General features: G+C 66.8%; 51 protein-coding genes and 1 riboswitch (1 of these 52 cut by a window edge). Of the genes, 27 read left to right on the plus strand and 24 right to left on the minus strand.

The features are described 5' to 3' along the window. Positions 1-257: 257 nt before the first annotated feature. Complete coding sequence (locus AC5O77_RS14455) at positions 258-734, minus strand: YybH family protein (protein ID WP_478058756.1); 477 nt, start codon at positions 732-734, stop codon at positions 258-260. A gap of 115 nt (positions 735-849) precedes the next feature. Between AC5O77_RS14455 and AC5O77_RS14460 the strand changes: the two genes are divergently transcribed. Beyond that, positions 850-1,515: an Ivy family c-type lysozyme inhibitor gene (locus AC5O77_RS14460; RefSeq protein WP_478058755.1), complete on the plus strand. Its 666-nt coding sequence runs from the start codon at positions 850-852 to the stop codon at positions 1,513-1,515. A gap of 36 nt (positions 1,516-1,551) precedes the next feature. Here the strand turns inward: AC5O77_RS14460 and AC5O77_RS14465 are convergent, their stop codons facing one another. The 5 genes from AC5O77_RS14465 to AC5O77_RS14485 form a co-directional block, all read right to left on the minus strand. Continuing rightward, a complete protein-coding gene (locus AC5O77_RS14465; protein WP_478058753.1) occupies positions 1,552-2,934 on the minus strand; it encodes a HipA domain-containing protein in 1,383 nt (460 codons plus the stop codon). Beyond that, the gene (locus AC5O77_RS14470) at positions 2,931-3,194 is read right to left on the minus strand and encodes a helix-turn-helix domain-containing protein (protein ID WP_049398603.1); all 264 of its coding nucleotides are present in this window, start codon (positions 3,192-3,194) and stop codon (positions 2,931-2,933) included. The genes AC5O77_RS14465 and AC5O77_RS14470 overlap by 4 nt, the downstream gene beginning before the upstream one ends. Before the next feature lie 431 nt (positions 3,195-3,625). Continuing rightward, positions 3,626-4,312 carry a L,D-transpeptidase gene (locus tag AC5O77_RS14475; protein WP_032130168.1) on the minus strand — a complete coding sequence of 229 codons (687 nt, stop codon included), beginning with the start codon at positions 4,310-4,312 and terminating at the stop codon, positions 3,626-3,628. A 156-nt stretch (positions 4,313-4,468) separates the two neighbouring features. Beyond that, a complete protein-coding gene (locus AC5O77_RS14480; RefSeq protein ID WP_012509703.1) occupies positions 4,469-4,741 on the minus strand; it encodes a hypothetical protein in 273 nt (90 codons plus the stop codon). Positions 4,742-4,953: 212 nt separating this feature from the next. Beyond that, complete coding sequence (locus AC5O77_RS14485; protein WP_478058752.1) at positions 4,954-5,904, minus strand: DUF2268 domain-containing putative Zn-dependent protease; 951 nt, start codon at positions 5,902-5,904, stop codon at positions 4,954-4,956. Between the two features lie 206 nt (positions 5,905-6,110). Between AC5O77_RS14485 and AC5O77_RS14490 the strand changes: the two genes are divergently transcribed. The 5 genes from AC5O77_RS14490 (at position 6,111) to AC5O77_RS14510 (ending at position 9,610) form a co-directional block, all read left to right on the plus strand. After that, positions 6,111-6,686 carry an OmpO family porin gene (locus AC5O77_RS14490; protein ID WP_043034956.1) on the plus strand — a complete coding sequence of 192 codons (576 nt, stop codon included), beginning with the start codon at positions 6,111-6,113 and terminating at the stop codon, positions 6,684-6,686. Positions 6,687-6,809: 123 nt separating this feature from the next. Continuing rightward, a complete protein-coding gene (locus AC5O77_RS14495; protein ID WP_478058751.1) occupies positions 6,810-7,577 on the plus strand; it encodes a helix-turn-helix transcriptional regulator in 768 nt (255 codons plus the stop codon). Positions 7,578-7,645: 68 nt separating this feature from the next. Then, entirely contained in the window at positions 7,646-8,011 is a 366-nt protein-coding gene (locus AC5O77_RS14500; RefSeq protein WP_478058750.1) for a VOC family protein, read from the plus strand. A 123-nt stretch (positions 8,012-8,134) separates the two neighbouring features. Next, positions 8,135-9,109 (plus strand): Dyp-type peroxidase, encoded by a 975-nt coding sequence (locus AC5O77_RS14505; RefSeq protein WP_032130172.1) that lies wholly within the window; start codon positions 8,135-8,137, stop codon positions 9,107-9,109. Positions 9,110-9,193: 84 nt separating this feature from the next. Further along, complete coding sequence (locus tag AC5O77_RS14510) at positions 9,194-9,610, plus strand: hypothetical protein (RefSeq protein WP_478058749.1); 417 nt, start codon at positions 9,194-9,196, stop codon at positions 9,608-9,610. A 239-nt stretch (positions 9,611-9,849) separates the two neighbouring features. Here AC5O77_RS14510 and pnuC read toward each other — a convergent pair whose 3' ends face one another. The 7 genes from pnuC to AC5O77_RS14545 all read right to left on the minus strand — a co-directional run bounded on the left by pnuC (position 9,850) and on the right by AC5O77_RS14545 (position 18,621). Further along, complete coding sequence (gene pnuC / locus AC5O77_RS14515) at positions 9,850-10,419, minus strand: nicotinamide riboside transporter PnuC (RefSeq protein WP_317218344.1); 570 nt, start codon at positions 10,417-10,419, stop codon at positions 9,850-9,852. Between the two features lie 8 nt (positions 10,420-10,427). After that, positions 10,428-12,617, minus strand: coding sequence for a TonB-dependent receptor (locus AC5O77_RS14520; protein ID WP_317218343.1), 2,190 nt, complete (start codon positions 12,615-12,617; stop codon positions 10,428-10,430). Positions 12,618-12,687: 70 nt separating this feature from the next. Beyond that, a riboswitch (TPP riboswitch) is annotated at positions 12,688-12,783 on the minus strand. A 43-nt stretch (positions 12,784-12,826) separates the two neighbouring features. Continuing rightward, positions 12,827-13,951, minus strand: a complete 1,125-nt coding sequence (locus AC5O77_RS14525; protein WP_478058746.1) for a phosphotransferase enzyme family protein — start codon at positions 13,949-13,951, stop codon at positions 12,827-12,829. A 125-nt stretch (positions 13,952-14,076) separates the two neighbouring features. Next, the gene (locus tag AC5O77_RS14530) at positions 14,077-14,484 is read right to left on the minus strand and encodes a glycine zipper 2TM domain-containing protein (protein WP_125893081.1); all 408 of its coding nucleotides are present in this window, start codon (positions 14,482-14,484) and stop codon (positions 14,077-14,079) included. 246 nt (positions 14,485-14,730) lie between these two features. After that, positions 14,731-16,722: an XVIPCD domain-containing protein gene (locus AC5O77_RS14535; protein WP_478058744.1), complete on the minus strand. Its 1,992-nt coding sequence runs from the start codon at positions 16,720-16,722 to the stop codon at positions 14,731-14,733. 111 nt (positions 16,723-16,833) lie between these two features. Then, a complete protein-coding gene (locus tag AC5O77_RS14540; RefSeq protein ID WP_121505031.1) occupies positions 16,834-17,604 on the minus strand; it encodes a hypothetical protein in 771 nt (256 codons plus the stop codon). Between the two features lie 378 nt (positions 17,605-17,982). After that, positions 17,983-18,621 (minus strand): response regulator, encoded by a 639-nt coding sequence (locus AC5O77_RS14545; RefSeq protein WP_032130138.1) that lies wholly within the window; start codon positions 18,619-18,621, stop codon positions 17,983-17,985. Positions 18,622-18,695: 74 nt separating this feature from the next. On the opposite strand from AC5O77_RS14545, the gene AC5O77_RS14550 reads away from it, so the two are divergent. Beyond that, positions 18,696-22,295 carry an ATP-binding protein gene (locus tag AC5O77_RS14550; protein WP_478058742.1) on the plus strand — a complete coding sequence of 1,200 codons (3,600 nt, stop codon included), beginning with the start codon at positions 18,696-18,698 and terminating at the stop codon, positions 22,293-22,295. Here the strand turns inward: AC5O77_RS14550 and AC5O77_RS14555 are convergent. Both AC5O77_RS14555 and AC5O77_RS14560 read right to left on the minus strand, forming a co-directional pair. After that, positions 22,289-22,690, minus strand: a complete 402-nt coding sequence (locus AC5O77_RS14555; protein ID WP_032130140.1) for a c-type cytochrome — start codon at positions 22,688-22,690, stop codon at positions 22,289-22,291. The two genes, AC5O77_RS14550 and AC5O77_RS14555, sit on opposite strands and share 7 nt — an antisense overlap. A 65-nt stretch (positions 22,691-22,755) precedes the next feature. Beyond that, the gene (locus tag AC5O77_RS14560) at positions 22,756-24,432 is read right to left on the minus strand and encodes an electron transfer flavoprotein-ubiquinone oxidoreductase (protein ID WP_049461849.1); all 1,677 of its coding nucleotides are present in this window, start codon (positions 24,430-24,432) and stop codon (positions 22,756-22,758) included. A 315-nt stretch (positions 24,433-24,747) separates the two neighbouring features. On the opposite strand from AC5O77_RS14560, the gene AC5O77_RS14565 reads away from it, so the two are divergent. Further along, complete coding sequence (locus AC5O77_RS14565) at positions 24,748-25,911, plus strand: acyl-CoA dehydrogenase family protein (RefSeq protein ID WP_478058739.1); 1,164 nt, start codon at positions 24,748-24,750, stop codon at positions 25,909-25,911. A 446-nt stretch (positions 25,912-26,357) separates the two neighbouring features. Here AC5O77_RS14565 and AC5O77_RS14570 read toward each other — a convergent pair whose 3' ends face one another. Both AC5O77_RS14570 and AC5O77_RS14575 read right to left on the minus strand, forming a co-directional pair. Then, positions 26,358-26,837: a tRNA (cytidine(34)-2'-O)-methyltransferase gene (locus AC5O77_RS14570; protein WP_005407625.1), complete on the minus strand. Its 480-nt coding sequence runs from the start codon at positions 26,835-26,837 to the stop codon at positions 26,358-26,360. A 69-nt stretch (positions 26,838-26,906) separates the two neighbouring features. Next, entirely contained in the window at positions 26,907-27,383 is a 477-nt protein-coding gene (locus AC5O77_RS14575; protein WP_032130143.1) for an XAC0231 family protein, read from the minus strand. 415 nt (positions 27,384-27,798) lie between these two features. Between AC5O77_RS14575 and AC5O77_RS14580 the strand changes: the two genes are divergently transcribed. From AC5O77_RS14580 to AC5O77_RS14595, 4 genes are all read left to right on the plus strand, one after another. Then, complete coding sequence (locus AC5O77_RS14580) at positions 27,799-30,648, plus strand: M16 family metallopeptidase (protein ID WP_107431624.1); 2,850 nt, start codon at positions 27,799-27,801, stop codon at positions 30,646-30,648. 219 nt (positions 30,649-30,867) lie between these two features. Continuing rightward, a complete protein-coding gene (locus tag AC5O77_RS14585; RefSeq protein WP_005407628.1) occupies positions 30,868-31,185 on the plus strand; it encodes a DUF4156 domain-containing protein in 318 nt (105 codons plus the stop codon). Positions 31,186-31,288: 103 nt separating this feature from the next. Next, complete coding sequence (locus AC5O77_RS14590; protein WP_107431623.1) at positions 31,289-32,305, plus strand: 3-oxoacyl-ACP synthase III; 1,017 nt, start codon at positions 31,289-31,291, stop codon at positions 32,303-32,305. Positions 32,306-32,400: 95 nt separating this feature from the next. Next, positions 32,401-33,291 carry an alpha/beta fold hydrolase gene (locus AC5O77_RS14595; RefSeq protein WP_478058737.1) on the plus strand — a complete coding sequence of 297 codons (891 nt, stop codon included), beginning with the start codon at positions 32,401-32,403 and terminating at the stop codon, positions 33,289-33,291. A 113-nt stretch (positions 33,292-33,404) separates the two neighbouring features. On the opposite strand, the gene AC5O77_RS14600 is transcribed toward AC5O77_RS14595, so the two are convergent. Then, on the minus strand, positions 33,405-33,830 hold the full coding sequence (locus tag AC5O77_RS14600; RefSeq protein WP_004135417.1) for a YkgJ family cysteine cluster protein: 426 nt from the start codon (positions 33,828-33,830) through the stop codon (positions 33,405-33,407). 104 nt (positions 33,831-33,934) lie between these two features. Between AC5O77_RS14600 and oleC the strand changes: the two genes are divergently transcribed. The 3 genes from oleC (at position 33,935) to AC5O77_RS14615 (ending at position 36,820) form a co-directional block, all read left to right on the plus strand. Continuing rightward, entirely contained in the window at positions 33,935-35,593 is a 1,659-nt protein-coding gene (gene oleC / locus AC5O77_RS14605) for an olefin beta-lactone synthetase (protein WP_478058734.1), read from the plus strand. Further along, entirely contained in the window at positions 35,590-36,582 is a 993-nt protein-coding gene (gene oleD, locus AC5O77_RS14610) for a 2-alkyl-3-oxoalkanoate reductase (protein WP_032130147.1), read from the plus strand. The genes oleC and oleD overlap by 4 nt, the downstream gene beginning before the upstream one ends. An 82-nt stretch (positions 36,583-36,664) precedes the next feature. Next, complete coding sequence (locus tag AC5O77_RS14615; RefSeq protein ID WP_004153593.1) at positions 36,665-36,820, plus strand: DUF1328 domain-containing protein; 156 nt, start codon at positions 36,665-36,667, stop codon at positions 36,818-36,820. A gap of 146 nt (positions 36,821-36,966) precedes the next feature. Here AC5O77_RS14615 and ddlA read toward each other — a convergent pair whose 3' ends face one another. Next, positions 36,967-38,061: a D-alanine--D-alanine ligase gene (gene ddlA, locus AC5O77_RS14620; RefSeq protein WP_478058700.1), complete on the minus strand. Its 1,095-nt coding sequence runs from the start codon at positions 38,059-38,061 to the stop codon at positions 36,967-36,969. A gap of 508 nt (positions 38,062-38,569) precedes the next feature. Between ddlA and AC5O77_RS14625 the strand changes: the two genes are divergently transcribed. From AC5O77_RS14625 to AC5O77_RS14640, 4 genes are all read left to right on the plus strand, one after another. Then, on the plus strand, positions 38,570-39,205 hold the full coding sequence (locus tag AC5O77_RS14625) for a ubiquinone biosynthesis accessory factor UbiJ (protein WP_032130462.1): 636 nt from the start codon (positions 38,570-38,572) through the stop codon (positions 39,203-39,205). Then, on the plus strand, positions 39,202-40,857 hold the full coding sequence (ubiB, locus tag AC5O77_RS14630) for a ubiquinone biosynthesis regulatory protein kinase UbiB (RefSeq protein ID WP_478058701.1): 1,656 nt from the start codon (positions 39,202-39,204) through the stop codon (positions 40,855-40,857). Before AC5O77_RS14625 ends, ubiB begins: the two co-directional genes overlap by 4 nt. A gap of 5 nt (positions 40,858-40,862) precedes the next feature. Then, the gene (locus tag AC5O77_RS14635) at positions 40,863-41,441 is read left to right on the plus strand and encodes an O-methyltransferase (protein WP_478058703.1); all 579 of its coding nucleotides are present in this window, start codon (positions 40,863-40,865) and stop codon (positions 41,439-41,441) included. A 117-nt stretch (positions 41,442-41,558) separates the two neighbouring features. After that, positions 41,559-42,326: a pseudouridine synthase gene (locus tag AC5O77_RS14640; RefSeq protein WP_428999598.1), complete on the plus strand. Its 768-nt coding sequence runs from the start codon at positions 41,559-41,561 to the stop codon at positions 42,324-42,326. 75 nt (positions 42,327-42,401) lie between these two features. On the opposite strand, the gene AC5O77_RS14645 is transcribed toward AC5O77_RS14640, so the two are convergent. Next, a complete protein-coding gene (locus AC5O77_RS14645) occupies positions 42,402-42,929 on the minus strand; it encodes a DUF2059 domain-containing protein (protein WP_478058706.1) in 528 nt (175 codons plus the stop codon). A gap of 133 nt (positions 42,930-43,062) precedes the next feature. Between AC5O77_RS14645 and arfB the strand changes: the two genes are divergently transcribed. The 3 genes from arfB (at position 43,063) to dcp (ending at position 46,369) form a co-directional block, all read left to right on the plus strand. Then, entirely contained in the window at positions 43,063-43,494 is a 432-nt protein-coding gene (gene arfB, locus AC5O77_RS14650; protein ID WP_032130467.1) for an alternative ribosome rescue aminoacyl-tRNA hydrolase ArfB, read from the plus strand. 46 nt (positions 43,495-43,540) lie between these two features. After that, complete coding sequence (locus tag AC5O77_RS14655) at positions 43,541-44,101, plus strand: lysophospholipid acyltransferase family protein (protein WP_223276957.1); 561 nt, start codon at positions 43,541-43,543, stop codon at positions 44,099-44,101. A 111-nt stretch (positions 44,102-44,212) separates the two neighbouring features. Next, positions 44,213-46,369 carry a peptidyl-dipeptidase Dcp gene (gene dcp / locus AC5O77_RS14660; protein WP_478058708.1) on the plus strand — a complete coding sequence of 719 codons (2,157 nt, stop codon included), beginning with the start codon at positions 44,213-44,215 and terminating at the stop codon, positions 46,367-46,369. A gap of 77 nt (positions 46,370-46,446) precedes the next feature. On the opposite strand, the gene AC5O77_RS14665 is transcribed toward dcp, so the two are convergent. Both AC5O77_RS14665 and AC5O77_RS14670 read right to left on the minus strand, forming a co-directional pair. Next, positions 46,447-46,893, minus strand: a complete 447-nt coding sequence (locus tag AC5O77_RS14665; RefSeq protein WP_478058709.1) for a 3-dehydroquinate dehydratase — start codon at positions 46,891-46,893, stop codon at positions 46,447-46,449. 3 nt (positions 46,894-46,896) lie between these two features. After that, complete coding sequence (locus tag AC5O77_RS14670) at positions 46,897-47,298, minus strand: hypothetical protein (protein WP_021203742.1); 402 nt, start codon at positions 47,296-47,298, stop codon at positions 46,897-46,899. Between the two features lie 249 nt (positions 47,299-47,547). On the opposite strand from AC5O77_RS14670, the gene lepB reads away from it, so the two are divergent. Together lepB and AC5O77_RS14680 are read left to right on the plus strand one after the other, a co-directional pair. After that, positions 47,548-48,174 (plus strand): signal peptidase I, encoded by a 627-nt coding sequence (gene lepB / locus AC5O77_RS14675; RefSeq protein WP_293799083.1) that lies wholly within the window; start codon positions 47,548-47,550, stop codon positions 48,172-48,174. A gap of 123 nt (positions 48,175-48,297) precedes the next feature. Further along, positions 48,298-49,554 carry an MFS transporter gene (locus AC5O77_RS14680; protein ID WP_478058712.1) on the plus strand — a complete coding sequence of 419 codons (1,257 nt, stop codon included), beginning with the start codon at positions 48,298-48,300 and terminating at the stop codon, positions 49,552-49,554. A gap of 81 nt (positions 49,555-49,635) precedes the next feature. On the opposite strand, the gene AC5O77_RS14685 is transcribed toward AC5O77_RS14680, so the two are convergent. Continuing rightward, positions 49,636-50,544, minus strand: coding sequence for a LysR family transcriptional regulator (locus AC5O77_RS14685; protein ID WP_478058713.1), 909 nt, complete (start codon positions 50,542-50,544; stop codon positions 49,636-49,638). Between the two features lie 429 nt (positions 50,545-50,973). Further along, positions 50,974-51,942 carry a LysR family transcriptional regulator gene (locus AC5O77_RS14690; RefSeq protein WP_478058715.1) on the minus strand — a complete coding sequence of 323 codons (969 nt, stop codon included), beginning with the start codon at positions 51,940-51,942 and terminating at the stop codon, positions 50,974-50,976. A 110-nt stretch (positions 51,943-52,052) separates the two neighbouring features. Here AC5O77_RS14690 and aceB point away from each other — a divergent pair, with 110 nt between their 5' ends. The 3 genes from aceB to AC5O77_RS14705 form a co-directional block, all read left to right on the plus strand. Continuing rightward, a complete protein-coding gene (gene aceB, locus AC5O77_RS14695) occupies positions 52,053-53,690 on the plus strand; it encodes a malate synthase A (protein ID WP_478058716.1) in 1,638 nt (545 codons plus the stop codon). A gap of 64 nt (positions 53,691-53,754) precedes the next feature. After that, complete coding sequence (aceA, locus tag AC5O77_RS14700) at positions 53,755-55,056, plus strand: isocitrate lyase (RefSeq protein WP_004153647.1); 1,302 nt, start codon at positions 53,755-53,757, stop codon at positions 55,054-55,056. Positions 55,057-55,476: 420 nt separating this feature from the next. Beyond that, positions 55,477-55,846 carry the 5' portion of a GGDEF domain-containing protein gene (locus AC5O77_RS14705; RefSeq protein WP_478058718.1) on the plus strand. Its footprint extends 671 nt past the window's final position, so 370 of the gene's 1,041 nt are visible here — the first part of the coding sequence; it begins with the start codon at positions 55,477-55,479; its stop codon lies beyond the right edge, outside the window.

The raw sequence follows: 55,846 nt of genomic DNA on the forward strand, positions 1-55,846 counted from the left end.
GATCCGGCGTCGCCAGCCTCTTCCTGGAGCACCGTCCCCGGCCAACAACTCCGAGGACGGTGAAGATCTCCAAAACCCGTTATCCCGTCGATCGCAAGGCTGCACCGCTTAAGTGAACAGCATTACGGCTACGTGCCGGGGTTTTTTATGTGTGTGGCCCATCCACGCATGGCGTGGATCTACTCCGGAATCCGCTTCTGGTAGCAGCCAACCTTGATTGGCGCCCGGTAGCGCCGGGCCATGCCCGGCGGAATCCATCACCGCGCCCGTGGCGGCGCGTTGCCGTTATCCATGTCCGAGAAGATCAACCACGGCCCGTTGCCCACGCGCTTCAGTGTCAGCGTGAACTTGCCGGTGTCCCCCACGTTGTTGCCGTAGGTGTAGGCACCGATGATGTAGCCGACGTTCCCCTCCACCGCGTACGCCAACGCACGCAGCCGCAACGGGCTGCCGCCCTGGCCGGCATACGCGGCTTCGATCGCGCTGCGCCCGCGCACCGGTAGCTGGTTGCTCTGCAGCACAAAACCATTCTCGGCGAACAGCGCAGCCAGCGCCCTGGCATCGCCCGTGCGCCACGCCTGCTCGTAGTCGCGCAGCACGCGGTCCAGCGGCGCGGGCAGGGCCGCATCAGGAAGAGGCTGTGCGGGCTTCGCGCCTTCAGCATCGTGGGCGATGGCCGGCGATGCCAGCAGCAGGGCACTGCAGAAAATCACGGCGAGTCGTGTGCGGTGCATGCGTCCGGCTCCAGGCGATGACGGGAACGTGCGAACGCATCCTAGCGCGCTGCTGGTTAGAATCACGCAGGCGCCCGCGCGGCGGCATGCACCGCAGATCAGACAAGGACAAGGAATGAAGATTCGGATCACAGGGATGGCACTGACGGTCGCACTGCTGGCCGCCTGCGGGCAGGCACCGGCACCGGATGCAGCACCGACCGCACCGGCACCAACCACCGAAGCACCTGCGGCCACGGCAACGGTGGTCGAGCAGGCGCCGTCCATCGAAGACGGCGTAGACCCTTCGGTGTGGGACAACGAAGGCGAACCGGAAGACCCGAGCGCCGGCGGAGAACTCACCTGTGCGGACAACCCGCTGGCGACGCATTTCTTCACCCTGGTGGGCGGCAACACCGTGGACGACTGCGGCCGCAAGGACCCGAAGGTGCTGGCCGCGTTCAACGCCCTGATGAAGAACACAGCCGCGGCCGAATCTGCTGACAAGGAGATTCCGTCGCAGCGCGAACGCCTGTTGAGCGGGCCCAGCGGGCCCGGCGAGCTGGTGGTGCTGCAGGGCGAGCCATGGTGGTTCTACACCGCCTGCCAGGCCCACGACTGCCCCGGCACCGCGCTGGCGATGCTGTACTCGCCCGATCAGTCGAAGATGGTCGGCCGTCTTACCGCGCGCTGCAGAATCTGGTGGCTGGGTGAACCCAGCGACGAGCAGCGCGCGCTGATCGAGCGCGAGCAGCCGGTGGACAAAGCGATGCTGAAGGAAGAAGGCGAGTCCTGCGAGTAATCGGTGGTGACGCCGGATGATGTTCCGGCGGCCGCATCATGCCGGTGAAAGCTGCCTCACCATGTCGGCGATGATCACGTGGACCAGCGTTCTCAGGAAATGCACTTCGCCTTCCAGGGTTGGGCCGATGTCGAAACGGGTCGACCATTGCTGGTTTTCCTGCAGCACCAGCGCGTAAAGCGCCTGGGCTTCGCTCGTGATGCGGTCGATCTGATGGCGCAGCTGCCGGGTGGCAGCCGGCCTTCCCAGGCCCAGCGCTTCACCGGCAGAAACCAGATGCTCGAAACGAAGGTCGTGGAAGCGCGCGACACCGAGAATGGGCCACGACAGTTCCGAGCGTTCTGGCCAACGTGCGCCCTCGTCGACATACGCGCGGGTCTCGTAACATGCGGTGGACAGCAGGTCGTAGTGGGGGGCCAGTTCGATGCCCCTGCTGTCGACCAGGAAGCTCAGGTTCTTCAGGTGCGCATCGTTGTTGCCGGTGAGTACATTGAAGATCAACCAGTCGAACAGGCGGACGCGCGTCTTGAGCTTGCTTCTGCATTGCTCGACGATGACCTTCAGGGTGTCGATGCTGCCGAGCGTGTACTTGAACTGCCGGTCGAGGTTGAGCAGCTGGCAGGCGTCGATGGCATGACGGCGATGGATGGCATCGGCGGTGATTTCGCGATCAAAGCGCTCGATGATGAAGACCGGCTCCGGTACGTAGCGGCGCTCGATCTTCGGCACCTGCAGCCCCATGCGCTGTGCAAGGCGCATCACGAACCACTCGTTGGCCACGCTGTGGGGATAACTGCTGCTGGTGCTGTCAGGCTTGAGGATGTGGGTCGAGGGCTCGGCGCCCAGAGGTTGGTAGAGTTCTCCCCCTGTCTCGATGATTGCCAGCTTGTGCTGGGCACCTGCCAGTGACATGCGCTTGGCGGCACCCGCCGCAAGCGACGTGCGTGGCAGGCCTTGGATACGCGTGGAGAGTTCCGCATCGGGTAGTGGTTTTCTGCCGCCGGGTGGCAGGCGCTGGCCTGGAGGCAGCAGCGTCAACGAGCCTGCCGATTCCGCGCCATAGGCGGCCAGCAATGCGAACGCGTCCGCGCCATCCACCCTGGCATCGGTTGCCATCAGCGTGCGTTGCTGCTCTTCCGGCAGCAGATTGTCGAAGTACCACTGCACGGGGCGTTGGCTGGAGCCATCGAGGATGGCGGTGTCTTGCAGTGGTAACGCAGGCGCCAGTGGAAACCGATGTGCGCTGCCGAGCCACTCCGGCGCATAGGTGAAGCGCCACAGGTTTGCTGCTTCGGTCAGGCGGCCCACCGGCGCTTCGTCGATGCTGACCTGCAGTTCGCGTGGTGGAAGCGGATAGTGCAGTCCAGACAGGACGGTCGTTGTAATGACGTCCTTGAGATCGATACGGGGGGCGCTCATGGCACCTTCCCGTTGGCACGTTTGGCCAGCAGGGCCATCGCTTCGTCCGGCACGTCGATTTCGACATGCAGCCCCAGCTCGTCAAGCACGGTGAACAACTTGCCCCATTGCACCGTGGTACCGCCGCGTTCGACCTTGGCCAGGAAATTCTCGCTGACCCCGATGCCTTCGGCGGTTGCATCCTGGCGCAGTCCCTGATGCTTGCGGGCGGCTCTCACCAGTGGTCCCAAGGCCTCAGCCTTCTCAAGCCTGATCTTCAATGGGAACTCCCCCAGCAGAGCCTGGCGCTCTGGATTCGACCCATCGTCTATACCATAGAATCCTCACTGCAGTGAGGATTCTTCGCGCAAAACCCAGGATTCCCTAGAATCCTTTCGATCTTGAGGATTTCTTGGCAAAAGAGCTGGATGCAAGAAAATCCTCATTGAAACAAGGATTTGTTTGCAAAGGTGTCCAGCCCGCAAAGAATCCTCATGAACTCAAGGATTTTTTGACGTCGTGGGAGCGCGATGCCTCATCCGGTCCATATGGGCAGCGCCACGACGGCGGGACGTCCGCGATGAGTGGGGTCCAGGTGGGGGGCCTGCCAGGAGCGTGCCCGGGAACCTCTGCCTGCAGCGCAGGCTCGCATCGTCAACAGGCCTGGCCGCAACCCGGCCACAACCAGCCGCGGCCGCAGGCCAAGCGTCTGCTACTTGCTCGCGCGCCGTGCGCCTTTCTCGTCTTCGTCCTTTGCATCGCCCCGGCTCTGCGCGAACTCCGGGAACGTCTTCGCGATCGAATCCTTGTCCGGAAGGATGTAGAACACGCCGCCCTTCTCGAACGTGGATTGCACGATCTGCTCGTAGAACGCAGGCGTGACGTTGATGCAGCCGTGCGTAACGCGGTTGTCGTCCGGCGAAGGTGATGCCAGCCGTTCGGCGCGCTTCTCTTTCGGAGTGCCTGGCGGCAGCGGGTGCATCGAAACGGCGGAATCGTAGTCCACCCACAGCACGCGACCGGCATCGTCGGAGGGGCCATAGCCACCAATGAAACGGCCCGCCGGGGTAGTGCGGTCATGGCCTGGAATCGCACTCAGCGCGAGCTTGGCAACGCCGGGTGCGGAGTGATCGCCGATGGCCGAACCGAACAGCGCCGGTGCGGCACCGCGCAGCTTGCCGTCTCCACCGAAGACCAGTACCTGCGCAGCCGCCTTGTCCATGATCGCGAACGGATAACCCTGGTTGTCCTTGCTGGCGACTACCCAGCCGGCCAGTTCGATCACCGTCTCGGACACGCTCTGGTCAGCGGGCAGTTCATCGACTGCGGCGACCGGGGGGGCAGGTGCGTCCTTGTCCCTGGCGTTGGCTACGCCGCTGCACGCAACGGCCAGTGCCATGGCCAGTGCGGCATGGAGGGCGCGGCGCGCAGGGGAGGAGGAGGTACGAATGGGACGGCTCCTTGCAGTGCAATCTTGGTGGAAGGATGCCAGTGGCCGGCGAAGGCCACTGGTTCCCGATACAGAGGTGGATCAGTTCAAACGGTGAGGGAGCGATCAGCCGCGCGGCTTGCGGCCCGCTGGTGCCCTTTCAAGCTGCTGCACGCGACCTTCGATCTGGTCCAGACGCTGGTTGGCCTGCTGCGCCGACTGGTTGGCGGACTCGGCACTCTGGGCGGCGCCCTGCACCTTTACATCGAGCTGATCGAGACGCGAGTTGATCGTTGCAAACTCGTTCTTGTAAGAGGCGCAAGCGCCAAGGCTCACGGTGGCGATGAGCGCCACGCTGAGTGCACGGGCCATCTTCATGTGTTGCGAGGTCAGTTTCATTCCACTCCCTCCTTCGTCTGGGGAAGCTGGAATATAGCGGCGTTTGTTCCCGGCGCTACCAAGCGCTTTCAGCTGGAATTTGAGTACGTGGATGGGCTGTGAAGGCCTGTAAATCAACGAACCTTAACAAGCGGGATCAAGCGAGCTGATCTGCACCGGCGTATCGCCTTGTGCCTGTTCAATATCACCCATTCACCTGCATGAAGCCGGCATCACGGCATGTGCGTCTGTGTGCTTTCGCCTGCTCCGCACGCAGGCTGCCATCCACTTGCTTCCAGCAGCGCTGCAGCGTTTCCAGGCTGGACATCCAGCAGTTCGGCGATGGCGTTGGGCGTGTCGGGCGCGCGCGCAACATAGGCGTGGGCGATGCGGTAGCCGATCCAGTAGCCGAGATCTCCGCGGCGCGTATCGTCGCCGGGGCCGTTGTACAGCCACCTCGAAAGATCGGTACCCATGCTGTCCTGCAGGAACGCGCGCTCCAGCGCACACTCGCGACCCTGCGCCCAACGCTGCAGATACGCGTTGGCCGGTTGCCCGGAGATCCGTTCGGCCACGTATTCGGCGCCGCCTTCCAGCAGCGTCTGATAGAGCAAGGTGGGCTGCTCGACATCAACGCGTGCGCCGGGCTGTTGCACGTGCACGTACTCATGGGCGATCAGGTGCACGAAGCGGTCGCTTGCATCGGCCTGCATCCAGTCCGCATTGCACAGCGCTTCCAGTCCAATGACCACACCTGCTTCGGTGGTAACGCCACCACTGTTGCCGCGGCCCACCAGTACGGTGACCGGAGGAAAGCGCGCAGACGGCAACAAGGCGCCGAGCTGATCGACGGCAGCGGCGACGCGCGTGCGGATCGATGGCAATGCGGTCGCGCAGGTTCTCGCTTTCGCAAACAATGCCGGCTTGTCCTGGATGGCCCTGGCCAGCCGCTCCATCGAGCCGATACGGCTGTCGGTGAAGCTGCGCAGGGCATCCGTACCCGCATCCAGATAGCCGTGCTGCAGATCATCGGCGCTTGGGCGCCCATGGTTGGCGTCCAGCACCTTGAAGAAGCGCGTGACATCGTCTGTCTGTACGACGATGTGCCCGGCAGGACCGACACGCTCAGCCGCCTGTGCCTGCAGCAGCGCGATCGGCGAGGCCATCAGGATCAGTGCCCGCATCAAGCATCGAGCGTGATGCGCGTAAGAAGCCGACAGCAATGCCATGCGGAGTTCCCTGAACGCCAGCCTTATTTATACACCAGTCAGTTCAATATTCAGGGTTGATTAGACCCCCTAACGGATAATTCACACCTGTCGACCGCCTCCTCTCTCTCCCCCTCCCGGGAGGCGGTCGACGAAACCAAAATAATTAAAGGTGTGTCCCGATGAACAAGAATTCGCTGCTTGCCCTGGGTCTTCTGGCTGCTCTGCCGTTCGCTGCATCGGCAACCGATGGCCTGTCGTACAACTACGTTGAAGGCGGCTACGTGAACACCGATGCCAAGGGCGGCGACGCCGATGGCTGGAAGGTGAAGGGTTCCGTTGCGGTGCACCCGAACTTCCACGTCTTCGGCGACTACAGCGCCCAGGAGACCGACAAGTTCAAGAATGACGTCGACCAGTGGCGCCTGGGTGTCGGTTACAACTACGGCATCGCACCGAACACCGACCTGGTGGCCCGTGTTGCGTACCAGAAGTACGACGAGAAGCGCGGCCTGGACTTCAACGGCTACTCCACCGAAGTGGGCGTGCGCACCGCGTTCAACCCGTACGTGGAAGGCTACGTGATGGCCGGCTACGAAGATTTCAGCAAGAAGCACGGCATCAACCCGGACGGCGAGTTCTACGGCCGCGTCGGCGCCACCGCCAAGTTCAACCAGAACTGGGGCCTGAGTGGCGAAGTGAAGCTGGCCAAGGCCGGCGACCGCGAGTGGTTCGTGGGCCCGCGCTTCACCTGGTAACAAACGCCTGTCGTTAGTGCGTGTTGTGCTGGCGTGTGACTCTCTCTCTCTCCCACACGCCAACCGAAGCCCGGCCTCGCGCCGGGCTTCACTTTTATGGGCTCCGGGGCGCCACAATGCGGCATGGGCGACCCTTCCTCCCTCGCAGGTACCGGCACGGCCTATCAGGAGCACCTGGCGCCGGCGCCGTTGCGTGGTCATTTCGGCCAGCTGTGGCAGAGCCAGCTCGCTGCGGATGCCGATGGGCACATCACCGTATTGCCCGATGGCTGCGTGGATATCCTTTGGCGCGACGGCGCGTTGTTCGTGGTCGGCCCGGACCGTGTGGCCGCACACCCGGCGCTTGCACCCGGTGCGCAGGTGCTGGGTGCGCGCTTTCGTCCCGGCCAGGCGTTGGCCGCGCTGGGGCTGCCACTGGCCGGCATCATTGGACAGGCGGTGCCGTTGGCCGATCTGAAGGGCGGATGGGCCACAGCAGCCGCTGCTTCCATTGGCGATACCGCGCCGGCGCAACGATTGCAGCGGATGGCGCAGTGCCTGCAACAGCACATGGGCGCGGCGGCCCTCGACGTGCAGGCGCAACGGGCGCATGTGTTGTTCCACGCGCTTGGCCATGGCCAAGCTACGCTGGACGAGCTGGCGGCAGGCTTGAACCTGAGCCCGCGCAGCCTGCGCCGTTTCAGCCAGGCGCAGTTCGGCTACGGCGCCAAGACGCTGGAGCGGATCCTGCGCCTGCAACGCTTCCTGCGCCACAGCCGCGGGTTGCCGCAGCATTCGCTGGCGATGCTGGCCACCGATACCGGCTATGCCGACCAGGCCCATCTCAGCCGCGAGGCCCGCGAACTGGCCGGCATGAGCGCACGCGAACTGCGCCGGGAGTGGGGGCAGTGATGGCCGTTTCGTTCAAGACCGGCAGGCCACGCTGATCGATGCTGCGGGCTCCAACCACGGAGTCCACCATGAGCCACGCCATCCCCGATGCCGAACGCCGCATCGACAACATCGAATTCAACGTCGCCGACATCGCCCGCAGCAAACGCTTCTACGGCGAGGTGTTCGGCTGGAATTTCACGGACTACGGCCCGGCCTACACCGAGTTCGACGACGGCCGCCTGAAAGGCGGCTTGGTGTCCGACACACCGGTACGTGCGCAGGGCGGCCCACTGGTGATTCTCTACTGCGCGGACCTTGCCGACGCCCAGCAGCGCGTGATCGCCGCCGGTGGCGAGGTGGTGCAGGCGGTGTTCGCCTTCCCCGGTGGCCGTCGCTTCCACTTCCGCGATCTGGATGGCTACGAGCTGGCGGTCTGGAGTGATGTGGATTGAGGTCTTCGTGCCTTCGCCAGTGGACGGAACGAGAACCGCTCCGTCCCCGGTCAGGCGGTTCCGCTATGATCGCCCGCACATCGCTACACGCAATGCGCCCGCCTCAAGCCAGCAGGAACCGCCGTGAACTCCCAGCCCGCACCGATCACCGCCCTCAACCACACGCTCGACAACGAGCCGCAGCAGATCACCGCGCCGCTGACCCATTCGGCGGCGTTCCTGGTGCTGAAGGTGAAGGATGACGAGGCGTCGATCGCCAAGGCACGCGAGGTGCTGGCCAGCACCGACGACCTGATCAAGAACACCGCCATCCGCGAGATCGAGCGCACCTTCACCTGCAACGTGGCCATTGGCCACCGCGTGTGGCAGCCGTTGGTGGGTACCACGCCGCCGCGTGAGCTGGCGCCGTTCCGCGAGATCAAGGGCGCGACCCACACCGCGGTGTCCACGCCGGGCGACCTGCTGTACCACATCCGTGCGCGCACCATGGACCTGATCGTGGCGTTCGAGCGCAACCTGCTGATGGCGTTCGGTGATGCGGTGGAAACGGTCGATGACGTGGCCGGCTTCCGCTACTTCGATGGCCGCGACCTGCTCGACTTCGTCGATGGCACCGCCAACCCGGAAGGGCTGTCGCTGCCGGAAGCCACCATCGTGGGCGATGAAGACCCGGCGCATGCCGGTGGCAGCTACGTGGTGGTGCAGAAGTACCTGCACAACCTCGATGCCTGGCGTGCGCAGAAGACCGAGGCACAGGAAGCGATCATCGGCCGCACCAAGCACGACAACATCGAGCTGGACGATGCACCGGCCGATGCGCAGAAATCGCACAAGACGCTGTGCACCATCGAGGATGCCGACGGCGAGCACGAGATCCTGCGTGACAACATGCCGTTCGCCAACCCGGGCCGTGGCGAATACGGCACCTACTTCATCGGCTATACCCGCCGCCTGTGGGTGATCGAGAAGATGCTCGAGCGCATGTTCATCGGCAATCCTGCGCCGCTGCATGACCGCATCCTCGACTTCTCCACCGCCACCACCGGCGTGACCTTCTTCGCGCCCTCGCGCAAGGTGCTGGCCGACCTGGGCGATTGATCGCGCCGGCCAGCGCCGCCCGCCATCTGCCTGTCATCTACCGCGCCGACCATCAGACGTTGGATGAGAGCGCAGGGGCGGGCGATGGCGATGGCAAGGAACACAACCGGCGCACGCCGCTGGTGGCGGCCGCTGGCCGCGTTGTTCGGTGCGCTGGCACTGGGGAGCGCCGCGGTGTCCGCGCAGGAAGCCCCTGCACACTGGATGGCCTATGCCGCCGCCGTGGGCGGCCAGCTGCAGCAGCGCCTGCAGCAGGAGCAGGACCCGCAGGCGCAGCGCGTGCTGGAATGGATGCAGGCACACCCTGATGCACCGACGCCGTTGCCGGTGAGCGTGTGGATCGCGGCGGATGGCCGCATTTCGAAACTCGAATTCGACAGCCTGGGCGACCCTCAGATCGACGCCGACCTGCGCGCGACATTGCAGTCCGCACCGTTGCAGGCCGCCCCACCGGCCGACATGCGCCAGCCGCTGCGGCTGGGCCTGCTGCTTACCCAGTAGATCCACGCCATGCGTGGATGGGCCTGGTAGATGCCGACCTTGGTCGGCAGGCGTGCGCCAACCAAGTTGGCGACTACCGGTAGCCCCAGGCCACGCATGGCGTGGCTCTACTGATCTTGCGGGTGCAGTAGATTCAGGCCCTGCGTGGATGTGTTGGATAGATGCCGACCTTGGTCGGCAGGTGTGCGCCAACCAAGGTTGGCGACTACCGGTAAGCCCCGGCCACGCATGGCGTGGCGCTACTGCGTTGCTGCCTCTGGTTCACGGGCTGCCGCGCTCCATGCGCGCAGCCCGAACACGGCCAGGCCGAGGAAGAACACGTACAGCGCGGCGGTCACGTGCAGCGACTTGAACAGGTACGCACCCACGTACACCACGTCCACCGCGATCCACACCCACCAGCAGGCCACGTGGCGGCGTGCCTGCCACCACTGGCCGACCAGGCTCAGCGCGGTCAGCATCGCGTCCAGCCACGGCAGCGCGGCATCGGTGAAGGTGTGCATGGCCGCACCCAATGCCACGCCGCCGCAGAGGCCGATGGCCAGGTCGCGCAGCAGCTTGCTGCGCGCCAGTGGCACGATGCGGACACTGCCCTCATCCGCTGCATGCTGCCGCCAGTTGAGCCAGCCATAGACCAGGAAACCACCGAAGGCGACCTGCAGCAGTGTGTCCGAGTACAGCTTGGCCTCGGCGAAGACCAGCCCGTACAGCGTCACCGACAGCAGGCCGACCGGCCACGCCACCAGCCGGCGCTTGGCCATCAGCCAGACGCCGAGGATGCTGCACAGCGCGGCGGTCCACTCGAGCATGACGCCGCTCACAGCGCGAACGTCACCGACAGGCGGGCCTGTCGCGGTGCGCCGGGGAACAGGTAGTAGTCACCGCCGCTGCTACCGGTATCGCGCCAGTAGAAGCGGTTGAACACGTTGTCCACCGACAGGTTCCAGGTCACCGCGCGCTCGTGCAGGCGATGCTGGAAACGCAGGCCAGCGTCGAACACCGAGTAGTCCGGTGCGCGCACGCCACCATCGGCACGGGCCACGTTGGCACCGGCATAGCGCCAGCCGCCGGTCACATCCAGGCCCTGCACGAACGGCAGCGCATAGGCCACGTGCACGCTGGCGCGCACCTTCGGCACGTTCACCAGCTGATGGCCTTCATAGGCCGGGGTGCCGGTGTCGCGCGCGCGCGCCTGCAGCACGCTGGCGCTGGCCACGATCTGCAGCGCATCGGTCAGCTGGCCGTTGGCGGTCAGCTCCAGGCCGGTGTGGGTCTGCGTGCCTTCCTCGACGAAGGTGTAGCCGACCTCGCTGTTGTCGGGCTTGGCGTACTGGTACGGCTGCGAAATGCGGAACACTGCCGCGCCCAGCGTCAGTGCTTCGACCGGCACGTACTTCACGCCCACTTCCAGCTGCCGCGACTGCACCGACGGCAGGAAGGTGTCGGCGTTGCTGGTCCAGAAGGGCGCTTCCTGGCCCAGCGAGATGCCGCGCACGTAGCTGGCATAGGCGTTGAGCTGGTCGGTAGCCTTCCACACCACGGCGGTCTGCGGCAGGAAACGCGACAGGCGGCTGTGCCGCTGCGGGGTGCCACGCTTGTCGTAGGCACGCTCGTCCAGGCGCACGAAGCGGCCGCCGGCCAGCCACTGCCAGTCATCACCGAAGCTCATCCGGTCCAGCGCGAAGAACGCGGTCTGGCGGCTGTCCAGGCGTCGTGCGGACGGCCCTGGCATCTTCGGCGACGGCGCGAACACCGGCACCTGTGCGTCGTGGATGTTGCTGGTGCCGACGTACTCGTTGACGCTCGGGCGCTTGTCTACCGTGCGGCGGAAGTAGTCGGCACCGATGGTCAACTCATGGCCGACGCTGCCGGTCTCGAAGCGGCCGCGCAGCTCGGCACGGGCCTGCTGGTTGCGGCGGGTGTCGTCCGGGCTGCGGTAGTCGTAGACGTCGTAGTCGCCATTGGGCGCGAAGTAGTTGCCCGGCACGCTGCCATCGGCACACTGCGTGGCGTAGTAGCAGCCGTAGGCGAAGGCGACGTTGTCATCGATCACCGAGCGGCTGTGGCCGACCGAGACGCGCGACTGCCAGGCATCGTTGAAGTCGTAGGTGTGCAACGCGGTGATGTTGGTGCTGGCGATATCCACCGGGCGCTGCCAGGGCTGGTAGCCGAGCAGGAATTCGCGATCCACGCCGTGCGGCAGCTCACGCGCGCCCAGCAGCTGGTAGCCCGACACCGAGCGCTGGGAACTGGTCTGGTAGTTGGCATCCACTTCCAGCTTGCCGCGTTCGCCAATCAGCCAGTCGGCGGCCAGCGAGTAGAAGTTGCGACGGCCATCGGCGTGCTCGACGTAGGAATTGCTGGAATCCCATGCGGCATTCAGGCGCAGGCCGAAACGCGGGGTGATCCAGTGGCCGACATCGACGGCGACGTAGCGCGAGCCTTCCGAGTCGGTACCGAGCGTGGCGGTGCGCACTTCGGCCGGGCGCTTGCCGATGTAGTTGATGATGCCGCCGGGCGCCATCACACCCGCGGCCAGGCCGGCTTCACCCTTGAGGATCTCAACCGACTGCACGTTCTCCAGCGCCAGGCGCTGTTCGCCGGCGATGGACAGGCCGTTGAAGCGGTAGCCGGTGGCGGCATCCAGCGCAAAGCCGCGGATGGCGACGTTCTGGTAGTAACCCACCGGCGCATACGCATCACCCAGCGAGGCATCGTTGCTGGCCAGCTCGGACAGCGAACGCACCTGGCGGCGGTCGAGGTAGTCGCGCTCGAGCACGTTCACCGAGGCCGGGGTGTCCTTCCATGACCCACCACCGAAGGCGTTCACGCGTGAGGTATCGGCCTTGGGTTTGCCGGCCTGCACGCGCACTGCCGCCAGTTCGGTGGGCGAGCGCTCGGCGCCGGTGGCAGCCGCATCGGTGGCAGCGTCGGCCTCGCTGGCATGCAGCGGCAAGGCGGCGCAGAGGGCGAGGGAGAGCAGGGTGGGGCGCAGGCAGCGGTTCATTCGGTTCGTCTTCGGACAACAAGGGAGACGAAGCGACGGCGCGCAGGTGCACCGGCCCATGACGGGGGTGTGGCTGCGGCTCAAAGCTCCCTACGCCGGTGCAAACCGGATCAGGTTCCAAGGGACTCTCTCAGCCTGGCAGATCCAGGCACCCCCGCTTCAGGTGACCATTTCACTACAAATGGTACGGATTTGCGAGCCGGTGCCCTTCAGGCTGCCGCGTGCAGCGCCTGCAGCAGTGCCTGCCCCGGCGCGCTGTGGAACCACGCCGGGTGCCCCAGCATGAAGGGCTGCCAGGCCACATCCGCGTTCGCGGTCGAGCCGGTGACGCCTTCGAAGTACTCCACTTCGGACAGTGCAAAGTCGAAATGGACCATCGGCAGCAGGTCGGCCAGCAGGTGCACGCGTGCTGCCGACAACGGCAGCAGCTGGCGGTAGCCGTCGAGCAGGGCCAGTGCGATATCGATGCGCACCGCCTCCATGCCGCGCTCCAGTTCCAGCCACGCCACCGCGTTGCGCTCGATGGCGGTGGCGAGGTCGAACAGTGCGCTGGTGGGGGAGGCCAAACCGAAATCCAGCACAGTACTGATCTGCCCCTCGCGCCACAGCAGGTTGGAGACATGCCAGTCGTTGTGCGCCCACAGCCGTGGCTCGTCGCGCAGGCGCTCGGCCAGGCCGGCATGCCACGGCAGCACGTCGCGCTGCAGCTGCGCTTCCCAGGGAATGCGCGCGAGATAGCGGGCCAGCCCGGGGCGCTTGTGCAGCCCCGCCTTGATGGCCGCGATCGGATCGTCGGCGCGGATCAGATCGTCGCGCGCGACCAGCACATGGGTGCTGCGCTGCGCTGCGTGGTAGCTGGCCGCAGCGCGGTGCAGCTGTGCGAGTGCACGCCCGGCTTCGCCGGCCTGCGCGACATCGGTCAGCAGCGACCACGACACGGCATCGCGATACAGATCCTCGCCGACGCCAACCGCATGCAGCTCGAAGGTCCATTCGCCATGCTCGACGGCGCTGTGACCATCAGCGGCCGGCAGCACCTTCACCACCGGCACGCCGGCCGCAGCGAGATGGGCGATGAAGTGGTGTTCTTCTTCCAGGCAGGCCGCACTGCGCACACTGTGGTGGTGGCGCTTGATGAACACCGCGCCGTCCCTGCCATTGACGATGGCAGCGGCCGAGAGTGGCCGCGGGCTGTGCCAGTGCGGGTGGCTGTCTGCATCCAGCTGAGGGTAGCGCCGGCGCAGCCACGCAATGTCCGCCGCGCTGATCGGTGGCCAGTCGGCAGCAACCTCGTCGTTGTTGAGGCCCTGCACGCGGTGGGAGGAAGAAGTCATGCCGCAGCCCCAGTGGGGAAAGTCACATCCAAGGCTGCGCATTCAACGCCATGCACGCGGCCAACGCAAACGGGCGGGTCATCGACCCGCCCGTCCGTGCATCGGCATGGGGGATGCCGCGCTGCTTACCAGCCGCGATGGCGGCCGCGGTCGTGGTAGTAGCGGTTGTCGTAGTAGCGCTCGCGCTGCCAGCGACGGTCGTCACCGCGGTCGTAGTAGCCGCTGCGGTAGTAGCCACGGTCGTAACGGCGATCGTAGCGGTTGTCGTAACGGCGATTGTCGTAGTAACGACGATCGCGGCGGTCGGAGGTGGTCAGGTTGCCGATCGCGCCGCCGGCCACGGCACCGCCGACAGTGGCAGCGGGATCACCGTTGGAGAGCAGGTTGCCGGCCACGCCACCGACCACGGCGCCGACCAGGGTGCGCTTGTCCTTCCTCGACATCGCGCTGGCATCGCTGACCACGGCGACACCGGCCAGCAGGGCCAGGGCCATCGCCAGACCACGGAAGCTGAGTGCGGAAGTACTGAGCATGTTCGTTCTCCTGTGAGGTGCATGCCACGCTGGGCAGGGAGGGCGCGGGGCGCCCCGGCTGCCGTGATGTCCACGCTGGCGTTCCAACATTGCCGGAACATTGCCTGGTCCACCGTGCGGCTTGCGCATTCATCTAGCGGCAGGCGGCATGAAGCAAGGCTGAAAGCGGCCCCGGCCGCTCAGCTGGCAGAAAGGGAAAAGGCCACGCGGACGTGGCCCTCCCTTCTCTCCCAAGGCGCCGCGGGCTTAGACGCCCATCGCCTTCTGGGCCTGCCGGGCCTGCTCCTGCTGGGCGTCCTGCTGCTGATGCAGCACGTTCGGCGCGCCCTGCACGGCACCGCTGCTGAGCGCCAGGCTCTGCTCGCTGGCGGCACGGGTCTCCACCGCCACGCGGCTGGCGGCCGGGTCGCCGATGGTGCCCTGCACGGCGAACAGGCGCTCACCGTTCGGGCTGGGCACCACCGAGTCGATGCGCTGCAGGCCGGCGGCATGCGCCTCCTTGGTCAAAGCCGCAGCAGCGCTTTCCAGCGTGTGGCGGTCCTTGAAGGTCCCGGCCGGCAGCAGTTCCAGGCCCTTGCTGGCCTGGATGAACAGCGGATTGCGCGGGTGCCGCTCGTCGTTCAGCAGCGGGCGCTCGCGGGCTTCCTTGATCGCGTCCAGCGTCTTCGCACCGACGATGCCATCGGCGACCAGGCCGTTGTCCTTCTGCAGCTGGCGCACCGCTGCTTCGGTATTGCGGCCGTAGCGGCCATCCTCGACCAGCGGCTTGCCGTCGGCGCCGGCATAGCCGAGGTGGCCCAGCTGCTCCTGCACCTTGCGCACGCCCTCGCTGTGCGCGCCCTGCTTGTACAGTTCGGCGTGCGGCGTGGCAGCGGCCTTGTGCTCGGCCGCAGGCTTGCCCTGGGTCTGCTCGTGCGACTGGGTGCGGTTTTCCAGCAGGTCGCGCGCCTTGGACAGCGGATCGGAGGCGTACAGCTTCCAGTTCGGGTGGTCCTTCACCTGCTTGAGGTAGTCCTCGACCGGCATGGTGTGCACGCCCTTGCTGCCGGTGGACTGGCTGATCAGCAGCTTGTCGGTGTTGGGGTCGCGCACCACCATCACGATGTGGTCGATGCCGTTCCAGTGCTCATGGCGGGTCCTGGCCGTATCCAGGCCGATGATCATGCCTTCCTTCAGCGCATCGGGCTTCAGGATCGCGTCGCGGTCCAGCAGCACGCCGGACTGGTCGAACGCTTTGCGCACGATGCCACCGGAACCGAGGTTGCCCAGATCGATGCGATCAGCCTTGCTGAACACCGCGTGCCCGGCCTTCTGGTTGATCTCGTCCATGGTCCGGTTCTGCAGCGTGCCGACCCAGCCGGAACAGTCGATGTAACCCTGCTCCACGTTCTTGCCGGTCTTGCCCGGTACGTACAGCGCGTGGCCCGGGATGTTGATGGCGTACTTGACGTCGTCGTACTTCACGCCGGCCTCGTAGGCGGCCTGCAGTTCAATGCCTGGCTTCGGTGTGGCAGCTGCCGTTGCGGTTGCCGCCAGCGTGGCTGCACCCGCCGCCACGGCTGCGCTGGCCTGCGCAGGTGCTGCCGGGGTCTGGTCCTGGCCCTGCACTACCGCCTGCGGTTCGATGTTCTTTTCCGGAATGCTGATCGCCGCGTACTTGTGGATGTAATAGCTGGAGAACGTCCGCGCCAGGTCGCCGTCGTTCATCCCGCGCATCTCGGCCAGGGTGTGGCCGGTCAGCGCCTTCGCGTCGGAGCCGATCTGGTTCAGCACGTTGCGGCGCATGTTGATCTCGTCGCCGTGGCTGTTGCGGACCACACCGAAGGTGCCGGTGGCAATGGCAGTCTGCACCGAGCCGTAGCCGGCGCTGCCCTGCTGGTGGGCCAGGTACAGGTCCAGCCCGGTGGGCGTGTTGCCCCCGGACAGGTACGGGTTGCCGGTGCGCTCGTTGCGGCGCGCCATCGAGTCCAGGTTGTCCTGGTACATCTGTGCGGCCGCTTCGGTGTTGCGGGTGGGGTCGAACTCGTGGCCGGTCAGGTGGTACTGGCGCGCGGAGCCGGGCACGAACTGGAACAGGCCCTTGGCGCCGGATGAGGTGTTGTGGGCGCGCTCGTTGAAGGTGCCGCCGGTCTCGATGTGCGCGAAGCGCATGAAGTCATCCACAGGGATGCCCTTCTGCCTGGCGACCTGCTCGACGATGTCCAGGACTTCCTTTCTGCTGTAGTCATGCTGTGCCATGACGTTTTCCTCGGGGTTGATGGAGCGGCGCGTGCCGCGAATCGCCAACCGGACTCATCCGTGAGTCAAGAACATGTCGGTCAACAGGGAACCCGCGCGTGGCGGGTGCTATCAGGGCGCGACGTACTGCTGGGTCGCACTGTCGAAGGTGTAGTGCACGGCGTCGCCGGCACCCAGTGCGCGGGTCTTGCCGGGGCCTTCGATGGTGGTGCCCTTGAAGGTCACGGTCAGTCGCGGCAGACCGTTGCCGTCGGCAGCGAAGGCCAGTTCGCCATCGCTGTCGGTGCAGGGCATCACGTTGCCGTCGTCGCAGGCGGCGCTGTTGTCCTCACCCGTGCGCACTGAACCGACATAGCGCCAGACCTTGCTGTCCACGTCGTCTTCGCTGCGCCTGGGGTTGAACAGCAGCAGCGCATAGCCGGTGCTGCTGATGCCGCGGTCGAAGCTGCTGGTCGGCACCGCCAGCAGCAGGCGACCATCGGCCGTGCGATGTTCAAGCGGCTTGCGCCGGGTATCGACATCGTCGGCCTTGTCGTACGCGCCCAGTGCGCCGATGGTCCATTCCTGGCCACGGAACTTCCATGGTTTCCTGGCGTCGGTGCCGGCCAGCACGAAGGTGGCCTCGGCAAGGTTGGCGCGGTCATCCGGACCGGCCGGCGTCTGCTCGCCCGGCTTGCCGTAGTGCTCGCGGGTATCCCAGGAGAAACCCGTGTAGTACGTGGTGCCATCGAGAATGAAGGTGTGGCCGAACCAGAAGGTCGCCACGCTGCCGTTCTGGACCTCATAGGAGGTCGCGCCATCGCCGTCCACCTGGTAGGTGAAATACATCACGGTCGGCGCGTCGGGCGGGGTGGCGGCGGCATCGGGGGTGGGGGTCTGCATCGGGGCAACATCCTGTCGGGGCGCATTGGCAGCCTGCGCAGGGGCGCCGGGCTGGGAGGACGAGGGGGCCGGATCGGCGGCGCTGCAGGCGGCAGCGGAAAGAGAGACGAGCAGGCACGCCGCGAATGCGCGCAGAGGCCGCAACGGCAGGGTCCAACGTAGCTTGGGGGGATGATGCATGCGCCTCTCCATGGTCAGCGTTGCCGGGCCAGACGGCCGGCAGGAAACCGCGCCACGTCCACCAGGGACGGGAGCGAGGACATGAGCCGGTCGATTCCTTCGACCTCGCATTGAGAACTCATGCCGGACCATCTTGGCACAGATCGGCGGCCGGTCAAAGAGGGCGGTGGCAGCTGCCCTTCTTGTGTGATCTGGCTCTCAGATCTTGCCGTCGCGCAGGTAATCGAACAGCTCGGCGTCGCCCTTGAGGCCCAGTTTGAGCATGGCGTCACCCTTCTGCCGACTGATGGTACTGACGCTCTTGTGCAGCTGCAGCGAGATTTCCTTCACGGTCATGCCGGTGCCCAGCAGCCGCAGCACCTCCACCTCGCGTGGCGACAGTGGCTTGCCGTCGCCCTCGCGCATGCGCCAGCTGCCAGCGGCCTCGACCCGCTCGCGCAGGCTGCGGCTGATGTAGGGCTGGCCCCGGTAGACCGCCTGGATGGCCTGTGGCAGTTCGTCCATCGACGAACTCTTGTCGACCAGGCCGAGCACGCCGCTGTCGAGCACCATGCGCAGGATCGCCAGGTTGTTGGAGACACTGAGCATCAGCACCGGCAGGTCGGGATGACGGCGGCGGATCATGCCGATCATGGCGAAGCCGTCGGCCTGGGGACTGCCCGGCATGGAGTAGTCGGTGACCAGCAGGTCACAGGGTTGGCTGCCGAGCAGGGCCATCAGCGCCTGCGCGCTGTCGGCTTCGCCGACCACGCGGCCCACCCCGCTCGATTCGATGACGGCACGGGTACCGATACGGACCACCGGGTGGTCGTCTGCGATGATGATGCGCAAGCTCATGCTCTAGTATGGCCACCGGGCACGCCGGACCGCGACCATCGCGGTTCCTGGCAGATTCTAGGAGATCAACGCAGATGCGTAGCTGGGCTGTTCGCGGGCTGGTCCTGCTGCTGGCCGTGCTGGTGCTGCCTGCGGCGCTGGCACAGGCAGTGCCTGGGCTGTTGCCGCTCAGCCCGCTGCAGCGCGAGTACCTTGCCGCGCATCCGAGCATCGTCGTGGGCCAGTATGACAGTGGCTGGCCGCCGTTCGAGTCCCTCCGTGATGGCCAGCAGGTCGGCCTGGGCCCGGATTATCTGTCGCTTCTCGCCCGTCAGCTGGGCGTGAAGGTGGAGGCACGGCGCTATCCCGACTGGACATCCGTGCTGGATGCGGCATGTCGTGGCGAGATCGATGTAGTGATGAATGTCGGTCTCAGTGCCGACCGCACCCGCTGCATGGTCTATACCGCCGCCTATGGCGAGGCAGCGCTGGCCCTGGTGGGACGCCCGGATGACCTGCGTGCCTCCGACATCCCCGACCTGGATGGACTGCGGGTGGTGATCGAGCAGGACTTCCTGACCGGCCCGCAGGTGCGGGCGCGCTTTCCCCGGGCACGACAGCTTGTCGCAAACAGCTCGTTGGCGGCGCTGGAGATGGTCAGAGACGACAAGGCAGACGTTTACATCGGCAATGCCTACGTGGCCACCGAACTGATCGCACGCGAGGACCTGCAGGGGGTCGTGCTGCTGCGCCCCAGCGATCTGCCGCCCGAACGGCTGCACTTCGGTGTTCCCAACAGCAAGCAGCCGTTGGCCGAAGCATTGGACCTGGCACTGGCTGCGACCAGCCAGGCCCAGCGCGATGCGCTGGTGCAGCGCTGGCTGCCACCTCCGCAGTGGTCGGCATCGGCACAGCTGGCGTTGAGCCAGGCCGAGAAACGGGTACTGGAGCAGCCGTTGAAGATCGGCTTCGCGCCGAACGCGGCGCCGCTGTCGTTCGCGGACCAGGATGGCAACCCCAGTGGCCTGGCCAGCGAATACCTGCGGCGCCTGCTGCAGGCTGGCGCCAACCTGCAGGTGGAAAACAGCCACGACTGGTACGAGGTGCGCGAGAAGGCGCGCCGCGGCGAGCTGCAGGCGGTGATGGGCATTCCTGCCGATTCTCGCTACCTGGGCCCGGACTGGGTGTTCAGCCAGCCCTTCATCAGCGTGCCGAACGTGATCGTCAGCCGGCGTGACAGCCCGGCGTTGCTGGGCCTGTCCGACCTGCAGGGCAAGCGGGTGCTGCTGTCCGATCCGGAACGTGTGCGTGGCTATGTGCTGCAGCAGGCGCCGCAGGCGCGGATCATCGCGGCACGCAGCGCGGAACAGGCCCTGCAGCGCCTGATCAATGGCGACGCCGATGCCTACGTAGGCAACCTGGCACTGGTTGACCATCTGCTGCGCAACCGCTTCCCGGGGCGCCTGCAGGTGGCGGCACCGGCAGGTTTCAACGATCAGCTGGTGCTGGCGGTTGAGCGCCGCCATGCCGCCCTGGCCACCACCTTCGACCGCCTGCTGCTGCAGATGACGCCGCGCAAGCGCGAGGCACTGCGCGGGGACTGGCTGGCCGTCGAGTACCGCAACGGCCTGGACTGGAACAGCGCGATGCGCTGGGGCGTGCCGCTGCTGCTGGTGCTGCTCACCGCGCTGCTGGTGCACGCCATCGGGCATTGGCGGCTGCGCCGCGAGGTGGCCGGACGGCGTCACCTGGAACAGCGCCTGGCCGAAGTCACCGACAACCTGCCTGCCGTGGTCTATCAGGCTCGCCGCGCGGCAGACGGAACCCTCAGCTTCCCGTTCATTGCCGGTGACCTGCAGGCGTTGTTCGGGATCAGCCGGCAGCAGGCCGAACAAGATGCAATGTGCCTGCTGGAGCGCATCGAGGAAGACGACCGCGAGCACATCCTGCATGCGGTCGAGCAGGCGGCGCGCCAGTTCGCACCGCTTGTTCTCGAGTTCCGGCTGCGACCTGAAGGCACCGGCGCGCGCTGGGTGCGCAGCCAGGCCCATCCCTATGCGGCGGAAGCGGGCGTGGTCACCTGGAGTGGATACTGGGTGGATGTCAGCGAGGCGCGTGCACAGGCCGAGGCCCTGACTGCGGCCAAGGCCGACGCCGAACAGGCGGCGGAGGCGAAGTCGCGTTTCCTGGCGACCATGAGCCATGAAATCCGAACGCCGATGAGTGGCGTGCTGGGCATGCTGGAAGTGCTGGCGCATTCGCCGCTGGATGCCGAGCAGCAGCGCATCCTCGGGGTGATCGAGGATTCGGCGCAGATGCTGCGGCAGATCCTCGACGATATTCTTGACTACTCGCGGCTGGAGGCCGGCGCGCTGCGCCTGGAACCGGTGCCGCAGCCGCTGCGGCCATTGCTGGAAAGCGTGTGCCGGTTGTTGTCGGCGCAGGCCAGTGCACGTGGGCTGGACCTGCACGTGCAGATCGACCCGCAGCTGGCGGCCGCGCACGAAGTGGATGGCGTGCGCCTGCGCCAGATCGTGTTCAACCTGCTCAGCAACGCCATCAAGTTCACCGTGCGCGGCGAAGTGCGGCTGCAGCTGGAAGTGCTGGGGCCGACCGCCGAAGACGGCAGCCAGCCGCTGTGCCTGAGCGTCACCGACACCGGCATCGGCATCGCGCCGGAACAGCTGCAGCACCTGTTTGCGCCGTTCACTCAGGCCGGTGCCTACATCCAGCGCGACCATGGGGGTACCGGCCTGGGCCTGAGCATCTGCCAGCGCCTGGTGCAGATGATGGACGGCGAGCTGGAGCTGCACAGCACGCTGGGCGAAGGGACCCGCGCCGAGGTGCGGCTGTCGCTGGTGGAAGCCGGCAGCGGTGATGTGGAAGCGCTGGTCGCCGAGCAGGAACAGGCCTCGCTGCTGCCGCCGGCGCTGCGCCAGGCGCGGGTGCTGGTGATCGAAGACCACCCGACCAACCAGGCGATGATGGCCTGGCGACTGCAGCAGCTGGGGGTGCCGCATGTGATGGTCGGTGACGGCCAGCAGGGCTTGGATCGGCTGTCGTCGGAGAGTTTCGATCTGGTGATCACCGACTGCCGGATGCCGGTGCTCGATGGCTTCGGTTTCACCCGCCTGCTGCGCGAACGCGAGGGCCGCAACGGCCAGCCGCGGCTGACCGTGCTGGCGCTGACCGCCAGCGTGCTGGATGACGATGCACGGCGCTGCCGCGAGGCCGGCATGGACGAAGTGCTGGCCAAGCCGCTGTCACTGGCCACGCTGCGCACCGCACTGCTGCGCTGGTTGCCGCAGGCGCAGGGACAGTCGTTTGAGGAGCCGCAGGCCGAGTCCGCCGTCGACGATGCTGGGACGCTGCCCGATCTGGACAGCCTGCAGCGGCGCTTCGGCTCACGTGCGGTGGCCGAGCAGCTGCGCGACAGCCTGTTGCAGGCCAGCGAGGGCGATCTTGCCGCCGTGCAGCGCGCGCTGCAGGCTGGAGATCGCGAGGCGGCCGCACTGCACCTGCATCGTCAGGCCGGTGGGTTGGGCGCGGTGGGAGCGACAGTGCTGGCCGGGCAGGCCAATGCGTTGGTGGAGCGTCTGCAGGATGCGGCGGAAACCGATGTGGCGCCGTTGTTCGCGGCGGTGGCGGAATTTGTGGCACGGCTGCAGCGACAGCTGCAGCGCCTGGCTCACTGAGCCGACTGCTGCTGCAGGTAGGCGATCACCAGTGCGCGGCGTTCGGCGCTGGGGAAGGCGTTGTACATGCGCGTGCCGGGCACCACGTGGGTGGGCGACTGCAGGAACGCATCCAGGGTCTGCGCGGTCCAGGTGATATCGGCGCGGCGCATGCCGTCGGAATAGCCATAGTCCGGCAGGCTGCCAGCGCGGCGGCCGATCACGCCGTGCAGATTGGGTCCGAAGCGGTGGATGCCACCAGGTTGCACGGTGTGGCAGCCGGCGCACAGCTCGAACGCGCGCTGCATGGCCTGCTGCTGCGCCTGTTCCGGCGTGGCCGGTGCCGCAGGCGGGCGCTGGCAGGCCGTGGCCGCCAGGGTCAAAGCAATGGTGATGAGCAGGCGGAAAGCACGCATGGGCGGGCAGGATAGCGACGCAGCGGGGCAGGTGGGCTGCGACACGCGGTCGCAGCCCGGAGCAATCACATGCCCGAATAGTTCGGGCCGCCACCGCCCTGCGGGGTCACCCACACGATGTTCTGGGTCGGGTCCTTGATGTCGCAGGTCTTGCAGTGCACGCAGTTCTGCGCGTTGATCTGCAGCCGCGCGTTATCGGCTTCACCGACGAACTCGTACACACCCGCCGGGCAGTAGCGGGCTTCCGGGCCGGCGTACTCGGCCAGGTTCACCTTCACCGGAATGCTGGGGTCCTTCAGCGTCAGGTGGCTGGGCTGGTTCTCGTCGTGGTTGGTGCTGCTGAGGAACACCGAGCTGAGACGGTCGAAGGTCAGCACGCCATCCGGCTTCGGGTAGGCGATGCGGGTGTGCTTGGCCGCCGGCTCCAGGCAGACGTGATCCGGCTGCGTGCGGTGCAGGGTCCACGGCGGATTGCGCACGCCCAGCTTTGGCAGCAGCCACTGCTCCACGCCGGTCATCAGCGTGGCCACGGTCTGGCCCTTCTTGAACCACTGCTTGAAGTTCTTGGCCTGCTGCAGTTCGGTGAACAGCCAGCTGGCTTCGAACGCCTTCGGGTAGGCGCTCAGTTCATCGTGCTGGCGGTCGGCGGCCAGCGCGTCGAACGCGGCATCGGCGCACAGCATGCCGGTCTTGATCGCGGCATGGCTGCCCTTGATGCGGCTGGCGTTGAGGTAGCCGGCCTCGCAGCCGACCAGCGCGCCACCGGGGAACACGGTCTTGGGCAGCGACAGCAGGCCACCGGCGGTGATCGCACGCGCGCCGTAACCGATGCGGGTGCCACCCTCCAGGTGCTTGCGGATGGACGGATGGGTCTTGAAGCGCTGGAACTCTTCGAACGGGCTCAGCCACGGGTTCCTGTAGTCCAGGCCGACCACGTAGCCGATGGCGACCTTGCCACCGTCGGCGTGGTACAGAAACGCGCCGCCATAGGTATCGCTGTCCAGCGGCCAACCGGCGGCGTGCACCACCAGGCCCGGCTCATGCTTGGCCGGGTCGATCTGCCACAGTTCCTTGATGCCGATGCCGTAGGCCTGCGGGTCCTTGCCTTCATCGAGCTTGTAGCGCGCGATCAGCTGGCGGCCGAGGTGGCCGCGTGCGCCTTCGGCGAAGATCGTGTACTTGGCCTGCAGCGCCATGCCGCGTTCGAAGGCCGGGCCGATGCTGCCGTCCTTCTCGATGCCCATGTCGCCGGTGGCCACGCCGATCACTTCACCATTGTCGCCGTACAGCACCTCGGCTGCGGCGAAGCCGGGGAAGATCGCCACTTCCAGCGCTTCGGCCTGCTGCGCCAGCCAGCGGGTCACTTCACCCAGGCTGATGATGTAGTTGCCTTCGTTGTGGAAGCACTCCGGCAGCAGCGCATTGGGCGTGCTGCGTGCGCCGGTTTCGCTGAGGAACAGGAATTCGTCGCGGGTGACCTTCTGCTTCAGCGGTGCGCCGCGCTCGGCCCAGTCCGGGAACAGTTCGGTCAGTGCGCGCGGATCCATCACGGCGCCGGACAGCACATGCGCGCCCGGTTCGGAGCCCTTCTCCAGCACGCACACCGACAGGTCGCGGCCGGCTTCGATCGCGCGCTGGCGCAGGCGGATCGCGGTGGCCAGGCCGGCGGGGCCGGCGCCGACGATCACCACGTCGAACTCCATTACTTCACGCGGGGGCAGGGCGTTGGCTTCAGCGCTCATCGATTGCATGACTCGTGGGTAGGGCCGGCATCGGGGCCACCGGCGGTGCCTGGGAATCGCGCGTGCAGCCACGAGCGAAACGGTTGTTTGAATGTGTCAGGGTACCGGGCCGCGCGTGATCGAGCTAGATCGACGATGTTCACGTCATGATTGCTGCGGTGCAGCGTAATGCACGTGTCCGGGTAGGTGCCAACCTTGGTTGGCACATTGTTTCACCGCCCGGACCCGCTACCGTGTGGACCAAGGTCCACACCTACCAGACGCGATGCTTGCGGATGACCGACAATGGCCGGGTCCTGACTGCGCGTGAGTGCCATGGCTTTGCATCCGTACGATCTGTTCGATGTCCGTTCCCTGCTCAACGAGGAAGAGCGCGCGGTGCAGGAGAGCGTCGCCCGCTTCACCAACGAGCGCGTGCTGCCGATCATCGGCGATGCCTTCGACCAGGCCCGCTTCCCTTCAGAGCTGGTGCCGGAGATCGCCGCGCTGGGCCTGCTCGGTGCCACTCTGCCGGCCGAATACGGTGGCGGCGACCTCGGTGCGGTCAGCTATGGCCTGATCTGCCAGGAGCTGGAGCGCGGCGATTCGGGCCTGCGCAGCTTCGTTTCGGTGCAGAGCTCGCTGTGCATGTACCCGATCTATGCCTACGGCAGCGAGGAACAGCGCCGGCAGTGGCTGCCGGCGATGGCGCGCGGCGAACTGATCGGCTGCTTCGGGCTGACCGAGGCGCACGGCGGTTCCGATCCGGCCAGCATGAAGACCCGCGCGGTGCGCGACGGCAGCGACTGGCGCATCAGCGGCAGCAAGATGTGGATCACCAGCGGCCCGGTGGCCGACCTGGCCATCGTCTGGGCGCAGACCGAGGACGGCATCCAGGGCTTCGTGCTGGAAAAGGGCATGGCCGGCTTCACCACGCAGGAGATCAAGCACAAGATGAGCCTGCGTGCGTCGCTGACCGGCGCGCTGTTCTTCGATGACGTGCGCGTGCCCGACAGCCACCGCCTGCCGAACGTGACGGGCCTGAAGGGGCCGCTGGGTTGCCTGACCCAGGCCCGCTATGGCATCAGCTGGGGCCCGATCGGTGCCGCCATTGCCTGCCTGGATGAAGCGCTGGGCTATGCCAAGGAGCGCGTGCTGTTCGGACGCCCGCTGGCCGCCACGCAGAGCGCGCAGATCAAGCTGGCCGAAATGGCCCGCCGCATCACCACCGCGCAGCTGCTGGCGCTGCAGCTGGGCCGCCTGAAGGAAGCCGGCCAGCTGCAGCCGCAGCAGGTCAGCCTGGCCAAGTGGAACAACTGCCGCATGGCCATCGACATCGCCCGCGAGTGTCGCGATCTGCTGGGCGGCGCCGGCATCACCACCGAGCATGTAGCGATCCGGCATGCGCTGAACCTGGAATCGGTGATCACCTATGAAGGCACCGAGACCGTGCATCAGCTGGTGATCGGCCGCGAACTGACCGGCATCAACGCGTTCTAGGCGGTGCGGGGAACACCATCCACGCATGGCGTGGATCTGCTGCACATGGCACCTGCCACGGCCACCTGGGATGTGCTTTGGTAGGTGCCAACCTTGGTTGGCACATTCCTTCAGCGCGCGACCGGGCATCGGTGCGGACCAAGGTCCGCACCCACCAGAAGCGATCCACAGCCATCAAAGGTTCTCGGCGGCTGCCTGGACCTGCCTTTGGTAGGTGCCAACCTTGGTTGGCACATTCCTTCAGCGCGCGACCGGGCATCGGTGCGGACCAAGGTCCGCACCCACCAGAAGCGATCCACAGCCATCAGAGGTTCTTGGCGCCTGCCTGGACCTGCCTTTGGTAGGTGCCAACCTTGGTTGGCACATTCCTTCAGCGCGCGACCGGGCATCAGTGCGGACCAAGGTCCGCACCCACCAGAAGCGGGTCCAGCCCCACCTGAGGCGGTTTACGCGCCGCCCGCAAACCCGTGCTGCCGCCACGCTTCGTACATCACCACCGCAACGGTGTTGGAAAGATTGAGGCTGCGGTTGTCCGGCCGCATCGGCAGGCGCAGGCGGCGGCCATCGGGCAAGGCATCGAGCACGTCCTGCGGCAGGCCGCGGCTTTCCGGGCCGAACAGGAAGGCATCACCATCTTCAAAGGCCACGCTGTCGTAGCGCACGCTGGCCCGGGTACTCAGTGCGAACAAGCGCTTTGGTGCGATCCGCGCCAGCGCGGTGTCCAGGTCGGGGTGGACCTGCAGGCGCGAGTACTCGTGGTAGTCCAGGCCGGCGCGCTTGAGCTGCTTGTCTTCCAGTGCGAAGCCGAGCGGCTCGACCAGGTGCAGCTGCGCGCCGGTGTTGGCGCAGAGCCGGATCACATTGCCCGTGTTGGGCGGGATTTCCGGTTGGAACAGGATCACATGGAACTGGGGCGCGGCATTCATCGGCGCAGTGTACCTGCGACGACCGCCGCCTTTACGGCGCACGCCCTGCGCTGGGCAGGGCGGCACCGCTTACGGGCGCAGCAGGACCTGGGCGGTTTCGGTGGCCAGGGCCTGCAGGTCGGCGGCGCTCGGGCGCACCTGCAGGGCCGGCAGGTTGACGATGACCGAGTTGGCGACGTTGGTGGCGGCAGCAGCCAAGGTGGCGGCGTAGCGCTGGGCTTCCATTTCGGCGGCCAGGGCGACGCGCTGTTCCAGGCTCGGGCGCACTTCCACCGAGGCCAGGGTGGTGATCGGCATCGCGGCAGCAACCGGGGCGGCAACGTAGCCGTTGCGCTCGGCCAGCTGGTCGGCGCTCGGGCGCACTTCCACGGTGGCCAGGGTCGGGATGCCGCTGGCCTGTTCCCAGGCCTGCTGGGCCAGCTGGTCGGCGGCCGGGCGGACCTGCACGGTGGCCAGGGTCTGGATGGATTCGGAGGCCTGCACCGACGAAACAACCGCGGTGCCGGCGATCAGGGCGATGGCGATGGCAATGGTCTTGGCGTTCATGACGGGGCCTGTTTAGTGTTGGTGATCAGTGGTGTGGTAGTAAGGTAGTACACCGATTCTGGGCTTGCAAGGAAAATTTTCGGTTTCCTGCATGTGTTCAGTCTTCAGTCAGCTTTCATCTGAAGCCCTTCCTGGCGCAGGAAGTACCAAGCAATCCCCGTGCCAACTTTTAGTTGTTGATTTGAAAGAGTTTTTGTTTGGCCGAGAAGTGTCCGGTAGGCGGACACCTGTCCATTCGATGTGCTGCGGACACTGTCCGGACGGTCCTGGCGGGCGCTTGTGACCGGTCGGGCAGCGCAGATCGGCGCTGCGGATGGGGCACAGGGGCAAACACCCCCAGTGACTGCTGGCCGATTCCTGCCGCTGCGTGCGCAGGCTAGGATCGGGGTTCACCTATGTGACCAAGGATCCGGATATGTCTCTCGCCCTTCGCCCGCGCGCTGCACTGCTGGCCGTCGCCCTCAGCACCGCCCTGGGCACGCTTGTGCCTTCCCATGCGCTGGCGGCCAAGCCGGCAGCACCGGCCAAGGTCGATATCCCGTATGAGCAGTTCACCCTGCCCAACGGCCTGCGCGTGATCGTGCATACCGATCGCAAGGCGCCGATCGTCGCCGTCAACGTCTGGTACCACGTGGGCAGCAAGGACGAACCGGCCGGCCGTACCGGCTTCGCGCACCTGTTCGAACACCTGATGTTCCAGGGCAGCGAAAACCACGACGGCGAATTCTTCGAACCGTTCAAGCAGGTCGGTGCCACCAACCAGAACGGCACCACCAATACCGACCGCACCAACTACTTCGAGAACGTGCCCACCACCGCGCTGGACATGGCGCTGTGGATGGAGTCGGACCGCATGGGCCATCTGGTCGGTGCGATCGACCAGGCGGCGCTGGACGAGCAGCGTGGCGTGGTGCAGAACGAGAAGCGCCAGGGCGAGAACCAGCCCTACGGCCAGGCCTGGGACCAGCTCAACAAGGCGCTGTACCCGGTAGGCCACCCGTATCACCACGGCGTGATCGGTTCGATGAACGATCTGAACGCGGCGTCGCTGGATGACGTGAAGACCTGGTTCCGCACCTGGTACGGCCCGAACAATGCGGTGCTGGTGCTGGCCGGCGACATCGACCTGGCCACTGCCAAGGAAAAGGTCGGCAAGTACTTCGGCAGCATCCCGGCCGGCCCGACCATGGCGCAGCCGGCAGTGAACGTGGCCAAGCGCAGCGCCGACACGCGCGAGACGATGACCGACAAGGTGCCGCAGGCGCGCATCTACCGCGCCTGGAACGTGCCGCAGGTCGGCACCACCGATGTCGATCAGCTGCAGCTGTTCGCGCAGGTCCTGGGCGGTGCCAAGTCCTCGCGCCTGAGCCAGCGCCTGCAGCACCAGGACAAACTGGTGGACAGCATCGCCTCGGGCCTTTCGACCTCGCAGCTGGGTTCGAACTTCGTGATCATGGCGACGGTCAAGCAGGGCCAGGACCCGGCCAAGGTCGAGAAGATCATTGACGAGGAACTGGACCGCCTGATCAAGCAGGGCCCCACCGCGGCCGAGCTGGAGCGCGCCAAGACCGGTGCCCGCGCCGGCTTCATCCGCGGCATCGAGCGCATCGGCGGCTTCGGCGGCAAGGCCGACGCACTGGCCGAGTGCGCGGTGTTCACCGGCGACCCGGGCTGCTTCCGCACCTCGCTGGCCAACATCGAGAAGGCCAGTGCTGCTGATCTGAGCCGGCTGGGCGCGCAGTGGCTGGACAAGGGCAGCCACACCCTGGTGATCGCACCGGGTGAGCGTGTGGCGCTGAAGGAAGACCCGAGCCAGGCGCCGAAGCCGTTCAACGTTCCCGCGGTGGACCCCAAGTACAGCACCCTGCCGGAGCAGGTCGACCGCAAGGCCGGCGTGCCGCAGACCCGCGAGTTCCCCCAGTTGAAGTTCCCGGCGCTGCAGCGCGCCACGCTGAAGAACGGCACCCAGGTGATCCTGGCCGAACGCCATGAGATTCCGGTGGTGCAGTTCAGCTACCAGTTCCCGGGCGGCTTCAGCGCCGACCAGGGCCGCAAGCCGGGCACCGCCAACTTCACCATGAGCCTGATGACCGAAGGCGCCGGCAAGCTCGGCTCGCTGGCCTTCGCCGATGCTGCCGATGCGCTGGGCGCCAGCCTGGATGCCTCGGCCGGCCTGGACTCGATGAGCGTGGACCTGTCGGCACTGAAGGAAAATCTGGCACCGTCGCTGGCGCTGTACCGCGACCTGCTGCGCGAGCCGCGCTTCGAGCAGGGTGAGATCGACCGGGTCAAGGCGACCTGGATCGCCGGCATCCAGCAGGAGAAGGTCAACCCGGGTGCGGTGGCGATGCGCGTGCTGCCGCCACTGCTGTATGGCAAGGGCCACCCGTATGCCATTCCGTTCACCGGCAGTGGCGATGAGGCGGCGATCAGCGGCCTGACCCGCGAAGATCTGGTTGATTTCCACCACGACTGGCTGCGCCCGCAGAACGGCACCCTGATCGTGGTCGGTGATACCACGCTGGCGGAAATCGTGCCGCTGCTGGACAAGCAGCTGGGCGACTGGAAGGCTGCCGGCGATGCTCCGCAGGTGAAGGCGGCGACCGACGTCGCATTGCCGAAGGGCCCGCGTGTGTTCCTGATCGACCAGCCGGGCGCGGTGCAGGCCAACCTGTTCGCCGGCCAGGTGGTCGCGCCGTCCAGCGCCACCAGCTCGACCCGCTTCGATATCGCCAACGGCGTGATCGGTGGCGACTTCACCTCGCGCCTGAACATGAACCTGCGTGAGGACAAGCACTGGTCGTATGGTGCGCGCAGCAGCGCGATCAATTCGGTGGGCCAGCGCCCGTGGATGGCCAGCGCGCCGGTGCAGATCGACAAGACCGGCCCGGCGATGGCGGAAATGCGCAAGGAAATCGCCGCGTTCGCCGACGGCAGCAAGCCGGCCACCGCCGCCGAGGTCAACCGCATCCGCAACATCCAGACCCTGAGCCTGCCCGGTGCCTACGAGACCGCCAGCGCGGTGGCGTCGACCATCGGTTCGATCGTGCAGTTCAAGCGCCCGGATGACTACGTGCTGCGCCGCAAGGCCGAGATCGAGGCGATGACCCCGGCACAGGTGCAGCAGGCCGCCGCCGAGATCAAGCCGCAGGCGCTGACCTGGGTGGTGGTGGGTGACCTCAAGCAGACCGAAGCGGCCGTGCGCGCGCTGAACCTGGGCGAGGTGACGGTGATCGATGCAGAAGGCAACCCGGTCAAGAAGTAAGGCAATACCCGGCCCGCCATGGGGCGGGCCGGCTCCTCCGGTAGTGCCGGCCGCTGGCCGGCAACCTTGCCGTGGTAGTGCCGGCCGCTGGCCGGCAACTCCGTGACCCGAAGGCGGGGTCAGGCTCCCCTGCGGGGGATCTGACCCCACCCACCCACCGGCTACCCCCGATTCAGGCTGTTCAGGCAGAATCCCCCCATACCCTTCCAGGATCTGCCCATGCGCGTTCTGCTGCTTTCCTCCCTGCTGCTCACCGTCACCGCCTGTACCTGGGTGCCGATCGAACCGGCCGGCAAGGCGACCCGCGTGCTGCCGGCAGGCCCGGTTCCCGCTGGCTGCATCGCCAAGGGCGAGGTGGTGGTGACCGTGAAGAGCAAGGTCGGCTTCTACAACCGCAACCCGCTGCGTGTGCAGGAAGAGCTGGAAACCCTGGCCCGCAACGAGGCCCCGAGCGCAGGCGCCAACGCCGTACAGGCCGCCGCCGCTCCGGCCGATGGCAGCCAGCGCTTCGCCGCTTTCCAGTGCCCGCCGCGCTGAACGCTTCACCATACGGCCAAGCCTGAATTCGTAAAGATGCGGTGAAGGCCCCGGGGGTTATAGAATAGCGCCCCCTTTTGCCTGAGCCTTGGCGCTAACCTCGATGCTCTTCAAGAATGTCTCGATCGCCGGCCTGGCACACGTTGATGCGCCGCACACGCTGACGACCAAGGAAATCAACGAGCGGCTGCAGCCGACGTTGGATCGCCTCGGTATCCGCACCGACGTGCTCGGCGATATCGCCGGCATCCATGCCCGCCGCCTGTGGGACAACGGCGTGCTTGCGTCCGATGCCGCCACCATGGCCGGCCGCAAGGCGCTGGAAGACGCGGGCATCGATGCAACGCAGGTTGGCCTGCTGGTCAACACCTCGGTCAGCCGCGACTACCTGGAGCCGTCCACGGCCTCCATCGTGTCGGGCAACCTCGGCGTCAGCGACGAGTGCATGACCTTCGACGTCGCCAATGCCTGCCTGGCCTTCATCAACGGCATGGATATCGCGGCGCGCATGATCGAGCGCGGCGACATCGACTACGCGCTGGTGGTGGATGGCGAGACCGCCAACCTGGTGTACGAGAAGACCCTGGAGCGCATGACCGCCCCGGACGTCACCGCCGACGATTTCCGCAACGAGCTGGCCGCCCTGACCACGGGTTCGGGCGCCGCCGCGATGGTGATGGCGCGCTCGGAGCTGGTGCCGGATGCGCCGCGCTACAAGGGCGGCGTGACCCGCTCGGCCACCGAGTGGAACCAGCTGTGCCTGGGCAACCTGGACCGCATGGTCACCGACACCCGCCTGCTGCTGATCGAAGGCATCAAGCTGGCGCAGAAGACCTTCAGTGCCGCCAAGATCGCACTCGGCTGGGCCGTGGAAGAGCTGGACCAATTCGTGATCCACCAGGTCAGCCAGCCGCACACCGCTGCGTTCATCAAGAACTTCGGCATCGACCCGAAGAAGGTCATGACCATCTTCGGCGAGCACGGCAACATCGGCCCGGCCTCGGTGCCGATCGTGCTGAGCAAGCTCAAGCAGCTGGGCAAGCTGAAGAAGGGCGATCGCATCGCGCTTCTGGGCATTGGCTCGGGCCTGAACTGTTCGATGGCTGAAGTGGTCTGGTAAAAAAGTCACCGCTGACCTGCTGCGCGATGGGCAGCGATGATTTTTCCAAGTGTCCAGGGGCCGGTTCTACCGGCCCTTTCTACAGGTGCGATTCGATGTCCCAGCTTCCCGGTTACCCCGCCCACCCGCAGCGCTTCGAGGTCCGCCCCGGCCTGTCGATGAACTATCTCGACGAAGGCCCGCGCGATGGCGAAGTGGTGGTGATGGTGCACGGCAACCCGTCGTGGAGCTATTACTGGCGCACGCTGGTGGCCGGCCTGTCGGACACGTACCGCTGCATCGTGCCGGATCACATCGGCATGGGCCTGTCGGACAAGCCCGATGACAGCCGCTACGAGTACACGCTGCAGTCGCGCGTGGACGACCTTGATGCGCTGCTGAAGCACCTGGGCATCACCGGTCCGGTGACCCTGGCCGTGCACGACTGGGGCGGCATGATCGGCTTCGGCTGGGCGCTGTCCCACCACGACCAGGTGAAGCGCCTGGTGGTGCTCAACACCGCCGCGTTCCCGATGCCGGCGGCGAAGAAGATGCCATGGCAGATCGCGCTGGGCCGCCACTGGAAGATCGGCGAGTGGATCATCCGCACCTTCAACGCGTTCTCGTCCGGCGCCTCGTGGCTGGGCGTGGAGCGGAAGATGCCGGCCGACGTGCGCCGCGCCTACGTGTCGCCGTACAACAACTACGCCAACCGCATCAGCACCATCCGTTTCATGCAGGACATCCCGCTGTCGCCGGCCGACAAGGCCTGGTCGCTGCTGGAGCGTGCCGGCAAGGCGCTGCCGTCGTTCGCCGACCGCCCCGTCTTCCTCGGCTGGGGCCTGCGCGACTTCGTGTTCGACCACCACTTCCTGAAGGGCTTCCAGGCCGCGCTACCGCAGGCCCAGCTGCATGCCTTCGAGGATGCCGGGCATTACGTGCTGGAAGACAAGCATGAAGTTCTGGTGCCGGAAATCCGCGCGTTCCTGGACAAGAACCCGATCTGAGGTATGCCGACCAACGGTCGGCACCCACCGGAAGAGGAAATGGGTAGGTGCCGACCGTTGGTCGGCACACCCGAAGGGTTCATGAGGTTGCCGGCCAGCGGCCGGCACTACCCCTACGCCGCGATCGGCGCCTGCGGTGACGGGCTGTTGCCGTTGTCGTCCGGGTGGTCGTCGTCGTTGCCCGCTTCGTCGCGCCAGCGCCAGTCGGCCAGGGTCAACGGATCCAGGCCGTAGGCGATGCGCGCCTTGTCGCACTGCGGGCTGGCCTTGCCGTACTCCCACGATGCATCCACCTCACGGCACACGCTGGGCCGGTTGGGGTGGATGGTGCAGCGTGAATACACGCCGATCTGCGCATCCAGCGCCACGCAGCGCACCGGCTTGGAGTGGGTGCCGCGCATGCACAGTCGATGCGGGTCCAGCACCTCGGTCAGCTGGTGCGGTACGCCGCCGGGGGTGACCTCGTCTGATTCCATCCAGTGGAAGGCCACGCGGTATTGGGTGCAGCAGGCGCCGCAGGTCATGCAGGGATGTTGCATGGGCAAGCCGCCTCGGGCGGCAGTCGGAATCAGGAACGAGGGTGCGGATTTTCCACGAAGTGGGCCGCCGCGCAAGAAATTCCGTAAGCGGCGACAATGAACGGATGAACCGACCCTGCAATATTGCCGCCCGTTTGCCTGAACTGGCGCGTGAACGGCCCGACCAGATCGCCATCCGCTGCCCGGGCCGCCGTGGCGCCGGCAACGGCATGGCCGCCTACGACGTGACCCTGGATTACCGTCAGCTGGACGCCCGCAGCGACGCCATGGCGGCTGGCCTGGCCGGCTACGGGATCGGTCGCGGGGTGCGCACGGTGGTGATGGTGCGGCCGTCGCCGGAGTTCTTCCTGTTGATGTTTGCCCTGTTCAAACTGGGTGCGGTGCCGGTGCTGGTCGACCCGGGCATCGACAAACGCGCGCTGAAGCAGTGCCTGGACGAGGCGCAGCCGGAGGCTTTCATTGGCATTCCGCTGGCACACGTGGCGCGGTTGGCGCTGCGCTGGGCGCCCTCGGCGACCCGCCTGGTCACCGTCGGCCGCCGCCTCGGCTGGGGCGGGACCACGCTGGCCGCGCTGGAGCGCGCCGGTGCCAACAGGGGGGCGATGCTGGCCGCTACCGATGGCGAGGACATGGCCGCGATCCTGTTCACCAGCGGCTCCACCGGCGTGCCCAAGGGCGTGGTCTACCGCCACCGCCATTTCGTCGGCCAGATCCAGCTGCTGGGCAGTGCCTTCGGCATGGAAGCGGGCGGCGTGGACCTGCCGACCTTCCCGCCGTTCGCGCTGTTCGACCCTGCGCTGGGCCTGACCTCGGTGATTCCGGACATGGACCCGACCCGGCCGGCACAGGCCGACCCGGCACGCCTGCATGACGCCATCCAGCGCTTCGGCGTGACCCAGCTGTTTGGCTCGCCTGCGCTGATGCGGGTGCTGGCCCGTCACGGCCGGCCGTTGCCGACGGTGACCCGGGTGACCTCGGCCGGCGCCCCGGTGCCGCCGGATGTGGTCGCCACCATCCGCAGTCTGTTGCCGGCCGATGCGCAGTTCTGGACCCCGTACGGCGCCACCGAGTGCCTGCCGGTGGCGGTGGTGGAAGGCCGCGAGCTGGAGCGCACCCGTGCCGCCACCGAGGCCGGTGCCGGTACCTGCGTGGGCAGCGTGGTTGAACCGAATGAGGTGCGCATCATCGGCATCGATGACGCACCGTTGGCCGACTGGTCGCAGGCGCGCGTGCTGGCCACCGGCGAGGTGGGCGAGATCACCGTGGCCGGACCGACCGCTACCGACAGTTACTTCAACCGCCCGCAGGCCACCGCGGCGGCGAAGATCCGCGAGACGCTGGCCGATGGCAGCACGCGCGTGGTGCATCGCATGGGTGACGTGGGCTACTTCGATGCGCAGGGCCGCCTGTGGTTCTGCGGCCGCAAGACCCATCGCGTGGAAACCGCACAGGGGCCGCTGTACACCGAACAGGTGGAGCCGGTGTTCAACACCGTGCCGGGCGTGGCGCGCACGGCACTGGTTGGCGTTGGCCCGGCGGGTGCGCAGGTGCCGGTGCTGTGCGTGGAACTGCAGCGTGGCCAGAGCGACAGCCCGGCGTTGCGCGAGGCGCTGCGCGCCCAGGCCACCCTGCGATTGCCCGAGGCGAACCTGCAGCACGTACTGATGCACCCCGCGTTCCCCGTCGATATCCGTCACAACGCCAAGATCGGCCGCGAGAAGCTCGCCGTCTGGGCCAGCGCCGAACTGGAGAAGCGCGCATGAAGATCCTGGTCACCGGTGGTGGTGGTTTCCTTGGCCAGGCGCTGTGCCGTGGGCTGGTCGAACGTGGCCACCAGGTGCTGGCGTTCAACCGCAGCCACTACCCGGAACTGCAGGCCATGGGCGTGGGCCAGATCCGTGGCGATCTGGCCGATGCGCAGGCGGTGCTGCACGCGGTGGCCGGCGTCGATGCGGTATTTCACAACGGCGCCAAGGCCGGCGCCTGGGGCAGCTATGACAGCTACCACCAGGCCAACGTGGTCGGCACCGACAACGTGATCGCGGCCTGCCGCGCGCACGGCATCAGCCGGCTGGTCTACACCTCCACGCCCAGCGTGACCCACCGCGCGACCCACCCGGTGGAAGGCCTGGGGGCTGATGAGGTGCCGTACGGCGAGGATTTCCAGGCACCGTATGCGGCGACCAAGGCGATTGCCGAACAGCGCGTGCTGGCGGCCAATGACGCCTCGTTGGCGACGGTGGCGCTGCGCCCGCGCCTGATCTGGGGCCCGGGCGACCAACAGCTGGTGCCGAGGCTGGCCGAGCGTGCGCGGCAGGGCCGCCTGCGTCTGGTGGGTGATGGCAACAACAAGGTGGATACCACTTACATCGACAATGCCGCGCTCGCGCACTTCCTCGCTTTCGAAGCATTGGCGCCGGGCGCGGCTTGTGCGGGCAAGGCCTACTTCATTTCCAACGGCGAACCGCTGCCCATGCGCGAGCTGGTCAACAAGCTGCTGTCCGCGGTGGGTGCACCAACGGTGGACAAGGCGATCAGCTTCAAGACCGCTTATCGCATCGGTGCGGTCTGCGAGCGGCTGTGGCCGCTGCTGCGCCTGCGTGGCGAGCCGCCGCTGACCCGCTTCCTGGCCGAGCAGCTGTGCACGCCGCACTGGTACAGCATGGAGCCGGCGCGCCGTGACTTCGGCTACGTGCCGCAGGTCAGCATCGAGGAAGGGCTGCGCAGGCTGAAGGCTTCATCTGCTGCATAGGTCGCCATCACTGGTTGCACACCGCCAGATCGGGAGGATGGACCCACGCCATCCAACGGCCCGGACATCTGCGAGGAGCACCATGCTGCATTACGCCGTTATTTTCTTCGTCATCGCCATCATCGCTGCCGTGCTCGGCTTCTCCGGCATCGCCGGTGCAGCCAGCAACATCGCCTGGATCCTGTTCGTTGTGTTCCTGGTACTGGCAGTGATTTCGATGTTCCGCAAGCGCGGCTAGAAGACCGCAGGGTAGTGCCGGCCGCTGGCCGGCACTGTTCTTTCCGGTGGGTGCCGACCGTTGGTCGGCACGCATCTTTGTAGAGTCGAGCCATGCTCGACTCATGAAAAGCAGTCGAGCATGGCTCGACTCTACAGAGAGCGCTGCTACACAGCGCTGTGCAATCCGCGATCGGCTTCATGGCGCTCCAGCGCCAGTTCGATCAGGCGCGTGATCAGCGTGGTGTAGTCCACACCGCTGGCGCCCCACAGCTTCGGGTACATGCTGATGCGGGTGAAGCCCGGCAGCGTGTTGACCTCGTTGATGACGATCTCGCCGTCTGCGGTGAGGAACACATCCACGCGCGCCATGCCCGCACACTCCAGCGCCTGGTAGGCCCGCAGCGCGATCTGCTGGATACGCGCCTGGGTTGCAGCATCGATATCCGCCGGCACGACCACCTCGGCGCCATCCTCGTTGATGTACTTGGTGTCGTAGGCGTAGAACTCGTCGTGCACCACCACCTCGCCGCACAGGCTGGCCTGCGGCTGTTCGTTGCCCAGCACCGCGCACTCGATCTCACGGCCGACCACCGCCGATTCGACCAGCACCTTGTGGTCATAGCGCAGCGCCAATGCAAGTGCCTCGGCGAAGCCCGCCGCATCCTTGACCTTGCTCACACCCACGGACGAACCCTGGTTGGCCGGCTTCACGAACAACGGCAGGCCGAGCTGCGCGATCACCGCATCGACATCGACGTCAGCGGCCTGGTGACGCCGGATGCACAGCCACGGCGCCACCTGCAGGCCAGCGTCGCGCAACAGGCGCTTGGTCACGTCCTTGTCCATCGCCACCGCCGAGCCCAGCACCGGCGAACCGACGAAAGGCAGGTTGGCCATGCGCAGCAGCCCCTGCAGCGCACCGTCCTCGCCCAGCGGCCCGTGCACGATCGGCAGTACCACATCGATCTGGCCCAGCGCGCTGGCCGCATCGGAGGGCTGCAGCTGTGCCTGTTCCACACCCGGGCGCACCGCCAGCGACGTACCGGACCGATGCAGCGCGATGCGCGACGGATCATCGGCATTGATCAGGAAGGTATCCGGCTGGCTCAGATGCCACTGGCCCTGCTTGTCGATACCGACCAGCACCGGCTCGAAGCGCTCGCGATCAAGCGCATCGAGGATGTTCTTCGCCGACTGCAGCGAAACTTCGTGCTCGGAGGACTTGCCCCCGAAGATGATGCCGACCCGGGTCCGTGCCATGGTGTTGCGATGTCCTGTGCGTTGCGTGGCCTCATAGCATGAACCTTCATCGGCCCTCCGCGTGAGGCACAGATGAACCAGAAATCCATCCACGCATGGCGTGGATCTAGCGTCCTCCATGGCCCATCAATAGGGGGTCAGAGCCCGTTGCGCAGCAACGGGATCCGACCCCAGTCGTTCCGGCAGATCGCAGGAACCTGTCGAAGGCGGGGTGGGGCCTGTTGCGGGGGCGTGAGCCGCATGGGCCCGAGGCATGCCTCGGGCGGGTTGGGCAGGACGCCCAACCCCGGTCTTGCCGTGTGCGCAGGACAGCGCACACGAGCATGCGGCGACCGAGCTTACAGGGACGTACTTGCAGCGGCCCCCGCAACCGGCCCCATCCCGCCTACCCACGGAATGCCCGCTGTTGCTTCGGCTGTTGCCGTTGCCGTTGCCGTTGCCGTTGCATCTGCGGGTGCCGGGCGGCAGCCCGGCCCAAGCCCCCCACCCACGCAGGTAGAATGCGCACATGGCTCTCTCCCTGCTCAAGTCCCTCAAGCCGGTCGCTGGCCGCGCCCTGCAGATCGCCCTGAACCGCGCGCTGGCGCTGGATCCGGATACCCGCCATGCACTGGCCAGCCTCGACGGCCGGCACATCGACCTGACCCTGGAAGCGCCGTCGCTGGCCATGCGCATCAGCGTCGACGGTGATGCACTGCGGGTCGGCCCGGTGGACGCGCAGGAAGCCGACCTGGCCGTGCGCAGCAGCCTGGCCGGCGTGCTGGCGCAGCTGCCGCTGCTGGCCAACGCACGGCGCGGCGACAACAACGGCAAGGGTCGCGTGCGCGTGGCCGGTGATGCCGAACTGGCGCGTCGCCTGCAGCAGCTGGCCAAGGGCTTCGATCCTGACTGGCAGCAGCCGTTCGTCAGCGTGTTCGGCGACGTGCTGGGCGTGCAGGTGGCCAACACCCTGCGCAGCGCCCTGCAGCATGCGCGCCAGGGCGCGATCGACCTGGCCCACAGCGCCGCCGAGTTCATCACCGAGGAATCGCGCGACGTGGTGCCGCGTGCCGAGCTGGATGCCTTCCACGACGATGTGGACGTGCTGCGCGACGACGTCGAACGCCTCGGTGCACGCGTGCAGCGTCTGCGGGGTGCCGCATGAAGGCCGTGCTGCGTGCCAGCCGCATCGGCCGGGTGATCCTGCGTTACCGCCTCGACGACCTGTTGCAGGGCACTCCTGCCGAGCGCTGGCTGCGCCTGGCCAAGCCGTTCGTGCCGCGCGCCTCGGCCGACATCGCCGCTCAGTCGCGCGGTGCACGCCTGCGTCTGGCGCTGCAGGATCTGGGCCCGATCTTCGTCAAGTTCGGCCAGATCCTGTCCACCCGCCGCGACCTGGTGCCGCCGGATGTGGCCAATGAACTGACCCTGCTGCAGGACCGGGTCAAGCCGTTCGATGGTGAGACCGCGCGTCGCATCGTCGAGGAAGCGCTGGGCCTGCCGGTCAGCGAGGCCTTCGCCAGCTTCGGTACCGAACCGCTGGCCTCGGCCTCGATCGCGCAGGTGCACGCAGCCACGCTGGCCGATGGCCGCCAGGTGGTGGTCAAGGTGCTGCGCCCGGGCATCGAGAAGCAGATCGACGCCGATATCGCGTTGCTCAACTCGCTCGCTGCCCTGGTCGAGCGCACCCACCCGCGCGCCGACAAGATCCGCCCGCGCGAAGTGGTGGCCGAAGTCGAGAACACTCTGGCTGCCGAGCTGGACCTGCAGCGCGAAGGCGCCAATGCCAGCGTGCTGCGCCGCTTCTGGGAAAACAGCGACGATCTGTACGTGCCGGAAGTGATCTGGAGCCACACCGCCGAGCGCGCACTGACCCTGGAACGCGTGTGGGGCATCCCGTCCGATGACATCGCCGCACTGGACAAGGCCGGCATCGACCGCAAGGCGCTGGCCGCCAAGGGCGTGCGGGTGTTCTACACCCAGGTGTTCCGCGACAACTTCTTCCACGCCGATGCGCACGCCGGCAACATCTGGGTCGACACCGATCCGGCGCGCCGCGCCAACCCGCGTTTCATCGCGCTGGACTTCGGCATCATGGGCCAGCTCTCGCAGGAAGATCAGTACTACCTGGCCGAGAACTTCATGGCCATCTTCAACCGCGATTACCGTCGCATCGCCGAACTGCACGTGCAGGCGCGCTGGATGCCCGACAACGTGCGCATCGATGACCTCGAGGCCGCCGTGCGTTCGGTGTGCGAGCCGTACTTCACCCGGCCGCTGTCGCAGATCTCGCTGGCCGAAGTGCTGATGAAGCTGTTCCGCGTGGCCCAGCGTTACCAGCTGACCCTGCAGCCGCAGCTGATCCTGCTGCAGAAGACCCTGCTGAACATCGAAGGCGTCGGCCGCCAGCTCGACCCGCAGATCGACATCTGGGCGGTGGCCAAGCCAGTGCTGGCAAGGATCCTGCGCGAACGTTACAGCCCGCGCCGGGTGGTACGCGAGATCGGCAAGCGCCTGCCGGAAATCATGACCCATGCGCCGGACATGCCGCGCCTGGTGCACGCCTGGCTGACCCAGCAGGTGGAAGGCCGCCACGAACTGTCGATGCGTTCGCGCGACCTGGCCGCACTGGATGCCAGCGTGCAGCGCCTGCAGAAGCATGCGGTCGGCGCGATCACCGGTGTCGGCCTGCTGGCCATCGCTGCACTGATGTATGTGCTGCAGCCGCCGGGCTGGTACTGGGGCGACGTGCCGGCGTGGAGCTGGCTGTCCGGGGCGGTCGGCGCAGTGGCGCTGCTGCGCGCGTGGTGGAAGTAGGCCCCATGCTGCAGGCACTCAAGGGCGAACTGGTCCGCTTCGGTGCCGACAACGACGCACGCGAAAGCGAGCGCGGCCGACGCATGCTCAACATCACGCCCGACACCGGTGAATTCCTGTCGGTGCTGGTGCGCTTCGGCCAGGCACGGCGGGTGCTGGAAATCGGTACGTCCAACGGCTATTCCACGCTGTGGCTGGCCGAGGCAACCGCCGCCATCGACGGCCACGTGACCACGCTGGAGTACGCCGAGGACAAGGTGGCGATGGCACGTGACACCTTCGCGCGCAGTGGTCTGGCCGATCGCATCACGCTGGTCCACGACGATGCCGGGCTCTGGCTGGCGCAGGCCGCCGATGCCTGCATCGACCTGCTGTTCCTCGATTCGGACCGCGGGCAGTACGCCGGCTGGTGGCCGCAGTTGCGTCGCGTGCTGCGCCCGGGTGGCCTGCTGGTGGTGGACAACGCCACCTCGCATGCGGAAGAGATGCAACCGCTGCGCGTGCTGCTGGACGCTGATCCGGACTTCAGCACCAGCCTGGTGCCGGTGGGCAACGGCGAGCTGTTGGCCGTGCGCAGCGCCTGACCGCTCTACAGGTAGGTGCCAACCTTGGTTGGCACGCGGTTGCCGGCCGCTGGCCGGCAACCGCAGCCATCCGATTGCCCGGAGGCAGCCGGCCAGCGGTCGGCTCTACCCCATTCAGTGCCCAGCCCCGATAATCCTGCCGTGAGCACCGAACCCGATACCCTCGCCGCGGTCGAGACCGACACCGCGCCCCTGCAGCTGCTGCACCTGGATGAGCGCCTGGCCGTGGTCAACAAGCCTGCCGGGCTGATGGTCCACGACAGCAAGCTGGCCCGTGGCGAAGACGACTTCCTGGCCGACCGCCTGCGCGAGCAGCTGGGCCGCCCGATCTTCCTCGTGCATCGCCTGGACCGGGCGACCAGCGGCTGCCTGCTGCTGGCCTTCGACCGCGACACCGCCAGCGCGCTGGGCAAGGCACTGATGGGCGGCGAAGTGCTGAAGGACTATCTGACGGTCTGCCGGGGCTGGCCGGCCGAGCTCGCCTGGCAGGTCGATCATGATCTGGATGGCGGCCCGGGCAAGCCGGTGAAAAAGCCGGCGATCACCGACTTCCAGCGCCTGGCCACCGGCGAGCTGTCGGTGCCGGTCGGTGAATTCACCAGCTCGCGCTACGCACTGCTGCGCTGCCAGCCGCAGACCGGACGCTTCCGGCAGATCCGCCGGCACCTCAAGCACCTCTCGCATCACATGATCGGCGACACCAGCCACGGCGATGGCCGCCACAACCGCATCTTCCGCATGCAGGGCGTGCACCGCATGCTGCTGCACGCCGAGCGCCTGCGCTTCCCGCATCCGGACGGTGGCACGGTGGACGTGCGTGCGCCGTTGGACGGCGGGTTCCAGAAGGCGCTGGACCTGTTCGGCTGGCAGGTGGATACCGATTGACGGTAGTGCCGGCCACTGGCCGGCATCTGCGTGATTCCAGATGTAATGGGGAGCCGGCCAGCGGCCGGCACTACCTCATTTCTTTTCCGGCTCGTTGACGATCGCTTCCAGATCCTTCTGCAGGTCCGCAAACAGCGGCTGCATGCGCGCCTGGATCGCGACCATCACGTTCTGCATCAGCGCCGGGGTCTTGTCCAGCAGGCTCTGGCCGGCCGCGCTCTCGTAGAACTCGGCCATCGCCAGCACGTCTTCCTTGCTGAAGGTCTTTTTGTACAGGTCCACGTACATCGGCCGCAGCTGCTGCCACGACAGGGCCTGGCGCAGGGTCTGGCTGGTCCGCGCCTGGATCCGCTTCAGCTGTTCCTGCTGCTGGGCATTGAGCTGGCGCTGCGCGGCCACCTGCTGGAACTGCTGCTGCTGCATCGCCTCGATCTGCGGCAGCATGGTGTCGATCATGTTCTGCGCGCGCGAGGCCGACAGCAGGCGGTTGATGTCGCCATCGGTCGGCGGCGCGGCCAGGGCCGGAACGCTCGCCACGGCCAGCGCCAGCAGCAGGGCGGCGCGGCGCAGCAGGGACGGCAGGGCGGGTGCGGTGCGGGTCATGCGGGCTTCCTGCGGTACATGGGACGGCCAGCATACCCGCAGCCAAGGCGAAGGCGGCGTGTTCGGTACCTGATCGGCGGCATACGGGGCGCGATGCCGCACTCCGGTGCGTGGCTGCCGCTACAATGCGCGGATGGGCAGTGGACCGGTCACCATCAGCGCGCAGCTTGAAATCCCCGACGGTGAGATCGTCGAGCGGTTTGTGCGTGCCAGTGGCGCCGGTGGCCAGAACGTCAACAAGGTCTCCACCGCGGTGGAACTACGTTTCGATGTGGCCAACTCGCCCTCGTTGCCCGAACCGTTGCGCGCGCGCCTGCTGGCGCGGCGTGACCGGCGCATGACCGGCGAAGGCGTGCTGGTCATCGACGCGCAACGTTTCCGGACCCAGGATCGCAATCGCGAGGATGCGCGCGATCGGCTGGCGGCCTTCATCCAGGCCGGGCTGAGCGTGCCCAAGCCGCGCAAGGCCACCAAGCCGACCCTCGGGTCGAAACTGCGTCGTCTGGACGCCAAACGCGGGCGCGCGCAGATCAAGCGCGGGCGCTCATCACGTGACTGGGAGTGATTGCTTGAACAACCCGACTTCGTTGCTGCCGGCCGTGCCGCCGCAGATGCCGCAGGTCAAACCCAACGCCTTCCTGCGCTGGCTGGCGCGCTGCACCCTGCGCATGGGCGGCTGGAAGGTGACCGGTACCCTGCCTGACATCCCCAGGCTGGTCTTCATCATCGCCCCGCATTCGTCCAACTGGGATGGCCTGTGGGGCATGGCCGCGAAGATCGCGCTGGGCATGAAGGTGAAGGTGCTGGGCAAGGCATCGCTGTTCTGGTGGCCGCTCGGCCCGCTGCTGCACAAGCTGGGTGTGATCCCGCTGGACCGCAGCTCGCCGCAGGGCACCGTCGGCCAGGCCGTGGACCTGCTGCGCAACAACGAGAAGATGTGGTTCGCCATCACGCCCGAGGGCACCCGCAAGGCCGTGAAGGACTGGAAGGCCGGCTTCCTGAAGATCGCGCGGATGGCCGACGTGCCGATCCTGGCCGCGTATTTCCACTACCCGGAGAAGACCATCGGCATCGGCCCGCTGTTCACGCCGACCGGCGATGACGCCGCCGACATGGCCGCCATCCGCGAGTTCTACCGGCCCTGGATCGGCAAGACCCGCGGTACGGTCTGAGCCGGCCGCAGGCTGCCGCATAGACGCCACGTCCGGCACATGCCGGGCGAGCGCGACAGGAGTAGGGTGGAGGGCTGGTATCCCGTACCGTCTGCCCAAGGAGTGTTTTACATGTCGCGTACCGTAGTCCTGGCCGCCGCCATCAGCCTGGCGCTGGCGGCCTGTTCCGGCAAGGAGTCCACCCCCGTGTCCGATGCCCAGAAAGCCCCGGCCCAGCAGCCGGCCGAAGCCTCCACCAATCCGCTGCTGAGCGCCAGCACGCTGCCGTTCCAGGCGCCGCAGTTCGACAAGATCAAGGACAGCGACTACCTGCCGGCGTTCGAAGAAGGCATGCGCCAGCACCTGGCCGACGTGCGCAAGATCGCTGACAGCAGCGAGCCGGCCACCTTCGACAACACCATCGTGGCGATGGAGCGCAGCGGCGAGACGCTGAACCGTGTGTCGCGCATCTTCTTCGGCCTGGTCCAGGCCGATACCAACGATGCGCGCCAGAAGATCCAGGAAGACGTGGCGCCGAAGCTGGCCGCGCACCAGGACGAGATCAACCTCGATCCGAAGCTGTTCGCGCGCGTGAAGTCGCTGTACGACCAGCGTGACACGCTGGAGCTGGACCCGGTGCAGAAGCGCCTGGTCGAGCACTACTACGACGGCCTGCTGCGCGCCGGTGCGCAGCTGTCCGATGCCGACAAGGCGAGCCTGCGCAAGCTCAACGTGGAAGAGACCACCCTTTCCACCCAGTTCCATACCCGCTTGGTGGCCGCCACCGCCGCTGCGGCCGTCGTTGTCGACGACAAGGCCAAGCTGGCCGGCCTGGACGAGGACGCGATCAACAACGCCGCCAACGCCGCCAAGGACCGCAAGCTGGATGGCAAGTTCCTGCTGCCGCTGCAGAACACCACCCAGCAGCCGGTGCTCGGCTCGCTGAGCGACCGCGACCAGCGTGCCGCCGTGCTGAAGGCTTCGGAAACCCGCGCCGAGCGTGGCGATGCCAACGACACCCGGCAGACCGTGCAGCGCCTGGCCCAGCTGCGTGCGCAGAAGGCCAAGCTGCTCGGCTTTGACACCTTCGCCGACTACCAGCTGGGCGACCAGATGGCCAAGACCCCGGCCGCCGCGCTCAAGCTGCTGACCGACACCGTGCCGGCCGCCACCGCCAAGGCGCGCGCCGAGGCCGGCGAGATCCAGAAGGTGATCGACGCGCAGAAGGGTGGTTTCCAGGTCGCTGCCTCGGACTGGGACTTCTACGCCGAGCAGGTGCGCAAGGCCAAGTACGATCTGGACGAGTCGCAGATCAAGCCGTACTTCGAACTGGACAACGTGCTGCAGAACGGCGTCTTCTACGCCGCCACCCAGCTGTACGGCATCACCTTCAAGCCGCGTACCGACATTCCGACCTACAACCCGGACATGAAGGTGTACGAAGTGTTCGACAAGGACGGCACCTCGCTGGCCCTGTTCTACACCGACTACTTCAAGCGTGACAGCAAGTCCGGCGGTGCCTGGATGGACGTGTTCGTCGAGCAGGACGGCCTGACCGGTGCCAAGCCGGTGGTCTACAACGTCTGCAACTTCACCAAGCCGGCCGCCGGCCAGCCTGCGCTGATCAGCTTCGACGACGTCACCACCATGTTCCATGAGTTCGGCCATGCGCTGCACGGCATGTTCTCGAACGTGAAGTACCCGTCGATCGCGGGCACCGCCACCTCGCGCGACTTCGTCGAGTTCCCGTCGCAGTTCAACGAGCACTGGGCACTGGATCCGAAGGTGTTCGCCAACTACGCCAAGCACTACAAGACCGGCGAGGCGATGCCGCAGGAACTGGTCGACAAGATCCTCAAGGCACGCAGCTTCAACCAGGGTTATGCGACCACCGAGTACCTGTCGGCCGCGCTGCTGGACCTGGCCTGGCATACGCAGAAGGCCGATGCGCCGCTGCAGGATGTCGGCGCCTTTGAGGCCAGCGCGCTGAAGAAGTTCAAGGTCGACCTGCCGCAGGTGCCGCCGCGCTACCGCACCACCTACTTCGATCACATCTGGGGTGGCGGTTACTCGGCCGGTTACTACGCCTACTTCTGGGCCGAAGTGCTGGACCATGACGCCTACCAGTGGTTCACCGAACACGGTGGCCTGACCGCGGCCAACGGCCAGGAGTTCCGCGACAAGATCCTCTCGCGCGGCAACAGCGTGGAGCTGTCGACCCTGTACCGCGATTTCCGCGGCAAGGACCCGTCGGTGGAGCCGCTGCTGAAGTTCCGCGGGCTGAAATAAGAAAGCGAAAACGGCGGGGGCAACCCCGCCGTTTTTCTTTGTGTAGCGTCGAGCCATGCTCGACTCTACAAACAACGTTACGTCCCCACGTGCACCCGGTTCGCCTGCTCGGCCAGGCCCAGGTGATCCAGCGCGATATCCAGCGCCAGCACATAACTCTGCGCGCCATACCCAGCAGCGATGCCCAGCCGCTGACCGACACCCGCCGGCAGGCACGGCTCGGCCACCGCGTCGTCGTCATGCACTTCCACGTAGGCGTTGTGCAGGTAGGGCAGCAGCCGCTGCAGGCGCAGGCTGTTGGCACACGCACCCGGATCCAGCAGGGTCACCTCGCCGCGGCTGTGGTCGGCCACGCGCAGCGCGTCCAGCAGTTCCTGTTCCGAACCACAGGCACGGATCGCCACACTGGTACCGGCGTCGATCGCGCGATGCACCAGCGACTTCAGTACCGGCGCCGGCAGCGGCATTGCTGTGCGGATCAACGCACCGGACGCTTCCGGGCCACGGATGATGAAGATCGACATGGCTCAGCCCTCCTGTGCCAGGCGGCGGCCGACGATGGCCAGCGACAGCGGATACCCGGCCTGCTGGCTGCGCTGGTCGACCACTACCGCGGCAGGACCATGCTGCAGGCGCAGGCGCGCATCCAGGCCGGGTTCGCTGGGTGACTGCAGTTCGATGTACTGCGCCGGCAACCGTTCCAGCGCCGCCTGCAGCGCGCCGCCCTCGGCCTGCCATTGCGCCTCGTCGGCCACGCCGACATCCAGCAGCACCCAGTCGGCCGAGCGCGCCTGCGGCTGGCACAGGCACTGGCGCACTTCAGACAGGCTGGCGCAGTCGCTGCACAGCACGCGATGGCCGGCCAACTGTGCCGGCAGCTGCGGACGCGGCGCCGACGAAGATGCGTGGCGGATCACCAGGAGGGTCATACAACACCTTGCGGAATGCGCCCTGCGGCGCGGTGGGCACACGATGCGCGTGGTGGCCGTAAAGGTGCGATGCCCGCTGCCGGGGCGCAGCGTAAAACCTGCGTAACCCGTGCATCGGTAGCGCCGGGCCATGCCCGGCGGATTGCCGGAACCACCGCGCTGCGCGCTCGCCGGCATGGCCCGGCGCTACCGGGAACCTCCTGCGCCCGAATGTGGTCTGATAGCGCTACCACTTGCTCGGAGCCTGTCATGGATGCTGTTGCCCGCCCCCCGTTTTCCGAACGCGCGCTGGTCTGGCTGAAGAAGGAGGCGCTGCCGCTGCTGGTGATGCTGGGCCTGCTCGCCGCCGCCCGCGATACCCTCGCCAACCACTACGTGGTGCCCAGCGGCTCGATGCAGCCGACCCTGCAGCCCGGCGACCGGGTGGTGGTGGACATGCGCGCCTATGGCCTGCGCCTGCCGTTTACCGGCAAGGAACTGATGGCGACCGGCACCCCGCAGCGCGGCGAAGTGGCGGTATTCGACTCGCCGGCCGACGGCACCCGCCTGATCAAGCGCGTGGCGGCGGTGGCCGGTGACCATGTGCAGATGCGCGAGGGCCATCTGAGCATCAACGGCCAGCCGCTGCAGATCGCCGACCTGCAGGACGTGGAAGCCTTCGGCGAGCGCCGTGCCCGCCTCGACCTGGACATGGGCGGCGGTCCGGACATCGCTGACCTGGTGGTACCGGCCGGCAAGGTGCTGGTGCTGGGTGACCACCGCGGCAACAGCTTCGACGGTCGCTTCTTCGGCTTCGTTGACGCCGACAAGCTCTACGGCCGCGCCGTGGCGGTGTACTACCGTCGTGGCGACGGTTTCGAGTGGCAGCGTCTGTAAGCTGAATTGATACTTCTTATGTATCAATCCTGACCTACCAGGTTATGGATCGACTGGATCGACGGGCCTAGTCTGAGGCCCGTTCCCTCCCACGCCCGGCCGCCCCACCGGCCCATCGATCCCATGACTGGCGAAACCGCGGCGGCCGTCGAACGCCGCCCCCCCACTGTCGATCCCATCGCCGAGACCCGCATCCAGCAGGGCACGCCAGCCTTCCGCCGCACCGCGCTGGCGCTGTTCCTGGCCGGCTTTTCCACCTTCGGCCTGCTGTACACCGTGCAGCCGCTGCTGCCGGAGTTCAGCCGTCACTTCGGCGTGTCCGCCGCCGGCAGCGCGATGTCGCTGTCGTTGACCACCGGCACGCTGGCGGTGGCGATGCTGCTGGCCGGCCTGCTCTCCGACGCGGTTGGCCGCCGCCCGATGATGATCGCCGCGCTGCTGGCCTCGGCCACGCTGTCGCTGTGCACGGCGCTGGTGGATGACTGGACCACGCTGCTGGTGCTGCGCACGCTGCTCGGCCTGGCGTTGAGCGGCGTGCCGGCAGTGGCGATGACCTACCTTGTCGAGGAAATGGACAGCCGCGCGCTGGGCCTGGCGATGGGCCTGTACATCGGCGGCAACGCCATCGGTGGCATGAGCGGGCGCCTGCTGGCCGGCATCATCGCCGACCACTGGGGCTGGCGCTGGGGCATCGGCGTGGTTTCGATCATCGCCATCGCCAGTACCGTCCTGCTCTGGCTGCAGCTGCCGCCGTCGCGCCACTTCTACCCGCGCCGCGATGGCCTGCGCCAATTGCCGTCGCGCTGGCGCACGCTGTTCGCCGACCCGGGCCTGCCGTGGCTGTTCGCCACCTCGTTCGTGCTGATGGGTGTGTTCGTCACCCTCTACAACTACCTCGGGTATCACCTGCTGGCGCCGCCGTACCACCTCAGCCAGACCGTGGTCGGACTGATCTTCAGCGTGTACCTGGTGGGTACCTTCAGTTCGGCGTGGATGGGCCAGCAGGCCACGCGCTACGGTCGCGGCCGCATCCTGTCGATCTCGTTCGCACTGATTGGTGCCGGCATCGTGCTGTTGGCGATGCCGTGGCTGAGCACGATGGCACTCGGTATCGCGCTGGTGACGTTCGGCTTCTTCGGCGGTCACTCGGTGGCCAGCAGCTGGGTCGGCAGCCGCGCTGGCGCGATGCGCGCCGAAGCCTCGGCGCTGTACCTGTTCGCCTACTACCTGGGTTCGAGCGTGCTCGGTGGTGTAGGCGGCCTGGCCTATGCGGCGTGGGACTGGCTGGGTGTGTGCCTGTTCGCCGCCGTGCTGACCCTGATCGGCGGTGGCATCGTCTGGGCGCTGCAGCAGCGCGCCCCGCAGCCGGTGACGGCGTGAACCAACGCATACGGTAGTGCCGGCCGCTGGCCGGCAACCCCACTTGGGTCCGCATGCCGGCCAGCGGCCGGCACTACCGGGCTACCCTTCCGCGAACGCCTCGCGCAGCAGACCAGCAAAATTGCGGATCAGCGGCGTCACACCCTCGCGATGCCACGCCAGCTGCACTTCCGAATGCGCCCCGGCATCGGCCAGCGCCACGAAGCGCGCGCCTTCCACCCGGATGTGGTCGCACGACGACGGCAGGATCGCCGCACCCAGGCCAGCAGCGGCCAGACTGATCAGCGTCGATGCCTCACCGGCTTCCTGCACGATGCGCGGAGTGAACCCGGCAGCCGCACACAGCGCGATCATGTGGTCGTGGATGCCGGCACCGGCACTGCGGCGGAACGCCACGAACGGCTCCTGCGCGAAGTCGCGCAGCGACAGCGTGCCCTGCTTCGACAGTCTGCGCAGGGCAGGGTGATCGGCATGCACGATCAACGCCAGCGGATCGACGAACAGGCTGTACGCCACCAGTTCCGGCGGCAACGCACGCTTGCGGATGATGCCCACGTCCAGGCTGCCATCGAGCAGCGCATCGATCTGCTGCAGGGTGTTCATCTCGCTCAGCTGCAGCCGCACCTGCGGGAACTGCTGGCGGTAGCGCAGGATCGAACGCGGAATCTGCGGTGACAGCGGCGTGGCGCGGGTCAGCCCGATACGCAGCTCACCCTGCTCGCCGCGCTGGGCACGCTGCACCTCGTCCACCGCAGCCTCGACCTGCTGCACGATGGCGCGTGCACGTTCCTGCAGTAGTTCACCGGCAGGCGTCAGCTGCACACGACGATGGCTGCGCACGAACAGGCGCGCACCGATCAGATCTTCCAGCTGGCGGATCTGCTGGCTGAGCGGCGGCTGCGACATGCCCAACCGCTCCGCCGCCTGGCCGAAGTGCAGCGTGTCGGCGACGGCAAGGAAGTAACGCAGATGGCGGAGTTCGATGGACATGGGTCCAGTCTAGCCAGACCGGCACCGGGCTTGTCGCCTTCTTCGATCGCTTTTCCGCCAGTCGAGCATGGCTCGACTCTACAAAATCCGGTTTCGATCATTTGCAGCGGGGGTCAGAGCCCATTGCGCAGCAACGGGATCCGACCCCGACAGATCGCGGGAATCTGTCAGAGGCGGGACGGCGTGGGTGGGCAGGACCGTTGGCGCCATGGATGGCGCCATCGAGCCCCCATGGGTGAGGGCGCTTTGCTTGCGAAGCACTGCTTCGCAAGCGCCCGAACGCACAGCCGCCAGCGGCTGGGCCGGACCGCGGAGCGGGGTTTACGGCGTGTCCTGCCCACCCACGCCGCCCCGCCATCCCACGGATAGCCCGCTGTTGCCGTTGCTTCGGCTTCGGCAGGTGCAGGGCGCAGCCCTGCCGAACACCCCTCACCGCTCGGAATGCCCGCTCTGGTCGTAGTCGCGCGGACTGAACAACTCCGGCTGGATCAGCTCCACAAACGCCCGCGCCTGCGCCGACAGCGCCTTGCCTCGCCGCACGATCACCCCGTAGCTGCGCTCCGGGAACCAGCGCTTCATCGACCGCGCCGCCAGCCGCTCGCGGTCAGCCTCGTTCAGGCACAGCGCCGGCACGATGGAAATGCCCATGCCCATCGCCACGTACTGCTTGATCACCTCCCAGCCACCCACCTCCAGCGCCACGGTGTAGGCGATGCGGTGGCGCTGGAATACCTGGTCGACCAGCCGGTAGGTGATCTGCCGCTTCGGCGGTAGCACCAGCGGAAAACGCGCGATGTCGGCCAGTTCCAGCTCGCCACCGCTGGCCAGCGGATGGTCGTGCGGCGCGATCAGCACCTGCTCGAAACGGTAGGCCGGTGCGTAGCTGAGATCGGCCGGCACATCAGTCATCGAGCCGATCGCCAGGTCGGCGGCATCCTCGCGCAGCAGGTCGGTGCCATCGGCACTGATCGCGTTGTGCAGGGTCAGGCGCACGTCCGGATGGTGCAGGCGGAAGCGTTCGACGATCTTCGGCAGCAGGTACAGGATGGTTGAACTGTTGGCGGCGATGTTCAGCTCGCCCGCGTCCAGGCCGCGCACCTTGTCGCGGAAGCGCGCCTCCAGCCCGTCCAGGCTCTCCACCAGCGGCTGTGCCATTTCGTAGAGCAGCTGGCCCTCGCGGCTGGGCACCAGGCGGCGCCCGCTGCGCTCGAACATCGGCACCCCCAGCTCTCGCTCCAAGGCCTGCAACTGCAGGCTGATGGCCGGCTGGCTGACGAAAAGCGCCTCAGCCGCCCGTGAGACCGAGCCCAGGCGCACGGTCTGGCAGAACGCGCGCAGCGGCTTCAACCGGTCGGATTTGTAAGAAAAACGCGGACTTGGCGGGGGGCGTGTGCTCATCGTGTCACAAGTATTAGCACAACTTATGTAGAGCATTGCAAAAACTGTTTTGCCAAATACTCGGCGCCGACGGCACCGTGGAGGCGTTCCCCCACCGCTGGAGTCGCCCCATGTCTGCCGTCGCTTCCGCTGTTCCCACCCCCGCCAGCAAGGCCACCCCCGGCATCGCCCTGGCGACCCGCGTGGCCGGCCAGGACACCCTGCTGCCGGCGCCGCTGCTGGCCCTGCTGGTGTCGCTGCACCGCGCGGTGGAACCGGGCCGGCAGGCACGGCTGCAGGCCCGTCGGGAGCGTCAGGCGTTCCTCGACCAGGGCGGCCTTCCGGACTTCCGCGAAGACACCACCGCGATCCGCAGCGGCGACTGGCGTGTTGCCCCGCTGCCGGCCGCGCTGCAGGACCGCCGCGTCGAGATCACCGGCCCGACCGACCCGAAGATGGTCATCAACGCGCTGAACTCCGGCGCCAAGGTGTTCATGGCCGACTTCGAGGATTCGACCTCGCCGACCTGGCGCAACCTGCTGGCCGGGCAGCAGTCGCTGGCCGCCGCGGTGCGTGGCGATCTCGAGTACACCGCACCGGCATCCAACGGGAAGGCCGGCAAGCACTACACCTTGCGCCCGTTCGACGAACAGGCAGTGCTGATCGTACGTCCGCGCGGCTGGCACCTGGACGAGAAGCACGTGTGCATCGATGGCCAGTTCATCGCTGGTGGCCTGTTCGACGCGGCGGTGTTCGCCTTCCACAACGCCCGCACCCTGCAGGCCAAGGATCGCGGCCCGTACTTCTACCTGCCCAAGCTGCAGAGCATGGAAGAGGCGGCGCTGTGGGAGACCGCGCTGTCGCACATCGAAGGCATGCTCGGCCTGCCGCACGGCCAGATCAAGGTGACCGTGCTGATCGAAACGCTGCCGGCGGTGTTCGAGATGGACGAGATCCTGCACGCGCTGCGTGACCGCATCGTCGGCCTGAACTGCGGGCGCTGGGACTACATCTTCTCGTACCTGAAGACCTTCCGCCGCCATGCCGACCGCGTGCTGCCCGAACGCGGCCAGGTGACCATGACCCAGCCGTTCCTGAAGGCGTACTCGGAGCTGCTGATCCAGACCTGCCACCGCCGCGGTGCGCATGCGATGGGCGGCATGGCTGCGCAGATTCCGATCAACAACGATGCCGCCGCCAACGAACAGGCGATGGCTCGGGTGCGCGCCGACAAGCTGCGCGAAGTCAGTGCCGGCCACGACGGTACCTGGGTCGCGCACCCGGCGCTGATTCCGGTGGCGATGGCGATCTTCGACGAGCACATGCCCGGCCCGAACCAGCACAGCGTGCTGCGCCAGGATGTGCGTGTTGGCCGCGATGAACTGATCGCGCGGCCGCCGGGCACCATCACCCGTGCCGGCTTTGAGGGCAACGTGGAAGTCTGCGTGCGCTATCTGGCGGCGTGGCTGGATGGCAACGGCTGCGTGCCGATCCACCACCTGATGGAGGACGCGGCCACCGCCGAGATCAGCCGCAGCCAGCTGTGGCAGTGGCTGCATACGCCGGGCCAGCAGCTGGACGATGGCACTGCGATCGACCTGGCGCTGCTGGATTCCACCCTGTCGCAGCTGCCGGCACGGCTGGGCGATACCGCCGCGCTGCCCGGTGGCACACGCATCGGCGAGGCCATCGCCCTGCTCGGCGAACTGAGCCGCAGCGACGAACTGACCGATTTCCTGACCCTGCCGGCCTACGCGCGCATCGACTGACCGACTGCCCGCAATTCCGCCGTTTCCCTCCCCGCTGCACGCACGAACCGAACTGGAGAAAGACATGAGCAAGCTGCCCACTGCCGAACAGATCCAGCACGACTGGGATACCAACCCGCGTTGGGAAGGCATCCAGCGCAACTACAGCGCCGCCGACGTGGTGCGCCTGCGCGGCACCGTCCACATCGAGCATTCGCTGGCCCGCCTGGGCGCAGAGAAGCTGTGGGCGTCGCTGCATGAGCGCGAGTTCGTCAACGCGCTGGGTGCGCTGACCGGCAACCAGGCCATGCAGCAGGTCAAGGCCGGCCTGAAGGCGATCTACCTGTCCGGCTGGCAGGTGGCGGCCGACGCCAACCTGGCCGGGCAGATGTACCCGGACCAGTCGCTGTACCCGGCCGATTCGGTGCCGGCGGTGGTCAAGCGCATCAACAACACGCTGCTGCGCGCCGACCAGCTGCACCACGCCGAAGGCAAGGACGACATCGACTTCCTGCAGCCGATCGTGGCCGATGCGGAAGCCGGTTTCGGCGGCGTGCTCAACGCCTTCGAACTGATGAAGGCGATGATCGAAGCCGGCGCCGCTGGCGTGCATTTCGAAGACCAGCTGGCCTCGGTGAAGAAGTGCGGTCACATGGGCGGCAAGGTGCTGGTGCCGACCCGCGAGGCCATCGAGAAGCTCAACGCTGCGCGCCTGGCCGCCGACGTGCTGGGCGTGCCGACCCTGCTGGTGGCGCGTACCGATGCCGAGGCCGCGGATCTGCTGACCAGCGACATCGATGGCAATGACAAGCCGTTCGCTACCGGCGAGCGTACCGTTGAGGGCTTCTACAAGACCCGCAACGGCCTGGACCAGGCGATCAGCCGTGGCCTGGCCTATGCGCCCTACGCCGACCTGGTGTGGTGCGAGACCGGCAAGCCGGACCTGGAGTTCGCGCGCAAGTTCGCCGAGGCGATCCATGCGAAGTTCCCGGGCAAGCTGCTGGCCTACAACTGCTCGCCCAGCTTCAACTGGAAGAAGAACCTGGACGACGCCACCATTGCCAAGTTCCAGCGCGAGCTGGGCAGCTACGGCTACAAGTTCCAGTTCATCACCCTGGCCGGCTTCCATGCATTGAACTACGGCATGTTCAATCTGGCCCACGGCTATGCACGTCGACAGATGAGCGCGTTCGTGGAACTGCAGGAAGCCGAGTTTGAAGCGGCCGAGCGCGGCTTCACTGCGGTCAAGCATCAGCGTGAGGTTGGCACCGGCTACTTCGATGCGGTGACCCAGGCGATCCAGCAGGGCCAGTCGTCGACCACCGCATTGACCGGTTCGACCGAGGAAGAGCAGTTCCACGGCGGGCGCAGCGAACGCGCGGCGTGATGCGGTAGTGCCGGCCGCTGGCCGGCAACCACGTGATCCTTCGGGCACCACAGGGAAGCCGGCCAGCGGCCGGCGCTACCGAAGCCTCGAAATCCGATCAGGGTGGCCAGGGAAGGGCCAGACAACGCCGGCCGGTCGGGGGACCTGCCGGCGTTGTTGTATCGATGCAAGGGAGCAGCGCGCAGCCAGCGTCAATCAGGCGCACCCCCGCGTGCCGGCAACTTGGCCGAAAGCCTGTGAAACCCAGCATCGGATTGATCCAGCAGGGGTTTTGCCCGGACACCCGTGACCAGAACGGGCCACCACCGATCTTCACATCAATCAAGATCGGCAGACGGGTCAAAATGAGATAGGGCGCACACTTTAAAGCGGTGCTATGCTCCGCGGCTCACCAGGGGACGCTGGCGGCGGGTGCAGGGAATGACCGGCAGGGGTGCGGCCGAGAACAGTGATGTGACGTCAGGTATCGCCCGGGTGGCGATGGCCGAGATCGTGCACGCGCTGCTTTCCGCTGCCGAGGTTGCATTGTTCGCCAGATATGCCCGTCCATGCAAGCTTCATGCCGGACAGTGGTTGTTCCAGCGTGGTCATCGCGGCGAACGGATGTATGTGATCCTCCAAGGCCAGATAGAACTGGACTTCGGCGAGGACCTGGTGATCAAGACGCTCGGCCAGCATGAGTTCTTCGGTGAGCTTGGCCTGCTGGTCGGCGATCACCTGCGCAGCGCCAGTGCACGCGCGCTGGCCGACTGTGAAGTACTGGAGCTGGGCCCGGCCGACTTCCATCGCC

The sequence above is a fragment of the Stenotrophomonas sp. INTA L402-1 genome (assembly GCF_059295135.1).

What these genes read in the sequence shown, in the direction of transcription:
- AC5O77_RS14455 (WP_478058756.1), bottom strand. Translation starts at nt 734, where the DNA reads ATGCACCGCACACGACTCGCCGTGATTTTCTGCAGTGCCCTGCTGCTG.
- AC5O77_RS14460 (WP_478058755.1), top strand. Translation starts at nt 850, where the DNA reads ATGAAGATTCGGATCACAGGGATGGCACTGACGGTCGCACTGCTGGCC.
- AC5O77_RS14465 (WP_478058753.1), bottom strand. Translation starts at nt 2,934, where the DNA reads ATGAGCGCCCCCCGTATCGATCTCAAGGACGTCATTACAACGACCGTC.
- AC5O77_RS14475 (WP_032130168.1), bottom strand. Translation starts at nt 4,312, where the DNA reads ATGGCACTGGCCGTTGCGTGCAGCGGCGTAGCCAACGCCAGGGACAAG.
- AC5O77_RS14480 (WP_012509703.1), bottom strand. Translation starts at nt 4,741, where the DNA reads ATGAAACTGACCTCGCAACACATGAAGATGGCCCGTGCACTCAGCGTG.
- AC5O77_RS14485 (WP_478058752.1), bottom strand. Translation starts at nt 5,904, where the DNA reads ATGCGGGCACTGATCCTGATGGCCTCGCCGATCGCGCTGCTGCAGGCA.
- AC5O77_RS14490 (WP_043034956.1), top strand. Translation starts at nt 6,111, where the DNA reads ATGAACAAGAATTCGCTGCTTGCCCTGGGTCTTCTGGCTGCTCTGCCG.
- AC5O77_RS14495 (WP_478058751.1), top strand. Translation starts at nt 6,810, where the DNA reads ATGGGCGACCCTTCCTCCCTCGCAGGTACCGGCACGGCCTATCAGGAG.
- AC5O77_RS14500 (WP_478058750.1), top strand. Translation starts at nt 7,646, where the DNA reads ATGAGCCACGCCATCCCCGATGCCGAACGCCGCATCGACAACATCGAA.
- AC5O77_RS14510 (WP_478058749.1), top strand. Translation starts at nt 9,194, where the DNA reads ATGGCGATGGCAAGGAACACAACCGGCGCACGCCGCTGGTGGCGGCCG.
- pnuC (WP_317218344.1), bottom strand. Translation starts at nt 10,419, where the DNA reads ATGCTCGAGTGGACCGCCGCGCTGTGCAGCATCCTCGGCGTCTGGCTG.
- AC5O77_RS14520 (WP_317218343.1), bottom strand. Translation starts at nt 12,617, where the DNA reads ATGAACCGCTGCCTGCGCCCCACCCTGCTCTCCCTCGCCCTCTGCGCC.
- AC5O77_RS14525 (WP_478058746.1), bottom strand. Translation starts at nt 13,951, where the DNA reads ATGACTTCTTCCTCCCACCGCGTGCAGGGCCTCAACAACGACGAGGTT.
- AC5O77_RS14530 (WP_125893081.1), bottom strand. Translation starts at nt 14,484, where the DNA reads ATGCTCAGTACTTCCGCACTCAGCTTCCGTGGTCTGGCGATGGCCCTG.
- AC5O77_RS14535 (WP_478058744.1), bottom strand. Translation starts at nt 16,722, where the DNA reads ATGGCACAGCATGACTACAGCAGAAAGGAAGTCCTGGACATCGTCGAG.
- AC5O77_RS14540 (WP_121505031.1), bottom strand. Translation starts at nt 17,604, where the DNA reads ATGCAGACCCCCACCCCCGATGCCGCCGCCACCCCGCCCGACGCGCCG.
- AC5O77_RS14545 (WP_032130138.1), bottom strand. Translation starts at nt 18,621, where the DNA reads ATGAGCTTGCGCATCATCATCGCAGACGACCACCCGGTGGTCCGTATC.
- AC5O77_RS14550 (WP_478058742.1), top strand. Translation starts at nt 18,696, where the DNA reads ATGCGTAGCTGGGCTGTTCGCGGGCTGGTCCTGCTGCTGGCCGTGCTG.
- AC5O77_RS14555 (WP_032130140.1), bottom strand. Translation starts at nt 22,690, where the DNA reads ATGCGTGCTTTCCGCCTGCTCATCACCATTGCTTTGACCCTGGCGGCC.
- AC5O77_RS14560 (WP_049461849.1), bottom strand. Translation starts at nt 24,432, where the DNA reads ATGAGCGCTGAAGCCAACGCCCTGCCCCCGCGTGAAGTAATGGAGTTC.
- AC5O77_RS14565 (WP_478058739.1), top strand. Translation starts at nt 24,748, where the DNA reads ATGGCTTTGCATCCGTACGATCTGTTCGATGTCCGTTCCCTGCTCAAC.
- AC5O77_RS14570 (WP_005407625.1), bottom strand. Translation starts at nt 26,837, where the DNA reads ATGAATGCCGCGCCCCAGTTCCATGTGATCCTGTTCCAACCGGAAATC.
- AC5O77_RS14575 (WP_032130143.1), bottom strand. Translation starts at nt 27,383, where the DNA reads ATGAACGCCAAGACCATTGCCATCGCCATCGCCCTGATCGCCGGCACC.
- AC5O77_RS14580 (WP_107431624.1), top strand. Translation starts at nt 27,799, where the DNA reads ATGTCTCTCGCCCTTCGCCCGCGCGCTGCACTGCTGGCCGTCGCCCTC.
- AC5O77_RS14585 (WP_005407628.1), top strand. Translation starts at nt 30,868, where the DNA reads ATGCGCGTTCTGCTGCTTTCCTCCCTGCTGCTCACCGTCACCGCCTGT.
- AC5O77_RS14590 (WP_107431623.1), top strand. Translation starts at nt 31,289, where the DNA reads ATGCTCTTCAAGAATGTCTCGATCGCCGGCCTGGCACACGTTGATGCG.
- AC5O77_RS14595 (WP_478058737.1), top strand. Translation starts at nt 32,401, where the DNA reads ATGTCCCAGCTTCCCGGTTACCCCGCCCACCCGCAGCGCTTCGAGGTC.
- AC5O77_RS14600 (WP_004135417.1), bottom strand. Translation starts at nt 33,830, where the DNA reads ATGCAACATCCCTGCATGACCTGCGGCGCCTGCTGCACCCAATACCGC.
- oleC (WP_478058734.1), top strand. Translation starts at nt 33,935, where the DNA reads ATGAACCGACCCTGCAATATTGCCGCCCGTTTGCCTGAACTGGCGCGT.
- oleD (WP_032130147.1), top strand. Translation starts at nt 35,590, where the DNA reads ATGAAGATCCTGGTCACCGGTGGTGGTGGTTTCCTTGGCCAGGCGCTG.
- AC5O77_RS14615 (WP_004153593.1), top strand. Translation starts at nt 36,665, where the DNA reads ATGCTGCATTACGCCGTTATTTTCTTCGTCATCGCCATCATCGCTGCC.
- ddlA (WP_478058700.1), bottom strand. Translation starts at nt 38,061, where the DNA reads ATGGCACGGACCCGGGTCGGCATCATCTTCGGGGGCAAGTCCTCCGAG.
- AC5O77_RS14625 (WP_032130462.1), top strand. Translation starts at nt 38,570, where the DNA reads ATGGCTCTCTCCCTGCTCAAGTCCCTCAAGCCGGTCGCTGGCCGCGCC.
- ubiB (WP_478058701.1), top strand. Translation starts at nt 39,202, where the DNA reads ATGAAGGCCGTGCTGCGTGCCAGCCGCATCGGCCGGGTGATCCTGCGT.
- AC5O77_RS14635 (WP_478058703.1), top strand. Translation starts at nt 40,863, where the DNA reads ATGCTGCAGGCACTCAAGGGCGAACTGGTCCGCTTCGGTGCCGACAAC.
- AC5O77_RS14645 (WP_478058706.1), bottom strand. Translation starts at nt 42,929, where the DNA reads ATGACCCGCACCGCACCCGCCCTGCCGTCCCTGCTGCGCCGCGCCGCC.
- arfB (WP_032130467.1), top strand. Translation starts at nt 43,063, where the DNA reads ATGGGCAGTGGACCGGTCACCATCAGCGCGCAGCTTGAAATCCCCGAC.
- AC5O77_RS14655 (WP_223276957.1), top strand. Translation starts at nt 43,541, where the DNA reads ATGCCGCAGGTCAAACCCAACGCCTTCCTGCGCTGGCTGGCGCGCTGC.
- dcp (WP_478058708.1), top strand. Translation starts at nt 44,213, where the DNA reads ATGTCGCGTACCGTAGTCCTGGCCGCCGCCATCAGCCTGGCGCTGGCG.
- AC5O77_RS14665 (WP_478058709.1), bottom strand. Translation starts at nt 46,893, where the DNA reads ATGTCGATCTTCATCATCCGTGGCCCGGAAGCGTCCGGTGCGTTGATC.
- AC5O77_RS14670 (WP_021203742.1), bottom strand. Translation starts at nt 47,298, where the DNA reads ATGACCCTCCTGGTGATCCGCCACGCATCTTCGTCGGCGCCGCGTCCG.
- lepB (WP_293799083.1), top strand. Translation starts at nt 47,548, where the DNA reads ATGGATGCTGTTGCCCGCCCCCCGTTTTCCGAACGCGCGCTGGTCTGG.
- AC5O77_RS14680 (WP_478058712.1), top strand. Translation starts at nt 48,298, where the DNA reads ATGACTGGCGAAACCGCGGCGGCCGTCGAACGCCGCCCCCCCACTGTC.
- AC5O77_RS14685 (WP_478058713.1), bottom strand. Translation starts at nt 50,544, where the DNA reads ATGTCCATCGAACTCCGCCATCTGCGTTACTTCCTTGCCGTCGCCGAC.
- AC5O77_RS14690 (WP_478058715.1), bottom strand. Translation starts at nt 51,942, where the DNA reads ATGAGCACACGCCCCCCGCCAAGTCCGCGTTTTTCTTACAAATCCGAC.
- aceB (WP_478058716.1), top strand. Translation starts at nt 52,053, where the DNA reads ATGTCTGCCGTCGCTTCCGCTGTTCCCACCCCCGCCAGCAAGGCCACC.
- aceA (WP_004153647.1), top strand. Translation starts at nt 53,755, where the DNA reads ATGAGCAAGCTGCCCACTGCCGAACAGATCCAGCACGACTGGGATACC.